This is a genomic window from Methylobacterium sp. FW102-HT35C08 (assembly GCF_058790235.1).
This window is the reverse complement of record NZ_JBYTCL010000002.1, coordinates 6,193,798-6,249,937: the sequence shown is the minus strand read 5'-3', so window position 1 is coordinate 6,249,937 and position 56,140 is coordinate 6,193,798. Positions and strand designations below refer to the sequence as shown.

Annotated in this window: 53 protein-coding genes and 1 riboswitch (2 of these 54 running past the window's edge); of the genes, 32 read left to right on the top strand and 21 right to left on the bottom strand. The window is 70.3% G+C overall.

What is annotated here, in order from left to right:
- The 3 genes from AC3WSN_RS29920 to AC3WSN_RS29910 form a co-directional block, all read left to right on the top strand.
- A protein-coding gene (locus tag AC3WSN_RS29920; protein WP_492542905.1) for a SulP family inorganic anion transporter crosses the window boundary here: on the top strand, positions 1–1,457 show its 3' portion. It extends 40 nt beyond the left edge of the window; the window shows 1,457 of its 1,497 coding nt (coding positions 41–1,497); its start codon lies beyond the left edge, outside the window; it ends in the stop codon at positions 1,455–1,457.
- A 103-nt stretch (positions 1,458–1,560) separates the two neighbouring features.
- On the top strand, positions 1,561–2,874 hold the full coding sequence (gene hslU / locus AC3WSN_RS29915) for an ATP-dependent protease ATPase subunit HslU (protein WP_192706791.1): 1,314 nt from the start codon (positions 1,561–1,563) through the stop codon (positions 2,872–2,874).
- A gap of 62 nt (positions 2,875–2,936) precedes the next feature.
- A complete protein-coding gene (locus AC3WSN_RS29910) occupies positions 2,937–3,761 on the top strand; it encodes an EamA family transporter (RefSeq protein ID WP_492543332.1) in 825 nt (274 codons plus the stop codon).
- A 6-nt stretch (positions 3,762–3,767) separates the two neighbouring features.
- Here the strand turns inward: AC3WSN_RS29910 and AC3WSN_RS29905 are convergent, their stop codons facing one another.
- From AC3WSN_RS29905 to AC3WSN_RS29890, 4 genes are all read right to left on the bottom strand, one after another.
- A complete protein-coding gene (locus AC3WSN_RS29905) occupies positions 3,768–4,169 on the bottom strand; it encodes a PTS sugar transporter subunit IIA (protein WP_043351658.1) in 402 nt (133 codons plus the stop codon).
- A 175-nt stretch (positions 4,170–4,344) separates the two neighbouring features.
- Positions 4,345–4,785 carry an HPr kinase/phosphorylase gene (locus AC3WSN_RS29900; RefSeq protein WP_492542903.1) on the bottom strand — a complete coding sequence of 147 codons (441 nt, stop codon included), beginning with the start codon at positions 4,783–4,785 and terminating at the stop codon, positions 4,345–4,347.
- Positions 4,785–6,539 (bottom strand): stimulus-sensing domain-containing protein, encoded by a 1,755-nt coding sequence (locus AC3WSN_RS29895; RefSeq protein WP_492543329.1) that lies wholly within the window; start codon positions 6,537–6,539, stop codon positions 4,785–4,787. Before AC3WSN_RS29895 ends, AC3WSN_RS29900 begins: the two co-directional genes overlap by 1 nt.
- Before the next feature lie 68 nt (positions 6,540–6,607).
- A complete protein-coding gene (locus AC3WSN_RS29890) occupies positions 6,608–7,318 on the bottom strand; it encodes a response regulator transcription factor (RefSeq protein ID WP_010682252.1) in 711 nt (236 codons plus the stop codon).
- Between the two features lie 305 nt (positions 7,319–7,623).
- Between AC3WSN_RS29890 and AC3WSN_RS29885 the strand changes: the two genes are divergently transcribed.
- The 3 genes from AC3WSN_RS29885 to lepA all read left to right on the top strand — a co-directional run bounded on the left by AC3WSN_RS29885 (position 7,624) and on the right by lepA (position 10,780).
- A complete protein-coding gene (locus tag AC3WSN_RS29885) occupies positions 7,624–8,409 on the top strand; it encodes a HugZ family pyridoxamine 5'-phosphate oxidase (RefSeq protein ID WP_492542900.1) in 786 nt (261 codons plus the stop codon).
- 25 nt (positions 8,410–8,434) lie between these two features.
- Complete coding sequence (locus AC3WSN_RS29880; protein ID WP_373622302.1) at positions 8,435–8,671, top strand: hypothetical protein; 237 nt, start codon at positions 8,435–8,437, stop codon at positions 8,669–8,671.
- A 306-nt stretch (positions 8,672–8,977) separates the two neighbouring features.
- On the top strand, positions 8,978–10,780 hold the full coding sequence (lepA, locus tag AC3WSN_RS29875) for a translation elongation factor 4 (protein WP_492542898.1): 1,803 nt from the start codon (positions 8,978–8,980) through the stop codon (positions 10,778–10,780).
- A gap of 107 nt (positions 10,781–10,887) precedes the next feature.
- Here the strand turns inward: lepA and AC3WSN_RS29870 are convergent, their stop codons facing one another.
- The 3 genes from AC3WSN_RS29870 to AC3WSN_RS29860 form a co-directional block, all read right to left on the bottom strand.
- On the bottom strand, positions 10,888–11,205 hold the full coding sequence (locus AC3WSN_RS29870) for a c-type cytochrome (protein ID WP_492542896.1): 318 nt from the start codon (positions 11,203–11,205) through the stop codon (positions 10,888–10,890).
- Positions 11,206–11,348: 143 nt separating this feature from the next.
- Entirely contained in the window at positions 11,349–12,632 is a 1,284-nt protein-coding gene (locus AC3WSN_RS29865) for a PQQ-dependent sugar dehydrogenase (RefSeq protein ID WP_492542894.1), read from the bottom strand.
- Positions 12,633–12,802: 170 nt separating this feature from the next.
- Positions 12,803–14,305 carry an NAD(P)/FAD-dependent oxidoreductase gene (locus AC3WSN_RS29860; RefSeq protein ID WP_492542892.1) on the bottom strand — a complete coding sequence of 501 codons (1,503 nt, stop codon included), beginning with the start codon at positions 14,303–14,305 and terminating at the stop codon, positions 12,803–12,805.
- Positions 14,306–14,549: 244 nt separating this feature from the next.
- Here AC3WSN_RS29860 and AC3WSN_RS29855 point away from each other — a divergent pair, with 244 nt between their 5' ends.
- Entirely contained in the window at positions 14,550–16,337 is a 1,788-nt protein-coding gene (locus tag AC3WSN_RS29855) for a hypothetical protein (RefSeq protein ID WP_492542890.1), read from the top strand.
- A 3-nt stretch (positions 16,338–16,340) separates the two neighbouring features.
- On the opposite strand, the gene AC3WSN_RS29850 is transcribed toward AC3WSN_RS29855, so the two are convergent.
- The 7 genes from AC3WSN_RS29850 to AC3WSN_RS29820 form a co-directional block, all read right to left on the bottom strand.
- Complete coding sequence (locus AC3WSN_RS29850; RefSeq protein ID WP_492542888.1) at positions 16,341–17,570, bottom strand: molybdopterin molybdotransferase MoeA; 1,230 nt, start codon at positions 17,568–17,570, stop codon at positions 16,341–16,343.
- Positions 17,567–18,058 (bottom strand): cyclic pyranopterin monophosphate synthase MoaC, encoded by a 492-nt coding sequence (gene moaC / locus AC3WSN_RS29845; protein ID WP_492542886.1) that lies wholly within the window; start codon positions 18,056–18,058, stop codon positions 17,567–17,569. Before moaC ends, AC3WSN_RS29850 begins: the two co-directional genes overlap by 4 nt.
- Positions 18,059–18,061: 3 nt before the next feature.
- Positions 18,062–18,964, bottom strand: a complete 903-nt coding sequence (trpC, locus tag AC3WSN_RS29840; protein WP_492542884.1) for an indole-3-glycerol phosphate synthase TrpC — start codon at positions 18,962–18,964, stop codon at positions 18,062–18,064.
- The gene (gene trpD, locus AC3WSN_RS29835) at positions 18,961–19,998 is read right to left on the bottom strand and encodes an anthranilate phosphoribosyltransferase (RefSeq protein WP_492542882.1); all 1,038 of its coding nucleotides are present in this window, start codon (positions 19,996–19,998) and stop codon (positions 18,961–18,963) included. Before trpD ends, trpC begins: the two co-directional genes overlap by 4 nt.
- A 35-nt stretch (positions 19,999–20,033) precedes the next feature.
- The gene (locus tag AC3WSN_RS29830) at positions 20,034–20,648 is read right to left on the bottom strand and encodes an anthranilate synthase component II (protein WP_492542880.1); all 615 of its coding nucleotides are present in this window, start codon (positions 20,646–20,648) and stop codon (positions 20,034–20,036) included.
- A gap of 227 nt (positions 20,649–20,875) precedes the next feature.
- The gene (gene trpE / locus AC3WSN_RS29825) at positions 20,876–22,396 is read right to left on the bottom strand and encodes an anthranilate synthase component I (protein ID WP_192706778.1); all 1,521 of its coding nucleotides are present in this window, start codon (positions 22,394–22,396) and stop codon (positions 20,876–20,878) included.
- 3 nt (positions 22,397–22,399) lie between these two features.
- Entirely contained in the window at positions 22,400–24,301 is a 1,902-nt protein-coding gene (locus tag AC3WSN_RS29820; protein WP_192706777.1) for a peptidylprolyl isomerase, read from the bottom strand.
- A gap of 186 nt (positions 24,302–24,487) precedes the next feature.
- On the opposite strand from AC3WSN_RS29820, the gene tpiA reads away from it, so the two are divergent.
- Positions 24,488–25,249 (top strand): triose-phosphate isomerase, encoded by a 762-nt coding sequence (gene tpiA / locus AC3WSN_RS29815; RefSeq protein WP_192706776.1) that lies wholly within the window; start codon positions 24,488–24,490, stop codon positions 25,247–25,249.
- Between the two features lie 249 nt (positions 25,250–25,498).
- Here the strand turns inward: tpiA and AC3WSN_RS29810 are convergent, their stop codons facing one another.
- Complete coding sequence (locus AC3WSN_RS29810; protein WP_492542878.1) at positions 25,499–25,945, bottom strand: nuclear transport factor 2 family protein; 447 nt, start codon at positions 25,943–25,945, stop codon at positions 25,499–25,501.
- A 251-nt stretch (positions 25,946–26,196) separates the two neighbouring features.
- Between AC3WSN_RS29810 and secG the strand changes: the two genes are divergently transcribed.
- The 13 genes from secG to cobJ all read left to right on the top strand — a co-directional run bounded on the left by secG (position 26,197) and on the right by cobJ (position 40,179).
- Positions 26,197–26,616 carry a preprotein translocase subunit SecG gene (gene secG, locus AC3WSN_RS29805; protein WP_192706774.1) on the top strand — a complete coding sequence of 140 codons (420 nt, stop codon included), beginning with the start codon at positions 26,197–26,199 and terminating at the stop codon, positions 26,614–26,616.
- Between the two features lie 155 nt (positions 26,617–26,771).
- Positions 26,772–28,400, top strand: coding sequence for a CTP synthase (gene pyrG / locus AC3WSN_RS29800; protein WP_192706773.1), 1,629 nt, complete (start codon positions 26,772–26,774; stop codon positions 28,398–28,400).
- A gap of 58 nt (positions 28,401–28,458) precedes the next feature.
- Entirely contained in the window at positions 28,459–28,911 is a 453-nt protein-coding gene (locus AC3WSN_RS29795) for a DNA polymerase III subunit chi (RefSeq protein WP_192706772.1), read from the top strand.
- A gap of 1 nt (position 28,912) precedes the next feature.
- Positions 28,913–30,502 (top strand): S10 family peptidase, encoded by a 1,590-nt coding sequence (locus AC3WSN_RS29790; RefSeq protein ID WP_492542875.1) that lies wholly within the window; start codon positions 28,913–28,915, stop codon positions 30,500–30,502.
- A 75-nt stretch (positions 30,503–30,577) separates the two neighbouring features.
- A riboswitch (cobalamin riboswitch) is annotated at positions 30,578–30,772 on the top strand.
- A gap of 34 nt (positions 30,773–30,806) precedes the next feature.
- Entirely contained in the window at positions 30,807–30,989 is a 183-nt protein-coding gene (locus AC3WSN_RS29785) for a CbtB domain-containing protein (RefSeq protein ID WP_492542873.1), read from the top strand.
- Positions 30,990–31,005: 16 nt separating this feature from the next.
- Positions 31,006–31,743 carry a CbtA family protein gene (locus AC3WSN_RS29780; protein WP_492542871.1) on the top strand — a complete coding sequence of 246 codons (738 nt, stop codon included), beginning with the start codon at positions 31,006–31,008 and terminating at the stop codon, positions 31,741–31,743.
- On the top strand, positions 31,736–32,137 hold the full coding sequence (locus AC3WSN_RS29775; RefSeq protein WP_192706768.1) for a DUF1636 family protein: 402 nt from the start codon (positions 31,736–31,738) through the stop codon (positions 32,135–32,137). The genes AC3WSN_RS29780 and AC3WSN_RS29775 overlap by 8 nt, the downstream gene beginning before the upstream one ends.
- The gene (gene cobW / locus AC3WSN_RS29770) at positions 32,134–33,168 is read left to right on the top strand and encodes a cobalamin biosynthesis protein CobW (RefSeq protein WP_492542869.1); all 1,035 of its coding nucleotides are present in this window, start codon (positions 32,134–32,136) and stop codon (positions 33,166–33,168) included. The genes AC3WSN_RS29775 and cobW overlap by 4 nt, the downstream gene beginning before the upstream one ends.
- A 73-nt stretch (positions 33,169–33,241) precedes the next feature.
- The gene (gene cobN, locus AC3WSN_RS29765; RefSeq protein ID WP_492542867.1) at positions 33,242–36,589 is read left to right on the top strand and encodes a cobaltochelatase subunit CobN; all 3,348 of its coding nucleotides are present in this window, start codon (positions 33,242–33,244) and stop codon (positions 36,587–36,589) included.
- Positions 36,586–37,953 carry a precorrin-3B synthase gene (gene cobG / locus AC3WSN_RS29760; RefSeq protein ID WP_492542865.1) on the top strand — a complete coding sequence of 456 codons (1,368 nt, stop codon included), beginning with the start codon at positions 36,586–36,588 and terminating at the stop codon, positions 37,951–37,953. Before cobN ends, cobG begins: the two co-directional genes overlap by 4 nt.
- A complete protein-coding gene (locus AC3WSN_RS29755; RefSeq protein WP_492542863.1) occupies positions 37,950–38,642 on the top strand; it encodes a precorrin-8X methylmutase in 693 nt (230 codons plus the stop codon). Before cobG ends, AC3WSN_RS29755 begins: the two co-directional genes overlap by 4 nt.
- On the top strand, positions 38,642–39,421 hold the full coding sequence (locus AC3WSN_RS29750; RefSeq protein ID WP_492542861.1) for a precorrin-2 C(20)-methyltransferase: 780 nt from the start codon (positions 38,642–38,644) through the stop codon (positions 39,419–39,421). The genes AC3WSN_RS29755 and AC3WSN_RS29750 overlap by 1 nt, the downstream gene beginning before the upstream one ends.
- Positions 39,418–40,179: a precorrin-3B C(17)-methyltransferase gene (gene cobJ, locus AC3WSN_RS29745; protein WP_492542859.1), complete on the top strand. Its 762-nt coding sequence runs from the start codon at positions 39,418–39,420 to the stop codon at positions 40,177–40,179. Before AC3WSN_RS29750 ends, cobJ begins: the two co-directional genes overlap by 4 nt.
- On the opposite strand, the gene AC3WSN_RS29740 is transcribed toward cobJ, so the two are convergent.
- The gene (locus tag AC3WSN_RS29740) at positions 40,146–40,913 is read right to left on the bottom strand and encodes a cobalt-precorrin-6A reductase (protein WP_492542857.1); all 768 of its coding nucleotides are present in this window, start codon (positions 40,911–40,913) and stop codon (positions 40,146–40,148) included. The two genes, cobJ and AC3WSN_RS29740, sit on opposite strands and share 34 nt — an antisense overlap.
- Before the next feature lie 28 nt (positions 40,914–40,941).
- Here AC3WSN_RS29740 and cbiE point away from each other — a divergent pair, with 28 nt between their 5' ends.
- The 4 genes from cbiE to AC3WSN_RS29720 are packed head-to-tail and all read left to right on the top strand — an operon-like array spanning position 40,942 to position 44,670.
- Positions 40,942–42,174: a precorrin-6y C5,15-methyltransferase (decarboxylating) subunit CbiE gene (cbiE, locus tag AC3WSN_RS29735; protein WP_192707354.1), complete on the top strand. Its 1,233-nt coding sequence runs from the start codon at positions 40,942–40,944 to the stop codon at positions 42,172–42,174.
- Positions 42,171–42,575 (top strand): cobalamin biosynthesis protein, encoded by a 405-nt coding sequence (locus AC3WSN_RS29730; RefSeq protein WP_492542855.1) that lies wholly within the window; start codon positions 42,171–42,173, stop codon positions 42,573–42,575. The genes cbiE and AC3WSN_RS29730 overlap by 4 nt, the downstream gene beginning before the upstream one ends.
- Entirely contained in the window at positions 42,572–43,348 is a 777-nt protein-coding gene (gene cobM / locus AC3WSN_RS29725) for a precorrin-4 C(11)-methyltransferase (protein ID WP_238194375.1), read from the top strand. Before AC3WSN_RS29730 ends, cobM begins: the two co-directional genes overlap by 4 nt.
- Positions 43,345–44,670, top strand: a complete 1,326-nt coding sequence (locus tag AC3WSN_RS29720; RefSeq protein ID WP_492542853.1) for a cobyrinic acid a,c-diamide synthase CobB — start codon at positions 43,345–43,347, stop codon at positions 44,668–44,670. Before cobM ends, AC3WSN_RS29720 begins: the two co-directional genes overlap by 4 nt.
- A gap of 38 nt (positions 44,671–44,708) precedes the next feature.
- On the opposite strand, the gene AC3WSN_RS29715 is transcribed toward AC3WSN_RS29720, so the two are convergent.
- Complete coding sequence (locus tag AC3WSN_RS29715) at positions 44,709–45,116, bottom strand: helix-turn-helix domain-containing protein (RefSeq protein WP_492543327.1); 408 nt, start codon at positions 45,114–45,116, stop codon at positions 44,709–44,711.
- A gap of 382 nt (positions 45,117–45,498) precedes the next feature.
- Between AC3WSN_RS29715 and hmuQ the strand changes: the two genes are divergently transcribed.
- A complete protein-coding gene (hmuQ, locus tag AC3WSN_RS29710) occupies positions 45,499–45,846 on the top strand; it encodes a heme-degrading protein HmuQ (RefSeq protein ID WP_492542851.1) in 348 nt (115 codons plus the stop codon).
- Positions 45,847–46,215: 369 nt separating this feature from the next.
- Complete coding sequence (locus AC3WSN_RS29705) at positions 46,216–47,721, top strand: undecaprenyl-phosphate glucose phosphotransferase (RefSeq protein WP_492542849.1); 1,506 nt, start codon at positions 46,216–46,218, stop codon at positions 47,719–47,721.
- Between the two features lie 84 nt (positions 47,722–47,805).
- Here AC3WSN_RS29705 and AC3WSN_RS29700 read toward each other — a convergent pair whose 3' ends face one another.
- Positions 47,806–48,291 (bottom strand): transcriptional repressor, encoded by a 486-nt coding sequence (locus AC3WSN_RS29700; protein ID WP_192706757.1) that lies wholly within the window; start codon positions 48,289–48,291, stop codon positions 47,806–47,808.
- Between the two features lie 257 nt (positions 48,292–48,548).
- Between AC3WSN_RS29700 and AC3WSN_RS29695 the strand changes: the two genes are divergently transcribed.
- Both AC3WSN_RS29695 and AC3WSN_RS29690 read left to right on the top strand, forming a co-directional pair.
- Positions 48,549–49,376 (top strand): metal ABC transporter ATP-binding protein, encoded by an 828-nt coding sequence (locus AC3WSN_RS29695; RefSeq protein WP_492542847.1) that lies wholly within the window; start codon positions 48,549–48,551, stop codon positions 49,374–49,376.
- 47 nt (positions 49,377–49,423) lie between these two features.
- Positions 49,424–50,248, top strand: a complete 825-nt coding sequence (locus tag AC3WSN_RS29690; RefSeq protein ID WP_492543325.1) for a metal ABC transporter permease — start codon at positions 49,424–49,426, stop codon at positions 50,246–50,248.
- Here AC3WSN_RS29690 and AC3WSN_RS29685 read toward each other — a convergent pair whose 3' ends face one another.
- From AC3WSN_RS29685 to AC3WSN_RS29675, 3 genes are read right to left on the bottom strand one after another with little or no spacing between them, the layout of a single operon-like run.
- Positions 50,249–51,112: an SDR family oxidoreductase gene (locus AC3WSN_RS29685; RefSeq protein WP_492542845.1), complete on the bottom strand. Its 864-nt coding sequence runs from the start codon at positions 51,110–51,112 to the stop codon at positions 50,249–50,251.
- Positions 51,109–52,251, bottom strand: coding sequence for a tRNA epoxyqueuosine(34) reductase QueG (gene queG, locus AC3WSN_RS29680; RefSeq protein ID WP_492543323.1), 1,143 nt, complete (start codon positions 52,249–52,251; stop codon positions 51,109–51,111). Before queG ends, AC3WSN_RS29685 begins: the two co-directional genes overlap by 4 nt.
- 29 nt (positions 52,252–52,280) lie before the next feature.
- Positions 52,281–52,973, bottom strand: coding sequence for a glutathione S-transferase family protein (locus tag AC3WSN_RS29675; protein ID WP_192706754.1), 693 nt, complete (start codon positions 52,971–52,973; stop codon positions 52,281–52,283).
- Positions 52,974–53,228: 255 nt separating this feature from the next.
- Here AC3WSN_RS29675 and AC3WSN_RS29670 point away from each other — a divergent pair, with 255 nt between their 5' ends.
- The 3 genes from AC3WSN_RS29670 to AC3WSN_RS29660 all read left to right on the top strand — a co-directional run.
- A complete protein-coding gene (locus AC3WSN_RS29670; protein ID WP_192706753.1) occupies positions 53,229–54,032 on the top strand; it encodes an undecaprenyl-diphosphate phosphatase in 804 nt (267 codons plus the stop codon).
- A gap of 150 nt (positions 54,033–54,182) precedes the next feature.
- The gene (locus AC3WSN_RS29665; protein WP_492542842.1) at positions 54,183–56,072 is read left to right on the top strand and encodes a methylmalonyl-CoA mutase family protein; all 1,890 of its coding nucleotides are present in this window, start codon (positions 54,183–54,185) and stop codon (positions 56,070–56,072) included.
- Positions 56,073–56,112: 40 nt separating this feature from the next.
- Positions 56,113–56,140, top strand: the beginning of a protein-coding gene (locus tag AC3WSN_RS29660) for a hypothetical protein (RefSeq protein WP_492542840.1). The gene runs 347 nt beyond the window's last position; only the first 28 of its 375 coding nucleotides appear in the window; its start codon is at positions 56,113–56,115; its stop codon lies beyond the right edge, outside the window.

Below are 56,140 nucleotides of genomic sequence, written 5' to 3'. Positions count from 1 at the left end.
GGTGGAGGTCGAACGTGCGTGCCGACGCCCTCTCGGGGATCGTGGTCGCCCTCGCGCTGATCCCCGAAGCCATCGGGTTCTCGGTCATCGCCGGAGTCGACCCGAAGGTCGGCCTCTACGCCTCGGTGGTGATCGCCTGCACGATCGCATTTGCGGGCGGCCGCCCGGCGATGATCTCGGCGGCCACAGCCGCCACCGCGGTGGTGATGGTCGATCTCGTGCGCGAGCACGGCGTCCAGTACCTATTCGCCGCCACCATCCTGATGGGGCTGATCCAGATTCTCGCCGGCCTGCTGAAGCTCGGCCGGTTGATGCGCTTCGTGTCGCAATCGGTCATGACCGGCTTCGTCAACGCGCTGGCGATCCTGATCTTCCTGGCGCAGCTTCCCGAGCTGACCGGCGTGACGCCGGCCACCTACGGGCTGATCGCCCTCGGCCTCGTGATCATCTACGGCTTCCCGCGGATCACGCGGGCGATCCCGTCGCCGCTCGTGGCGATCGCGGTGCTGACCGCGCTCACGGCGGCATTCCACCTCGACGTCCGGACAGTCTCGCATCTGGGCGCCCTGCCCTCGGCGCTGCCGAGCTTCGCCCTGCCCGACGTTCCGCTCACCCTCGAGACCCTGCGGATCCTGCTGCCCTACGCGGTGACCCTGGCGGCGGTGGGATTGCTGGAGAGCCTGCTCACCGCGCAGATCGTCGACGACATGACCGATACCGGCAGCAACAAGAATCGCGAATGCATGGGCCAGGGTCTGGCCAACATGACCTCGGCGGTGTTCGGCGGCATGGGCGGCTGCGCGATGATCGGCCAGTCGGTCATCAACGTCTCGTCGGGCGCGCGCGGCCGGCTGTCGACGCTGGTGGCCGGCGCCGTCCTGCTGGTGCTTCTCGTCGCGCTGCAGGGTCTGCTCACCGTCGTCCCGGTCGCGGCCCTCACGGCCGTGATGATCATGGTCTCGCTGAACACCTTCTCGTGGCGCTCGCTGGCGCAGCTGCGCACCAACCCGCTGCCGTCCTCGGCGGTGATGCTGGCCACCGTCCTGGTGGTCGTGGCGACCCGGGACCTCGCCATCGGCGTCCTCGTGGGCGTGCTCCTGTCCGGCGTGTTTTTCGCCGGGAAGGTGTCGCGGCTGAGCCGGGTGACCGCCGCGCTGTCCGCCGACGGCAGGACCAGGTCCTACTACGTCACCGGCCAGGTCTTCTTCGCGTCGGCCGGCACCTTCACGGACGCGATCGACGTGCTTGAGCCGGTCGAGCATCTCGTGATCGACGTGCACGCCGCGCACTTCTGGGACATCTCGGCAGTCGCCGCCCTCGACCGCGTGGTCCTCAAGGCTCGCGCCCGGGGACGCAGCGTCGAGGTGATCGGGCTCAACGCGGCGAGCGCGACCCTGGTCGAGCGTTTCGGCACGCACGACAAGGCCGGCGCAGCGCCGGCGCTGACGAGCCACTGAGGCGGCTATTCGCGCGCGCGCCGCCCCTTGCGCGCGGCGGCGCGCGACCCCATTCCCGGCGCAGGGCCTGCGTGTCGGGCCGGGGAACAGGGATGGCTAAGCGGTGACGACGTTCTCTCCGCGCGAGATCGTGTCCGAACTCGATCGCTTCATCGTCGGGCAGCACGACGCCAAGCGCGCCGTCGCGATCGCGCTGCGTAACCGCTGGCGCCGCCAGCAGCTCACCGGGCCGCTGCGCGAGGAGGTGGCGCCCAAGAACATCCTGATGATCGGCCCGACGGGCTGCGGCAAGACCGAGATCGCCCGGCGCCTCGCCCGTCTCGCCAACGCGCCGTTCCTGAAGATCGAGGCCACGAAGTTCACCGAGGTCGGCTATGTCGGCCGCGACGTCGAGCAGATCGTCCGCGACCTCGTGGAGGTGGCGATCGGCCTGACCCGCCAGGTGAAGCGCGAGGGCGTGAAGGCCAAGGCGGAGGCCGCGGCCGAGAACCGGATCCTCGACGCTCTGGTCGGGCCCACCGCGAGCGCCGCCACCCGTGACAGCTTCCGCCGCAAGCTCCGTAACAGCGAGCTCGACGACAAGGAAGTCGAGCTGGAACTGACCGCCGGCGCGCCCGCGGGCCTGCCGATGTTCGAGATTCCCGGCATGCCGGGCGCGTCCATGGGTGCGATCAACATCGGCGACATGCTGGGCAAGGCCCTCGGCGGCCAGCGCGGCAAGCCGCGCCGCGTCCTGGTCCGCGACGCTTACGCGCCACTGATGGCCGAGGAATCCGACAAGCTCGTCGACGACGAGGCGCTGGTGCGCGAGGCGATTCGCGAGGTCGAGAACAACGGCATCGTCTTCCTCGACGAGATCGACAAGATCTGCGCCCGCGAGGGCCGCGCGTCCGGCGATGTCTCCCGGGAAGGCGTGCAGCGCGACCTGCTGCCGCTGATCGAGGGCACGACGGTCGCTACCAAGCACGGCCCGGTGAAGACCGACCACATCCTGTTCATCGCCTCCGGCGCCTTCCACGTGTCGAAGCCTGCGGACCTGCTGCCGGAGCTTCAGGGGCGTCTGCCGATCCGGGTGGAACTGCAGCCGCTCACCGTCGACGACTTCAAGCAGATCCTCACCACCACCGAGGCGAGCCTGATCAAGCAGACCGTCGCCCTGATGGAGACCGAGGGTGTGACCCTCGCCTTCACGGACGACGCGGTGGACGCGCTCGCCCGCGTTGCCGTCGAGGTGAATTCCTCGGTGGAGAATATCGGTGCCCGGCGGCTGCAGACGGTCCTGGAACGGGTGATCGACGAGATCTCCTTCACGGCCACCGACCGGTCGGGCGAGACCGTCCCGATTGATGCCGCCTATGTGCGGGCCCGGGTGCAGGATCTCGCGGCCAACGCGGATCTGAGCCGGTTCATCTTGTGAGCACCCTCGGGCGGGGCGCCCCGTCCGCAGTCGCGCTGTCGGTCGCGGCCCTGGTCACCGGCATGGTCTCGCTCCAGTGCGGGGCGACCTTCGCCAAGAGCCTGTTCCCGGCCGTCGGTGCGGCCGGGACCTCCGCGCTGCGGGTCGGCTTCTCGGCACTGATCCTGATTGCCGTATGGCGGCCGTGGCGACGGAGCCTGCCGGCGCGGGAGGCGGGCTGGATCGCGCTCTACGGCGCGGCCCTGGGGCTGATGAACCTGCTGTTCTACCTCGCCCTGGCGCGGCTGCCCCTCGGGCCGGCTGTGGCGATCGAGTTCGCCGGGCCGCTGGCGGTCGCGCTGATCGCGTCGCGGCGCCGGTCCGATTTCCTGTGGATCGGCCTCGCAATCCTCGGGCTGATGCTGCTCCTGCCGATCGCCGCCACCGACGGGCTCGACCCCGTCGGAGTCGCGCTGGATCTCGGGGCGGCGCTCGCCTGGGCGCTCTACATCCTGTTCGGCCAGCGCGCCGGCCGAGTCGATGGCGGCCAAGCGGTCTCGCTCGGCATGTTCACCGCCGCGCTCGTGGTGGCACCTTTCGGGGTGGCCGAGGCGGGGGCGAGCCTCCTCGCACCCGGAATCCTGCTCTCAGGTCTCGCGGTGGCGATCATGTCGAGCGCCCTGCCCTACTCGCTGGAGATGACGGCCCTTCGCCGCCTCGATCGGAAGAGCTTCGGCGTGCTTATGAGCCTGGAGCCGGCCGTCGCGGCCTGCGCCGGCCTCGTGCTGCTGGGTGAGCGAATCAGTGCCGTTCAATGGCTCGCGATCGGCCTCGTCATCGCGGCCTCCGTGGGAATCACCGTCGGTTCGCGGCGATCCGCACCCCAGGCGGCGATCCTGGAGACGTGAGCGGCGCTACTTGCCGGCGAGAACGCGCGAGGCGACGTTGATGTACTTGCGTCCGGCTTCCTGGGCGTGAAGCACGGCGTCGCCGAGCTTTTCCTCATCGCGGACGCTGGCGAGCTTGATCAGCATCGGCAGGTTGATCCCCGCGACGACCTCGACCGAACCGCCGTTCATGCAGGAGAGCGCGAGATTGGAAGGCGTGCCGCCGAACATGTCGGTCAGCACCACCACACCCTCTCCGGTATTGACGCGACAGACCGCGGACATGATGTCCCGTCGTCGCAGCTCCATATCGTCCTCCGGCCCGATCGTGATCGTTTCGATCTGATCCTGCGGGCCGACCACGTGCTCCAGAGCGGCCTTGAACTCGGTCGCCAGCAGCCCGTGAGTGACGAGCACCATGCCAATCATCGACACGTGTTCCAACGTCCTGTGTGTGCTGCCATGTTGTGCATCGCACAGCCCCCCACAAGGCGAACGCGACTTTTTTGCCCGGACATTGCTGTGATCATGCCATGGCTGCCGCGTGCGCGCCATGGGGGCATACCACCGTTGCGCGACTCGGCGCACCTGTGCGGCTGCGAAGTCACGGCTGTGCTTTTCGCAGCGCCGAACGGATGATCAGCGGCGCGAGGCCCGCGCAACGCACGCCGGCGTCCAGGACGACCCGCGGGAGACTGACCCCAAGGACGATCGCGGCGTCGGCCGGTTCAGGAAGGCGCGGCACCTCCGCGACGAGATCGACCGCGAGTTGCAGGACCGTCTCGGCCCTTGTCTCAACGCCGAGATCGGCGAGCGCCAGGATACCCTGCCCCCGCACCTCGACCCGGCCGGCCAGCGCGAGATGAGGCCGAGCCACGAGCCGCCCCTCCTCGACCGCGCATACGACCCGGTCGTCCGCCACGAAGGTTCCATCCTCGCCGGACGCGAGCAGCAGCGCCAAGCTCGACTTCCCGGACCCGGACTCGCCGCGGACGAGGATCCCAGCGCCTCCGAGCGTGCAGCAGGCGGCGTGGAGAACGATCATCAGGCGTGAAGCTGGCGGGGCGCCGCCGGCAGGCGCACGATGAAGCGCGCGCCGCGGATCGTCGGCTCGCCCTCCTCGTCGGGTGCGCCGGGACGGTTCTCGGCGCGGATTGTCCCGCGATGCGCCTGGACGATCTGGCGCGAAATCGACAGGCCCAGACCCGAATTCTGGCCGAAACCCTGCTCGGGACGGTCGGTGTAGAAGCGCTCGAAGATCCGCTCCAGCGCATGCTCCGGAATCCCCGGCCCCTCGTCCTCGCAGACCAGCTCGACCTCGCCCCGGACCCGCCGCAGCACGACGCGGACCTTGGCGTCCGAGGGCGAGAACGAGCGCGCATTGTCGAGGAGGTTGTTGACGACCTGTCCCAGCCGGCTGTCATGGCCGATGATTGTGAACGGCGCATCGAGGTCCGATGCCGTCGCCTCGACGTCGAGCTGGATGAGGCAGTCCTTGGGCCGGCGTCGCTCGTTGGCCACAGACACGACCGTGGTGAGCAGCCGCCGCAGGTCGACCCGGCGCGCCTCCGCCCGGGCCAGCTCGGCATCGAGGCGCGAGGCGTCGGCAATGTCGCTGATCAGCCGGTCGAGGCGCTTCACGTCGTGCTGGATGATCGCCATCAGCCGCCCGCGCGAATCGTCGGTCTTGGCGAGCGGCAGGGTCTCCACCGCGCTGCGCAGTGAGGTGAGCGGGTTCTTCAGCTCGTGGCTGACATCGGCCGCGAAGCTCTCGATCGCGTCGATCCGTCGGTACAGCGCCTGGGTCATGTCGCGGAGCGCCCCGGACAGGTGCCCGATCTCGTCGGTGCGCTCGGTGAAGTCCGGGATCTCCTCGCGGGTCTTGATCCCCATGCGCACCTTCTCGGCGGCCTCCGCGAGGCGCCGCACCGGGCCCGCGATGGCGCCCGCGAGCAGGAACGACAGCACCACCATCACGGCCGAGGCGACCAGGAAGACCTGCAGGAGGCCGAAGCGCTCCGAGGCGATGACGCGGTCGATGGCGTCGCCCTGCGTCGAGATGAGTAGCGCGCCGCGGACCGAGCCGGCCCGGTGGATCGGCACGGCCACCGAAACGGTGGTCTCACCGAGCTTGTTGCGCCGGACGAGGCTGCCGCGGTTGCCGCCGAGCGCGGCCTGGACCTCGCGGAGCGAATGGCCGTTGACCGGACCGGTCTCCTCGGCCTGCTCGGTGCGGCTGCGGAACAGGCCACCGAGCTTGGTCTGGATCGTCTCGAAGGCGGATTCGAGCATACCCGGCTTGTGCGGCTTGGGCTCGAGCGGATCCGGCCGCCCGGCATCGCCGCGCTTGAACAGGGTGCGGGTGTCGAACAGGAGGCCGCCCTCCTGGTCGTAGACCCGGGCGCGGTTGCCGGTGGGGGTGACGAGGCGCGAGAGGAGCGGCGCCACCTTCTCGGGGTTGAGCGAGAAGGCGAGCGGCTGCGATTCCTCTTCCACCGCCTCCCCGGCCTGCTGCTGGAGCAGCTTGTCGGGATCGATGCGGATCGTGTCGGTATCGACGGACGCGGAAGCCGCGATCGCCCCCGCGATGATCTCACCCTGGATGGCGAGACTCTGGATCCGGGCCTGGATGAGGCCCTGGCGGAACTGGTTGAGGTAGAGGAACCCGACGAGCAGCGCGATCAACCCGACGAGGTTGAGGACCACGATGCGGCGCGTCAGGCTCGACGAGGCGCGCTGGCCGACCGCGTCCCAAAGGGCGCGGGGCCAACCGAGCGGACGGGACAGGGCTTGGGCCAGCGAGGGACGGGCCGGGGCATCCTCGGCCTGGGCGGGTATGCGGGCGGACACGCGGCGGATCCTGAAGATCACGCCTCCTTGAACCGGTAGCCGACGCCGTAGAGCGTCTCGATCATGTCGAAGCTCTGATCGGTCACCTTAAACTTCTTGCGCAGCCGCTTGATGTGGCTGTCGATGGTGCGGTCGTCGACGTAGACCTGATCGTCGTAGGCCGCGTCCATCAGGGCGTTCCGGCTCTTCACCACGCCGGGACGCTGCGCGAGGGCCTGGAGGATCAGGAACTCCGTCACCGTCAGGGTGACGGGCTCACCCTTCCACGTGCAGGTGTGGCGCTCCGGATCCATCATCAGCGCCCCGCGCTCCAGCGAGCGGGCGGCGACCTCCTCGGCCCCGCGCGGCGTGGCGCCGGGGGCCTCCTTGGCGAAGCGGCGCAGGACCGCCTTCACCCGCTCCACGAGCAGCCGCTGCGAGAACGGCTTATGGATGAAGTCGTCGGCGCCCATCTTGAGGCCGAACAGCTCGTCGATCTCCTCATCCTTCGAGGTCAAAAAGATCACGGGAAGGTCTGATTTCTGCCGCAGGCGTCGGAGAAGCTCCATTCCGTCCATGCGCGGCATCTTGATGTCGAAGATCGCGAGATCGGGCGGCGAATGCCGCAGACCGTCCAGGGCGGAGGCGCCGTCCGTATAGGTCTGGATGCGGTAGCCTTCGGTCTCAAGCGCGATCGACACCGACGTGAGGATGTTCCGGTCGTCGTCGACGAGGGCGATGGTCGGCATGCGCGGTCCCTGACTGAACGGGCTCAGGCGCGGTCCCGGCTCAACGCACAGGCCGCGCCACGTCCCGGCCCCCGAGGGGCAGGCGGACACGCGAGACAGACCGGTTTTGGCACAGCCCGGCTCGCGCAAAGGGACAGGTGCTTTAGTACGGCCGATCGGAAAAAGCGAGCGGCGGTCATAGCTTGGCCGTAACGTCGGTGGTCGCGGCCGATCTGACGCGGTCCCGCCGCCTCGCGCGCCGTCAAGGGCGCCGCTAATGTGGCGGCGGACACGGGCTGCGCTCGCAACGGGGGGAGAGTGCGCGAATGAGCGAGACGATCGAGACCGGATCTGGACCGGGCAGTCCGGCGCGGCCGCTCCCGGCCGAGGCCGCACCGTTCGACGCGATCGGCCTGTCGCGCACCCTCCTGCGCAGCATCCGCTCCGGTGCACTCGCGACGCTCGATCCGGACGGCACGCCCTTCGCCTCGCTGGTCACCATCGCCACCGACACGGACGGCACGCCGCTGATGCTGCTGTCGCGGCTCTCGGCACATACCCGCAACCTGCTCGCGGATCCCCGCTGCTCGCTGCTGTTCTCCCAGGGCGGAAAGGGCGACGCCCTCGCCCATCCCCGGCTGACCGTGGTCGGGCGCGCGGCCCAGACCACCGACGCCCGTGTCCGGGACCGGTTCCTGGCCCGGCACCCGAAGGCCAAGCTCTACGCCGACTTCCCAGATTTCGGCTTCTTCGCCCTCGATCCGTCGGCCGGCCACCTCAACGGCGGCTTCGCCAAGGCGGCGACGCTGACGCGGGACCAGCTGCTCCTCGATCTCGCCGGCGCGGACGCAGTCGTGGCGGGCGAGCGCGGCGCCGTGGAGCACATGAATGCCGATCACGCCGACGCGCTGGCGCTCTACGCCGCCGGATCGGGTGCGGACGCCGGCCTGCCCTGGCGACTCACCGGCCTGGACCCCGAAGGCATGGACCTGATGGCAGGCGATCGCACCGCGCGAGCCCTGTACCCGGAGCGCGTCACCGACATGGGTATGCTGCGCAAGAGCCTGGTTGCCATGGCCGCGCAGGCACGCGCGACCGGCACTGAGGCCTGAGAGCGCAAGGACTTCAAGAAGGGGCATGGCGAAAAGTCGCCGGATGCCCCATATCGGGCGCATGAGTGAGACGCAGACAGATACCTACCCCTTCAGCCTCGATGTGGAGCCGGTCGGCGAGAGCGGCTCGTTGTTCCAGTGGAGCATCCGCAAGCACGGCAAGCTGCACCAGCGCTCGGACCGGAAGCATCCGACCGAGGCCAAGGCGCGCTCCCACGGCGAGGCCGAGATCGAGCGCCTGATCCGCGACCGCGGCCGCTGAGCGGCCCTTCGCTCGTCAGCGCCTGACACGTCCTTGAACCGGGGGCCGGACTGTTCCGGCCCCCGTTGTTCGTCTGACCCGACCGTCAGTTCCGTCCCCGCAATCGAGCGCGGACGTGCCGCCGAGCCGGCCGAGCCGCCCCGGAACGTCGGTGCGGGACCTTCAACCGGGCTGCGCGTCCCGGTCGGCGGTCAGGCCGCGCTTGGCGCCTTCCCGCCGCGCTGCTATCTCGCGCTTGAGCCGCTCCATCTGAACACGTCCCGACGTCAGACGGTGCGCGCCGGCGCGCGCCCCAACGGAATGCCGATGACAGCCCCGATCGACACCATCCGCAACTTCTCGATCGTCGCGCATATCGACCACGGCAAATCGACCTTGGCCGACCGGCTGATCCAGGCCACCGGCACCGTCGCGCTGCGCGACATGAGCGAGCAGATGCTCGACTCGATGGACATCGAGAAGGAACGCGGCATCACCATCAAGGCGCAGACCGTGCGCCTGGAGTACAAGGCTGCAGACGGCAAGGACTACGTCCTGAACCTGATGGACACGCCCGGCCACGTGGACTTCGCCTACGAGGTCTCGCGCTCGCTCGCCGCCTGCGAGGGCTCGCTGCTGGTGGTGGACGCCTCCCAGGGCGTGGAGGCGCAGACGCTCGCCAACGTCTATCAGGCGCTCGACGCCAACCACGAGATCGTCCCGGTCCTCAACAAGGTCGATCTGCCGGCCGCCGAGCCGGATCGGGTCAAGGAGCAGATCGAGGAGGTGATCGGCCTCGACGCCTCCAACGCCGTGCCCATCTCGGCCAAGACCGGGCTCAACATCGAGGCCGTGCTGGAGGCGATCGTCACGCGACTCCCGCCGCCGAAGGGCAAAAGCGACGCGCCGCTCAAGGCGCTTCTCGTGGACAGCTGGTACGACGCCTATCTCGGCGTCGTGGTGCTGGTGCGGATCATCGACGGCACCCTCAAGAAGGGCATGACCATCCGCATGATGGGCGCGGACGCGGTCTACGGCGTCGACCGGATCGGCGTGTTCCGGCCGAAGATGGCCGATATCGATGCCCTGGGTCCCGGCGAGGTCGGCTTCTTCACCGGCTCGATCAAGGAGGTGGCCGACACCCGCGTCGGCGACACCATCACCGAGGACAAGCGCCAGACCACCGAGATGCTGCCGGGCTTCAAAGAGGTCCAGGCCGTGGTCTTCTGCGGCCTGTTCCCGGTGGACGCGGCCGAGTTCGAGAACCTGCGCTCGGCCATGGGCCGGCTCCGGCTCAACGACGCCTCGTTCTCCTACGAAATGGAGAGCTCGGCGGCGCTGGGCTTCGGCTTCCGCTGCGGCTTCCTCGGACTGCTGCATCTGGAGATCATCCAGGAGCGGCTGGAGCGCGAGTTCAACCTCGACCTGATCTCCACGGCGCCGTCGGTGGTCTACCGCCTCAAGATGCGCGACGGCGAGGTGAAGGAACTGCACAACCCGGCCGACATGCCGGACATCATGAAGATCGAATCGATCGAGGAGCCCTGGATCCGCGCCACGATCCTGACGCCCGACGAGTATCTCGGCGGCGTGCTCAAGCTCTGCCAGGACCGCCGCGGCGTCCAGATCGACCTCAACTACGTCGGCAAGCGCGCCATGGTGGTCTACGACCTGCCGCTGAACGAGGTCGTGTTCGATTTCTACGACCGGCTGAAGTCAATCTCGAAGGGCTACGCCTCCTTCGACTACCACGTCTCGGATTACCGCGAGGGCGACCTCGTGAAGATGTCGATCCTGGTGAATGCCGAGCCGGTGGACGCCCTCTCGATGCTGGTCCACCGCACCCGCGCCGAGTCGCGCGGCCGGGCGATGTGCGAGAAGCTGAAGGACCTGATCCCCCGCCACCTGTTCCAGATCCCCGTCCAGGCGGCGATCGGCGGCAAGATCATCGCCCGCGAGACGATCAAGGCTCTGTCCAAGGATGTCACCGCCAAGTGCTACGGCGGCGACATCTCGCGCAAGCGCAAGCTCTTGGACAAGCAGAAGGAAGGCAAGAAGAAGATGCGCCAGTTCGGGCGCGTCGAGATCCCGCAGGAGGCGTTCATCGCCGCCCTGAAGATGGACGATTGAAGCACGCTGTCGTTGCGAGCGGAGCGAAACAATCCAGCTGCGCGACGCTCGTCGACGGCCCGCTGCCCTGGGTTGCCTTGCTCCGCTCGCAATGACGATGGTGCCGCTTACCCCGGCGGTAGCACATCGATCTGGATGCCCGAGTAATACGCTGCGAGATTCGCGATATCGGCGTCCGACAGATCCTTCGCCACCACGTTCATGATCTCGTTCTGCCGCTTGCCGTCGCGGTAGTCGGTGAGTTGCTTGACGAGGTACGGCTCGACCTGTCCGGCGAGGTTCGGCGCCTCAGGCAGCTTCGAGAGCCCATCCATCCCGTGGCAGGTCTGGCAGGCGGTCGCGCGCTTCCTGCCCGCGGCGGAATCGCCGGCCTGGGCCGCGAGCGGGACGAGGGTGGCAATCAGGACGAGAAGCGGACGGATCATTTCGGGCTCGGATTGCGCAACGGTACTCTCCTCCCCCTTGTGGGGAGGAGTTGGAGGTGGGGGTGGTGCGGGAGGCACCGCAGCGCCTTACCGGAACCACCCCCACCCTCGATCCCTCCCCGCAAGGGAGAGGGAAGACCCCCTTACTTCTCGTACGAGATCCGGTAGATCGCCCCGGCGGAATCGTCCGAGACCAGCAGCGACCCGTCGAGCATCACCGCGACGTCTACCGGGCGCCCGAGATACTCGCCGTCGCCGGTAAGCCAGCCCTCCGCGAACGGCTTGACCGACTCGACCTTGCCGTCGGCGCCGAGCTTGGCGAACATGACCCGGGCGCCCACCGGCTCGGTGCGGTTCCACGAGCCGTGCTCGGCGATGAAGATCCCGCCCTTGTACGCGGCCGGGAACTGCTTGCCGTTGTAGAAGGTCATGCCGAGATCGGCCGCGTGGGGCGGCAGTTCGGCCATCGGCGCGACCGCGTCGGCCGGCGGGGCCTGGTCCTTGTACTCGACCGTGCGAACGGCGCCGCCGCCGAACCACGGGAAGCCGAAGGTCTCGCCCGCCTTGATGGCGTGGTTCAGCTCACCCGGCGGCTTGTCGTCACCCATGCCGTCGACCTGGTTGTCGGTGAACCAGAGCGTCTTGTCGGTATTGAAGTCCATCCCGACCGAGTTGCGGATGCCCGTGGCGTAGACCTCGCGGTTCTTGCCATCGGCGTCGATGCGGATGATGCCGCCGATGCCGGTCTTCTTGTAGAGGTCCATCTTCTCGGCGGGCGGCACGTTGTAGGGCTGGCCGAGCGCGATGTAGGTCTTGCCGTCCGCCCCGACCCGGCAGACCCGGGCGGTGTGGTTGAAGCTCTCCTCGGCGGCCGGGATCAGCTCGCCCTGCTTGACCAGCACGCCGGCGGCGACGTCCGGGTTCTCGTAGAAGAACTCGGCGGCCGGGAAGGCCAGCACCCGATTCTGCTCCACGACGGTGAGGACGCCGTCCTTCGAGAAGCAGACGCCGTTCGGGATCTTGAACTCGATGCCCGGCGCGAAGGGACGGACCTCGTCGGCGACGCGATCCTTGTCGCGGTCGGTCACCGTGTAGATCTTGCTCTTGCGCGTGCCGACGAACAGCACACCGGCGTTGGGGCCGACCGCGATGGAGCGGGCATCCGGAACGACGGCGTAGAGATCGATCTTGAAGCCGTCGGGCAGCTTGATCTTCGACAGGTTCTTGCGGATCGCGTCGGCCCGCCGCCCGGTCTGCGGGACCTCGGCGGCGGCCTGGGTGTTGGTGCTATGGAAGCCCTGGAGCTTCTCCAGATCGTCGGTCTTGGCCTTGGTCTCGGCAGGGGCGGCGCCCTGCGCCAGGGCGGGCAGCACCGCCGCCGGCATGGCCACGCCCGCGAAGAGCGCAGCGAGAAGCAGAGATCGCATCGATGAATTCCTCCCGGCGGCCCTTGAACCAGGGCGTCGCCGAGAGGCAACGATAGAGGCGCGGCAGGGGCCGGCAAGCCGCAGCGGTGACGCGGCCCAAGCCCTGTCGCCTGCCACAGGGTTTCCGGATGGCGCCTCGGTGGAGCCGAGCCGGTCGAGCAGAACCGGCTTCAGGCAACCTTGCGCGGAACGAGGCGCTCGCTGCCCAGCGCGGCATCGGCTCCGGAGACGCCCGCCTCGGTGTACTCGGCGTCCTCGTTGACCCGCCAGACATCGTGCCGGCGCCGACCGCAGAGGATGTTCTCCACGGTCAGCATCGCGGTCATCATCGCGTGGTCCTGGTTGTTGTACTTGTGCATGCCGTTGCGGCCGACGAGGTGCAGGCTCGGGAAATCCCGCTCCAGCTCCCGCCGCACGGTGGCGACGTGGGCCGCATAATCCTCGTCGTAGACCGGGTAGGCCTTGGGCTGGCGGACAACGCAGGCATCGACGACGTCGGCCGGGTCGATCAGGCCGATCTGACCGATCTCGCGCTTGGCGAGCGCGACCAGCTCGGAATCGTCCGCGCTCCAGAGGCCGTCGCCCTCGAAGCAGAAATACTCCAGGCCGAGGCAGGTATGGTCCGCGTCCGGCACCATCTCGGGCGACCACGAGCGGAAGTTCTGGACGCGGCCGACCTTCACCGACGGATCGTGGATGTAGATCCAGTTGTCGGGGAAGTTCTTCTGCGACTTGGCGATCAGCGCCACGGTGAGGAAGTCGCGGTACTTCAGCGCCCGGGCGTTGAAGGTGCTCAGCGGCCGAGGCCGGATCGCGTCGACCAGCTCCCGCACCGGCGCGGAGGAGATCACGTGCCGGGCCGTGAAGGTCTCGCGGCTGCCGTCGGCGCGACGGGCCGCCACTGTCCAGATGCCGGTGCCGGCATCGTAGCTGAGGGAATCGACGCTGCGATCGAGGTGGAGCTTCCCGCCCTGAGCCTCGATCTTGGCGGCGGCCGCCTCCCACATCATGCCGGGTCCGCGGCGGGGATAGCGGAACGACTCGATCAGCGTCTTGATGACGGGACCGCCGGTCTTGACCGGCTTGCGCAGGCCGAGCGAGCGCTTGAGCCCGTCGCGGATCGCCGCGCCGAGATCGAGGCCCTTGATGCGCTGCGCGGCCCAATCGGCCGAGATCGCGTCGCACGACATGCCCCAGACCTTCTCGGTGTAGGTCTTGAAGAAGATCGAGAACAGGCGCTCGCCGAACTGGTTGCGGACCCAGGCATGAAATGTCTTCGGGTCCTGCGTCGGCCGCAGCCGGGCATAGAGGTACGAGGCGACGCAGGCCGCGCTGGTAAGCAGGCCGAGGTTCCGGAGCGCCTCGAAGGCCTTCAACGGGTAGGCGTAGTACCGGCCGCGATAGTAGATCCGCGACAGGCGCGGCCGCTCGATGAAGTCATTGGGGAGGATCTCGTCCCAGAGATCGACCACGGCCTGCGACTTCGAGAAGAACCGATGGCCACCGATATCGAACAGGTAGCCGTTGTACGAGACCGTGCGCGAGATCCCGCCCACCTGAGCGGGATCCCGCTCCAGGACAGTGACGGACCGACCCTGCTTCGACAGCAGGTAGGCGGCGGTGAGGCCCGCGGGCCCAGCGCCGATCACCAGCGTCTCGGTGTGGTGGCTCATCCCCTGCTCCGGCGGTTCGTGGGTCGCACGACGCGCGAAGCGCCGACCTGCCGAGAGCATGGGTCTTCGTGGTTAAGGAATCGCTGGCAGGACCATCGGTGTTGCGGCGACCGATAGGGTCTGCGGCCGCGCCGTCTAGCGCCCGTGAGCGCGGCAGACAGTCGGTCATCCTTGACGCCGTGTTAAGTCCGCCTGACCGACGATGCGCGCCAAGGCACCCGCCGCCCGCTCAGGGTGACCCATCGTGACCGCCTCAGCGCAGACCAGCACCCGGGTGCTCCCCCGCCTCGACAGCCGGACCGCCCTCTGGATCGTCGTCGGACTGTGCGTCGCGATGATGAGCACGCCAGAGGCCATCTGGGCTACGATCCGGCACCTGCGCGTGCCCGACCCTGACGATGCCATGCGCCTCGTCGGGGTCCGTGATCTCGTGTCCGGCCAGGGCTGGTACGACACCGTGCAGCACCGCTTCCTGCCGCCGGACGGCGTGCCGAGCCACTGGTCGCGCCTCGTGGATGCGCCGATCGCCGGAATGATCCTGGCACTGACGCCGCTGGCGGGTCCGGCACTGGCCGAAGGCCTGACGGCCGCGCTGTGGCCGTTGCTGCTGTTCGGGCTGTATGGCTGGGTGCTCTACCGCTGCGTCCGGCACAGCTTCGGCGAAAGGGCGGCCCTTCTGGCGGTCATTGTCGCGACCCAGACATTCGGAGTCACGATCCAGTTTCAACCGGGACGTGTCGATCACCACAACGTCCAGATGATCGCGCTGCTCGGCTTGGCCGCTTGCATGATCCGCGGCGGCTTCCGGTGCGGGCTGATCGGCGGCGTTTTGGCTGCTCTGTCGCTGGCGATCGGGCTGGAGGGCCTGCCCACCGTCGCGATGGCGGCCCTGTATCTGGTCGGCGACTGGTGCCTGCGCGGCCGGCCCGCGCGGCCGACGTTGTCCGGGTTCGGCTTCGGGCTCGGGGCGGCGGCACCGCTCCTGTTCACCGCCCAGACCTCACCCGACCTGTGGGCCGTCCTGCGATGCGACGCGCTCTCGCCACCCTGGCTCTTCCTCGCGTCGGCCGGCCTGATCTTCGTCCTTGCAGCCAATTGGGTCGGCGACCGCCTCGCCACGATGGCCAAGCGCGTGACCCTGGCGACGCTGTGCGGCGCGATCCTGCTCGTCTGCTTCGCCTTGGTGTTTCCGGCCTGCCTGGGTGGGCCGTTCCCGGGCATGCCGCCCTTAGTGCGCGACCATTGGCTGCTGACGGTCAACGAGATGGCCTCGATGCGGAAGCTCGTCGCGCAAGGCCAGTGGGAAGCACTGGTCTTCCACCCGGTCGTGGCGCTCGCGAGCCTCACCGCCGCCTGGATGGCGTGGCGCGGCCGCGCGCGGCGCGCCTGGTCGGTGGCGGCCGTGTTCCTGTGGCCCGGCCTGATCCTCGGATTTTTCCAGTTCCGCGGCCTCTACATCGCCTCCGGATTCGTGCCGCTGGTTGCGGGAGCCGTGCTCGACCGCGCCCTGACGCAGGTGGCAGAATCCGGAACCGGCATGCGCCGCTGGAGCTTCGCGCTCCTCGGCGGCGGGATGGTGAGCACGCTCTGGATGGCGCCCGCGCTCCTGGGTGAGGTTCTGCTCCCGGCCTCGCGCACGGCGCCCGATCCCGGCGGCGCCGCGGCGTGTCAGAGCGATGCGGCGCTGAGGCCGCTGGCCGCCCTGCCGCCGGGCACGGTCCTGGCGCCGATCTTCCTGGGACCGTCGATCCTGCTGCGCACCCCGCACAGCGTTGTGGCCGCTCCGTACCACCGCGCCATCCCGGGTCTCACGGCGGCGATCGAGGGCCTGGGCGGCACCGAGGCGGACCTCGATCGCGTGCTGACGGCGTTCCGGATCCGCTATCTCGTCGCCTGCCCGACGCGGCCGGCCGACGACCTCCAGGCTGAGCCCGCCTTCGCGACGCGGCTCGCCCGCGGTGCGGCGGAATCCGACCGGCTCGCACCTGTGGCTGTGCCCGGTCCGCTAAAGGTCTGGGAAGTCGCGCGCTGAGCGTCAGAGCAGGCGGCGGTCGAGCCGGATGATCCGGCACGGATCGCCGGCCTTGGCGGACGGCTCGTGAGGCGCACGGATCAGCAGCGCCTCGGAGCGGCCGAGCACCGCCAGCATCGAGGAATCCTGACGCTGCTCGGGCGTCGCCACGGGCAGCCGGCCCGGCTCGAGAGCGAGGCTCGCCCGCATGTAATCGGCGCGGCCGTCATTGGCTGGGAGATCGCGGCCGAGCGTCGCCGGCTCGCTGCGATCGGCCCCGGCTTGCGGATCGCCCTGGAGCGCGCGGATCGCCGGGACCACGAACAGCAGGCCGCAGACGATGGACGAGACCGGATTGCCGGGTAGCCCGATCACCAGCATCTCGCCGAGGCGGCCGTGCATCAGCGGCTTGCCGGGCCGGAGCGCGACGCGCCAGAAGCCGAGTTCCAGCCCTTCCCGGGTGAGCGCCGCCTGGACGAGATCGTGATCGCCGACCGAGGCGCCGCCGAGCGTGATCAGCAGGTCGGCCCGCGCCGCGCGCGCGCGCCGCAAGGCATCCTCCAGGGCGCCGTGATCGTCCGCCGCGATGCCCAGATCGATGATCTCGGCACCGGCCTCCGCCGCCAGGGCGGCAAGCGCGAGGCTGTTCGACGCGACGATCTGGTCCCAGGCCGGCGTCGCGCCGGCTTCCACCAACTCGTCTCCCGTCGCCAGGATCGCGACCCGGGGCCTGCGCCGGACAGGCAGGCGCGGGTGGCCGGCCGCGGCCGCCAGGGCCAGGCGGCGGGCATCGAGGCTGTGACCCGCGATCAGCAGGGTATCGCCCGCGGTGAAATCCAGGCCGGCACGGCGGATGAAGCGGCCGGGCTCGACCGCTTCGAGGACACGGACAATTCCGTCCTCGGCGCGCGCGTCTTCCTGGATCAGGATCGCGTCGGCGCCGTCCGGCACCGGCGCACCGGTGAAGATCCGCACCGCTTCGCCCGGCCCGATGCGCCCGGTGAAGCCGTGACCGGCCGCGCTGGCGCCGATCACTCGCAGCCTGGCCTCGGCACGATCGGCATCGGCGCTGCGCACCGCGTAGCCATCCATGGCGGAGGCGGGGAACGGCGGTTGGGTCCGCGACGCGACGATGTCGGCAGCGAGCGTGCGGCCGGCGGCTTGAGCCAGGGGTACCGTCTCGGCCTCTACCGGGCCGGTGACACTCGCCAGGACCCGCGAAAGTGCCTCGGCGACCGGGATCAGGCCGCTCATACGGCAGGGGCCCGGTAGGCGCCCGACCGGCCGCCATCCTTGGCAATGAGCCGGATGCCCTCGATCCGCATGCCGCGGTCCACGGCCTTCACCATGTCGTAAACGGTGAGACACGCCACCGACACGGCGGTGAGGGCCTCCATCTCGACGCCGGTCGGGCCCTGGACCCGGACCTCGGCGGCGATGCGCAGGCCGGGCAGCGCGTCGTCGGGCTCGATCTCCACCCGGACCTTCGACAACAGCAGCGGGTGGCAGAGCGGGATCAGCTCGTGGGTGCGCTTGGCCGCCATGATCCCGGCCAGCCGCGCGGTGCCGATCACGTCGCCCTTCTTGGCGTCGCCCTCGCGGATCAGCGCCAGGGTCGTGGGCTCCATCACGATGAGGCCCTCGGCACGGGCGGTACGATCGGTGGCGGGCTTGTCGGTGACGTCGACCATGTTGGCCGCGCCACTGGTATCGAGATGGGTGAGCGTCGTGCCCGGCTGCATCGCTCAGCCCTTCTTCCGAGCCTTGCCGCCCTTGGTGTCGGCGCCTTTGGCCGCGCCGTCACCGAACAGCAGCGCCCGGGTCGCCTGCGTGACGTCGGCCTGACGCATCAGGCTCTCGCCCACCAGGACGACGCCGAGGCCGTTCTCCTGAAGGCGCGCGACGTCGGCATGGCCGCCGATGCCGCTCTCCGCCACCGCGATCCGGTCCTCCGGGATGCCGGGTGCGAGGCGGATCGCCGTCTCGAACGAAACCTCGAAGGTCTTGAGGTTGCGGTTGTTGATGCCGATCAGCGCCGTGCCGAGCGGGACCGCCCGCGTGAGCTCGGCCTCGTCGTGCACCTCGACCAGAACATCCATCCCGAGGAGATGCGCCGTCTCCACGAGCGCGACAGCCTCGTCGTCGTCGAGACAGGCCATGATGACGAGGATGCAGTCGGCGCCCCAGGCCCGGGCTTCGTAGACTTGGTAGGGCTCGAACAGGAAATCCTTGCGCAGGACTGGCAGCCCGCAGGCCGCGCGCGCCTGCGTCAGGTATTCCGGCCGCCCCTGGAACGACGGCTCGTCGGTCAGGACCGACAGGCAGGTGGCGCCACCCGCCGCGTAAGCGGCGGCCAGGGTCGCGGGATCGAAATCGGCCCGGATCAGACCTTTTGACGGCGAGGCCTTCTTCACCTCCGCGATGAGTGCCGGGCGCCCCTCGGCGCGGTGGGCGCGGATCGCCGCCGCGAAGCCGCGGACCGGATCGGCCTGCGCGACCTTGCGCTCGAGCTTGGCGAGCGGCACGCGCAGCTTGGCTTCGGCGATCTCGCGGCGCTTGTAGGCCTCGATGCGGGCCAGCACGTTCGGCCGCTCGGGCGGCGCCTCCGCGCCGGTCTCGTGGGTCGCCTCTTGCGTGAGCGAGCTCATCGGCCCTCCTGCCCATTGGAGCGGTCGTTCGAGGCTTGGACGAGGCGGGCGAGAGTCGCCCGGGCCGCCCCGGAATCGACCGCATCCTGCGCCCGCGCGAGTCCATCCGCCAGGGTCGGCGCCCGACCCGCGACGACGAGTGCCGCCGCCGCATTGAGAACCGCGATATCCCGGTAGGCGTTGCGTGCCCCCGCCAGCACGGCTTCGAGCGCCCGGGCATTTTCGGCCGGATCGCCGCCACGCAGCTCCTCGGGCACGCGCAGGAGCAGCCCGAGGTCACGGGGATCGATGGTAAAGCGGGTCAACCGGCCGTCCTCCAGGGCGACGACCCGCGTCGGCCCGGTGACGGTGATCTCGTCGAGCCCGTCGGACCCGTGGACGGTCCAGACGCGGCGGCTGCCGAGTTCGGCCAGAACCCGTGTCAGCGGCTCGGCGAGCGCCTCCTGGGCGACGCCGAAGAGCTGGTAGGCGACGCCGGCCGGATTGCTCAGCGGTCCCAGAAGGTTGAAGATCGTGCGGACCGGCAGCTCCGAGCGAACGGCGGCCACGTGGCGCATGGCCGGGTGGTGGGCCTGCGCGAACAGGAAGCACAGCCCGGCCTCGTCGAGGCAACGCGCCTGACTCTCGGCATCGAGCCCCAGCCGGACGCCGAGGGCCGCCAGCACGTCGGCCGCGCCGGAGCGCGACGTCGCCGCGCGGTTGCCGTGCTTGGCGACCGGCACGCCGCAGGCCGCGACCAGGATCGCCGCCAGGGTCGAGACGTTCACGCTCCCGGAATGGTCGCCGCCGGTCCCGACCACGTCGATGGCGTCCGCCGGCGCCGCGACGCGGGTCATGCGGGCGCGCATCGCCTCGGCCGCACCAACGATCTCCTCGACGGTCTCGCCGCGCACCTTGAGGGCGGCGAGGAACGCGCCGGCCTGAACGGGCGTCACCTCGCCCGACAGCAGGTCGTCGAAGGCCGCGCGCGCCTCGGCGCGGTCGAGGGCGAGGCCCCCGGCGACCTTCGCGAGATGGGGTCTGAAGCTGTCCATGGGTTCTATCGGAGGGCCGCCCCGGCCTCCGGGCGTCAATGCACGTCGGCGCGGGTCCTGTCACGCGCCGCGTTCCAGGCCGCGGCGAGATCCAGGAAGTTCTTCACGATCTCCGTGCCGTGCTGCGAGCGGATGCTCTCCGGATGGAACTGGACGCCGTGGAGCGGGCGCTCGGCATGCTCCAGGCCCATGATCAGGCCGTCCGCCTCGGCGGTGACCCGGAGCGTGTTCGGGCAGCTCGCGCGATCGACCACGAGGGAGTGATAGCGCGTCGCCTCGAAGCTGTCGTTGAGGCCGCGGAACAGGCCGCGCGCGCCGTGGCGGATGGTCGAGACCTTGCCGTGCAGCGGCAGGGGCGCCCGCACCACGTCGCCCCCGAAGGCCTGGCCGATCGCCTGGAGCCCGAGGCAGACGCCGAAGATCGGGATCTCCTCGGAGAGGTCCCGCACCACGTCGAGGCAGATCCCCGCCTCGTTCGGCGTGCACGGGCCGGGCGAGAGCACGATCGCATCCGGCGCCTTGGCGCGGATCTCGGAGACGGTGAGCGCGTCGTTGCGCACGACATCGATCGCGCCGCACAGCGGCCCGATCAGATGGACCAGATTCCATGTGAAGGAATCGTAGTTGTCGATGACGAGGACGTTGGACATCGCGGCGGCACGCTCGGGCATGCAGGCGATGTGACCGCTCGGGACGATGGGGTCAACCGTGCACGGCGCACGGCGCGCCCCTCCGATCCGAAGACCTCATCTTGAGGTGCTCGCGCCGGCGGGCGTTGAAGGCGGGATCCAGGGATCGCGGCGCTGTCCGGAGACCTCCGCAGCGCTTTGGCAGCTCAGGATGAGGGCGCGTTCTGGACAGTCCGGAGCGGAGCCCGCTACTGACCCCGCTTCGCCTGTGCGGCGAACCGCACCGCCTCCTCGGCGGCCCGGAACAGGGCCTTGGCCTTGTTGACGCATTCCTGCTGCTCGGAGGCGGGATCGGAATCGTAGACGATCCCGGCGCCGGCCTGGACGTGCATCCGCCCGTCCTTCACCACGGCGGTGCGCAGGACGATGCAGGTGTCCATCTCGCCGCGCGCGCCGAAATAGCCGATGCACCCGGCATAGGGTCCGCGCTTCTCGCGCTCGAGCTCGTCGATGATCTCCATGGCGCGCACTTTCGGCGCACCCGAGACCGTGCCGGCCGGGAAGCCCGCCGCCAGGGCGTCGAGCGGGTCGTGACGCGGGTCGAGATCGCCCTCGACGTTCGACACGATGTGCATGACCTGGCTGTAGCGCTCGATGAAGAACGAGTCGGTCACGCGCACGCTGCCGATCCGCGAGACGCGCCCGGCATCGTTGCGCCCGAGGTCGAGCAGCATCAGGTGCTCGGCCCGCTCCTTCGGGTCGGCGAGGAGTTCCTCGGCCAGAGCCGCGTCCTCGGCCGGCGTGGCGCCGCGGCGGCGCGTCCCGGCGATCGGCCGGACCGTGACGGTGCCCTCGCGCACCCGCACGAGGATTTCCGGCGAGGAGCAGACGATCTGGAAAGCCTCGAAGTCGAGGTAGCAGAGGAACGGCGCCGGGTTGGTGCGGCGGAGCGATCGGTACAGGCTGAAGGCCGGGAGCGTGAACGGCGCCGAGAAGCGCTGGGACAGCACCACCTGGAACACGTCCCCGGCGACGATGTACTCCTTGGCCCGCGCCACCATGGCGAAGAACTCGTCGGGCGACGTGTTCGAGACCGGCTCCGGATGGGCCACCGCGGAGAGGTCGATCCGCGCCTCGATCGGGAGCGGCCCCTCAAGCGCGGCCGCCACCCGGTCGAGGCGCTGGAGCGCGTCCTCGTAGGCCGCCCGGGCCGCAACGCCCCCTGAGGGCCGCACCGGCGAGACCACGGTGATGAGGTCGCGGATCGAATCGAAGACCACCATCACCCGGGGCCGGATCAGGATCGCGTCCGGCACCCCGAGGGGATCGGGGTTGGGCTCCGGCAGCCGCTCCATGGCGCGGACCATGTCGTAGCCGAGATAGCCGAACAGGCCGGCGGCCATCGGCGGCAGATCCTCGCCCTCCGACGCGCCGATCGCGCTCTCGGCGATCAGGGCCCGCAGGCTCGCGAGCGGCGCCCGGTCGTCGGGCTCGAAGCGCGTCAGATCGGCACCGCGCGCGATGGCGGCGGCGCCGTCCCGGCAACGCCAGACGAGGTCCGGATCGAGGCCGATCATCGAGTAGCGCCCGCGGACGGCGCCGCCCTCGACCGATTCGAGCAGGAAGGCCGATCCCGCGTGCCGGGCACGCAGCTTCAGGAACGCCGCCACCGGCGTCTCCAGATCGGCCACGAGGCTCAGCGCGACGAAGCTCGGCTGGCCGGCCTCGTAGCGTTCAGCGAAGGCAGCGTAATCGGGAGCCTCGGCCATGCCTCAATACTCGCCGCCGATCGCGCGGCGCAGGGCCGGCGCATCGATCTTCACGCCCGCGTTCTTCTGGACCTCGGCGATGTACTGGGACAGCACATCGTCGGCGAGCGCGGCCTGGAAGTTCTGCGTGATCGTCCGGTCGCTCGGGCTGTCGGCGACGAAGGCCGGCATCGTCGCGGCCGTGACCTTGAAGACCGCCCGGGAATCGTTCGCCGCCGCGGTCCCGGCCTTGCCGACGGGCGTGGCGAAGATCAGGTTGACGTCATCGGTCGTCAGCATGTCCTTGGCCTGGTTGCGGGCCAGATCCTGCACCTCCTGCGGGTTGACGCCGACGTCCTTGGCGACGTCCTCCAAGGACTCGCCCTTGTTGAGCTTCTCCGTCAGCTCGCGCCCCTTGGCCTGCAGGCGCTTGGCGATCTCGGCGGTGGTCCAGCCGGCCTTCACGCCGTCCTTGACCTGATCGAGCGGCTTGTCGTGGGCGGGGTCGATGTTGGTGACGTCGTACCAGACATAGCCGCCGGCCTTGGTGCGCAGGGGCTCGTTGTCGCCGCCGATTTCGGCGCGGAACAAGGCCGGGAGGGTCGTGTCGGGATCGGGGATGTCGCCGACCTTCCGGCCCTCCGGATCCTTGCCGTTGGGATCGACAGCCTTCACGGACACGAGCTTGAGCCCGCGCTCGGCCGCGATGTCGGTGAGCGGCTTGGCGCCGGCGCGCTGATCCTCAATGGCGTCGCGGGTCGTCTCCATCGCGTCGCGGGCGCGGGCCAGGGCGAGGCCCTTGCGGATCTCGCCTTCGACCTGCTCGAACGGCTTCACGGTCCCCGGCTCGATCTTGGTCACACGCAGGAGCACCGTCCCGAAGCGGCCCTGGACCGGCTGGCTCACGCCGCCCTCCGGCAGCGCAAAGGCGGCATCGCCCACCGCCTTGTCGAACAGCTCGCTCTTGGTGAGCGTGCCGAGGGTCAGATCCTTCTCGTCGGTGCCCCGCTCCGTCGCGACCGCCTCGAAGGTCTTGGAGCCGTCCTCAATCGCCTTGCGGGCGGCCTCGGCGGCGGCGCTGTCGGGGAACACGATCTGCTGGATCGTGCGCTTCTCCGGGCTGCCGTAGCGATCCTTGTTCAGCCCGTAGGCGGCGCGGGCATCGGCGTCGGTGATCGCCTCGGGCTTGGCCATCGCTTCCGGATCGACCACCAGGAGATTGGCGGACCGGAATTCGGGGGCGCGGAAGCCGGACTTGTTGGCCTCGTACCAGGTCTTCAGCTCCTCGTCGGTCGGATCTGGGATCTGGCCCGCCGTCGAGGGCGTCAGCATCAGGTAGGACGCCGCGCGGCGCTCGGTCGTGTAGCGGTGGACCGCTTCACGCAGGGCCACCGGCACGTGCAGGTCGGACGACACCGCCTCGGCGAGCTGGAGCCGCGCGATCACCGAGCGCTGTTCGCGCACGAACATGCCCTCGTTCAGGCCGGCGCGCTGCAGGGTCTGGTAGAACAGCTGCGGCTCGAACTGGCCCTGCTGGTTCTGAAAGCTCTTCTCGTCGTGGATCGCCTTGATCACCGAGGAATCCGGCACGGCGAGGCCCAGATCATGGGTCTTCTGATCGAGGGCAGCCTCGGTGATCAGCTGCGACATCACCTGCCGGTCGAGGCCGAGCATCCGCGCCTGGTCGGGGGTGAGCGCGCGCTTCAGCTGCGCCTGATAGCGCTGCATCTGATTCTGATAGGCCGACCGCACCTGCTCGGCGGTGATCGGCGTGCTGCCGACGGTCGCCACGTTGTTGCTGGCGCCGCCCCGGAAGAACTCCTCGACGCCGTAGATGCCGACGCCGGCGATCAGCAGCGTGAAGACGACCGTCAAGACGATCTTGCCGAGCCAGTGCTGGCTCGCGTTGCGGATGCCCTGAAGCATGGTCTGTGATCGAATACCTTCAGCGGCCGATCCGTCGCCGGACCGGCACTCTCCCTGAGAGCCGACCGCGATAGACCATTCGCGTGCACAGGCAAAGGCTCGGGCGCCGCACTCCGTTTGCGCGCTCAAGCTCGCTCTGGTAGGCCGCGACAACTTCGGAACAGCCGCGGCGGAAAGAGGGCGGGAATGACGCAGTCGGGGCGCAGGCCGCTGGTCGCCGGCAATTGGAAGATGAACGGCACGCGGGCGTCGATCCAAGTGGTCGAGGCGATTCGCGAGCGCCTCTCGCCGGACCTCGCCGCCCGCATCGACGTGCTGATCTGCCCGCCCGCGACCCTGATCGGCTCCTGCGTGGCGGCCGCCGCCGGCTCCCCGATCGCCATCGGCGGCCAGAACCTGCACGCCCGCCCGAGCGGCGCCTTCACGGGCTCGATTTCGGCCGAGATGCTCGCCGATCTCGGCGCCAAGTACGTGATCGTCGGCCATTCCGAGCGGCGGGCCTACCACCACGAGACCGATGACGGCGTCCACGCGAAGGCGCTGGGCGCGCGCCGCGCCGGCCTGTGCGGCATCATCTGCGTCGGCGAGACCATCGAGGAGCGCGAGCAGGGCCGCGCCCTCGACATCGTCCGCGCCCAGCTCGCCATCGGCCTGCCGAAGGGTGCGACCGCGGCCGACACGGTGATCGCCTACGAGCCGGTCTGGGCGATCGGCTCCGGCCGCACCCCGACGCCGCGCGACATCGCCGAGGTCCACGCGTCGCTCCGGGAGATGCTCGACAAGCTCGTCGGCGACGAAGCGCAGAAGATCCGCATCCTCTACGGCGGCTCGGTGAAGCCCGGGAACGCGAAGGAACTCCTGTCCGTCGACAACGTCGACGGCGCCCTGGTCGGCGGTGCGAGCCTCGTGGCCGAGGATTTCCTGGGGATTTGCGCCGCCTATTCGTGAGCGCGCCTGCGCGCCGCGATCATGAAGCAAGATGCGGCGTGCGTTACAGATTCATCTTCCGATCGATTGTTAATCCGCGCCGTCATTCCGGGTCGCCGAAGGCGAGCCCGAAATCCAGTCTCGCTGTCGGTGCACGTTCTCGGCGCGCCGGCGGTTCTGGATCCCGGGCTCCGCTGCGCGGCCCCGGGATGACGGGGCGCCGCTGAAACGCCCGGCTCCGTTCGGGATGACGGTCGAACCGAGGCGCCGTCAGATCTTGAATGCCTGACGGGCCATCAGCCGCCAGCGCCCGCCATCCCGGCGCCAGACCTGCATCACACCGATATGCACCGGGGAGGTCTTGCCGTTCGCGGTGGACTCGCCGCTGAAGACGTGGCGCGCGATGGCATCGTCACCGACGATCGAGACCGACCGGTCGGACAGGGTGATGCTCGGAAAGGAGGCGCGCTTGGTCGCGAGCGGCTCGATGAAGGCCGCCTTGTCCTGGACCAGCCCGCTCGAATGGCCGTAGCTCAGCCCGTCGAGGGTCAGGGCTTCCAGGGCCGGCCCGTCGCCGGCGAGCAGGGCCTTGGTCAGGGCGTCCACCGCCTCCTCCACGGCGGCGGCGTCCGAACCGGCGGCCGTGCCGGGACGCGTCCGCAGCAGGACAGGCGTGGCGAGGGCAGCGGCCAGCGCTGCGCGGCGTGAGATCGGCATGGCTTCCTTCCCGGATGGGGCGGCGGATTGGGTGCGCCGTCCTACGATCCGAGACAGAGCACAGCTCGCCGCCGCGCGCGAGGCCCGCGGGCGACACGTGCGACTGGATCATAAAGTTGGCGCCGGACCGCGAGTGGTGTATGGCCGGCGCAGATTTGCGGCCGTTGCCCGGAGCACCGGCCGTCGCGCGCTTTCGCCGGTCCCCGCGACCGGCCGCCCCGCGCGAGCCTGAAGACGTTTTCGGAATCCCGATGCAGACCGTCCTGATCGTCGTCCACCTCATCATCGTGCTCGCACTGATCGGCGTCGTGCTGCTCCAGCGCTCCGAGGGCGGCCTCGGGCTCGGCGGTGGCGGCAGCGGCGGTGTCGCGGGCTTCATGACCGGCCGGGGCCAGGCCAACGCCCTGACCCGCGCCACCGCGATCCTGGCGGCCCTGTTCTTCGCCACCAGCCTGATGCTCGCGATCCTGTCGCATCGCTCTGCGGCGCCGAAGTCGATCCTCGACACCGGTGCGCCGCAGACCTCCGGCCAGCCCGCCAAGCAGCCGACCGGCGCCGACAACCTGCTCGACACGCTCCGCCAGCAGCAGGACCGGGTCCCCGCGACGGCCCCGGCCCAGCCGGCCACCCCGGCGCAGCCGGCGGTTCCGGACGCGCCGCAGTCGCGCTGACGGCGTGCGCCGGGAGCGGCGCAGCGTCTCACTCCTTCCCGCTGGATCGGCGCCATGCCGATCCGTCCCATGCGTGGCGCGATCCCCAGTCCATACACGGGCCGGGGCATTCGCCGTTTGGCAAACGCCAGCACCTTCTTTATGGACCGAGGCCCATGACGCGGTACGTTTTTATCACCGGCGGCGTGGTTTCCTCCCTCGGTAAGGGTCTCGCTTCGGCGGCCCTGGCGGCGGTGCTTCAGGCCCGCGGCTACCGGGTCCGGATGCGCAAGCTCGACCCCTATCTGAACGTCGATCCGGGCACGATGAGCCCGACCCAGCACGGCGAGGTGTTCGTCACCGACGATGGCGCCGAGACCGACCTCGACCTCGGCCATTACGAGCGCTTCACCGGCGTTCCGGCGAGCCGGGCCGACAACATCACCACGGGCCGGATCTACCAGGACATCATCGCCAAGGAGCGGCGGGGCGACTATCTCGGCGCCACCATCCAGGTGATCCCGCACGTCACCAACGCAATCAAGGACTTCGTCCTCGACGGCAACGACAGCTTCGACTTCGTCCTGGTCGAGATCGGCGGGACGGTCGGCGACATCGAGGGGTTGCCGTTCTTCGAGGCGATCCGCCAGCTCGGCCAGGAATTGCCCCGCGGCACCTGCTGCTACGTGCACCTGACGCTGCTGCCCTACATCCCGTCCGCGGGCGAGCTGAAGACCAAGCCGACGCAGCACTCCGTGAAGGAGCTGCGCTCCATCGGCATCCAGCCCGACATCCTGCTCTGTCGCTGCGACCGGGACATCCCGGTCGACGAGCGGCGCAAGCTGGCGCTGTTCTGCAATGTCCGCGAGACCGCTGTGATCGAGGCGCGGGACGTGGCGTCGATCTACGAGGTGCCGCTCTCCTACCGGACCGCCGGCCTCGACCGGGAAGTGCTCGGCCATTTCGGCCTGGAGCACGGCGAGGAGCCGGATCTCGGCCGCTGGCGCACCATCGCCGAGCGGGTGCGCAACCCCGAGGGCGAGGTCTCGATCGCCATCGTCGGCAAGTACACGGGGCTGAAGGACGCCTACAAGTCGCTCACCGAGGCGCTGACCCATGGCGGCATCAGCCACCGGGTGAAGGTCAACCTCGAGTGGATCGAGGCGGAGGTGTTCGAGCGCGAGGACCCGGCGCCGTTCCTGGAAGGTCTCAACGGGATCCTCGTGCCGGGCGGGTTCGGCCAGCGCGGCGCCGAGGGCAAGATCCGGGCGGCCCGCTACGCCCGCGAGAAGCGCATCCCCTATCTCGGCATCTGCTTCGGCATGCAGATGGCGGTGATCGAGGCCGCCCGCTCTCTGGCCGGGATGCCCGAGGCGAACTCGACCGAGTTCGGCGAGACCTCGGAGCCGGTGGTCGGCCTGCTGACCGAGTGGCTGCGCGGCAACGAGTTGGAGCGGCGGGCCGCGGCCGGCGACCTCGGCGGCACCATGCGGCTCGGCGCCTACGAGGCGAAGCTCGATCCGACCTCCAAGATCGCCCAGATCTACGGGTCCGAGCAGATCTCCGAGCGGCACCGCCACCGCTACGAGGTCAACATGGCCTATCGCGAGCGGCTGGAGGCCAAGGGCCTGCGCTTCTCGGGCGTCTCGCCGGACGGGCTCCTGCCCGAGACGGTCGAGCATGTCGGGCACCCGTGGTTCATCGGCGTCCAGTTCCATCCGGAGCTGAAGTCGCGTCCGTTCGAGCCGCACCCGCTGTTCAAGGGCTTCGTCGGCGCGGCGATCGAGCAGAGCCGGCTGGTCTGAGGGCGCGGCGGCGCGCCGCTCCTCGCGCCGCGGTCCCGGACCCTATATTGACCGGACCGTGACCGAGATCCTCTTCTACCACATGCAGCGTCAGCCCCTGGAGAAAGTGCTGCCGAACCTCGTCGAGCGCTCGCTCGACCGGGGCTGGCAGGCCGCGATCCAGGCCGCCACCGAGGAGCGCCTGCAGGCGCTCGACGACCACCTCTGGACCTACTCGGACGAGAGCTTCCTGCCGCACGGCACCGATCGCGAGCCGGATGCGGGGAGCCAGCCGGTCGTGCTGACCCTGCGCGACATCAACCCCAACACCGCCTCGATCCGCTTCCTGGTCGAAGGTGCCGACCTGCCGCCGGATGCCGAAGCCTACGAGCGGATCTGCATCCTGTTCGACGGGACCGACCAGGATGCTCTGCTGCGCGCCCGCGAGCAGTGGAAGCAGGCCAAGGAGGCGGGCCACGCGGTCGCCTACTGGCAGCAGGACGATTCGGGCCGCTGGAACAAGAAGGCGTAACGTGCACCTCAGCCAATGCCTCGCGCGTGCCGCTCTCGTTGCCGTCCTGATCCTCGAGGCGCCGCTGGCGGGGGTCGCCCAGGATGCGCCGCACGATTTTCGGCCGTCGGAATCCAGGCAGGCGCCGAGAGGGCCGGAAGGCCGCCGTCTGCCGCCGGACTCGACCACGCGGCACAGCCTCACCCTGGCGAACGGCAAGAGCCTCGACTTCACCGCCACGGCCGGCAGCCTGCCCCTCGTCGACGAGGCCGGGAAGCTGCAGGCCGAGATCGCCTACGTGGCCTATACGGTCGCGCCGGAAGTCGGTCGCGAGCGCCCCGTCACCTTCGCGGTGAATGGCGGGCCCGGCGCGGCTTCCGCCTATCTCAACATCGGGGCGATCGGACCCTGGCGACTGCCCACGGGCGGCGACAGCATCAGCCCCTCGCAACCGGTCGCGCTCACGCCCAATGACGGGACGTGGCTCGGCTTCACCGATCTGGTCTTCATCGACCCGGTCGGGACCGGCTACAGCCGCGCTGCGGACGGCAACGGCAAGGCCTATTGGAACATCGATTCCGACGCCTCGACCCTAGCCGCGGTCATCGCGCGCTACCTGCGCGTCAACGACCGGATGGCCAGCCCGAAATTCTACGTCGGCGAGAGCTACGGCGGTTTCCGCGGGCCGCTCATCACCGAGAAGCTTCAAGACGATATCGGGGTCGGCCTGTCCGGGATGGTGCTGCTCTCGCCGGTTCTGGACTTTGCGTGGCTGGAAACGCCGCGTGCCAACCCCTGGGGCTACGTCCTGAAGCTGCCCTCCCTGGCGGCCGGCGCCCTGGAGCGGTCCGGCACAATCCCGACCCCGGCGCTCCTGAAGGACGCCGAATCGTACGCCTCGGGCGCCTATCTGGCGGACCTGCTCAAGGGGCCGAGCGACGCGACCGCCGTGGCACGCATGACCGAGCGGGTCGCACCCCTGGTCGGGCTCGATGCCGCCCTGGTGCGGGCGCAGGCCGCGCGCCTGTCGACCCGCAGCGTCCAGCGCGAGATCGACCGCGCCGAGGGTCGCGTGACCAGCGCTTACGATACCGGCATCACCGGCTGGGATCCCAATCCGGACGCGGCCCAATCGAGCTTCGACGACCCGCAGCTGACCGCGCTGCAGGCGCCGCTGACCAGCGCAATGCTCGACCTTTACGCGCGCACTCTGAAATGGCCCGTGCCCAATATGCGCTACGAACTCCTGAACAATGCGGTGAACCGCGGCTGGAGCTGGGGGTCGGGCCGGCAGGCGCCCGAGGTGCTGTCGAACCTCAAGAGCACCCTGGCGCTCGACGGCCGTCTGCGGGTGCTGGTGGCGCACGGCTTCACGGATCTCGTGACGCCCTACTACGCCTCGAAGCTCCTGCTCGCGCAGGTCCCGGCCTACGGTGCCGGCCGCGTCAGCCTCGCGGTCTATCCCGGCGGCCACATGTTCTACACGCGGCCGGATTCCCGCGCCGCGTTCAAGGCGGATGTGGAGCGGCTCTACGCGGATGCCATGAAGGCGCGCGACTCCGGACCGGCACCGGCGGGAGCGCCCGCGGAGCGCCTCAAGGATACGCCCTGAGCGACGAGAGGCGCGCGCTCTGGATAATCCGGATCTTACCGCTCGCCACTCCGTTGTGCGCAAGCCGCCATGCGTCTACAACGGCTCCGTGACGGTGCCCCGGCAACGGGGTGAAAAGGGAATGCGGTGAGGGGCGCGAGCCTCGACTCCGCGGCTGCCCCCGCAACTGTGAGCGGCGAGCGCCTGCCAGAGCGCCACCGGAGCGATCCGGGAAGGCGGCAGGCGCGCAGAGCTGCGAGCCAGGAGACCTGCCGTCACGCCAGGATCCCGGAATGCCGCCGGTGGGGCGGCTGGAGACATGTTGATGACCACCTCGACCCTCGCCCCCGTCGCCACCGGCACCCGCTCGTCCGAGCGTTCGGTCGCCGTCGCGCTCGCGGCCTTCCTGGGCCTTGGCCTCCTGTTCATGGCGGGCTTCTCGCCGGCGATCGCGCTCCACAACGCGGCGCACGACTTCCGGCACACCCAGAACTTCCCCTGCCACTGACGCCTGCGTCGCAGGGATGATCATCCGGCTTCTGTCGGCGGCGCTCGCCGCCGGCTTCCTCGCGGCTGCCGTCGTGACGGGGCTCGAGCTCACGCTGACCTCGCCGCTGATCGTGGCGGCCGAGCGCTACGAGCGCAAGGAACCGACGCATCAGGCGGCGATCGGCCTGCCGATCGTGCTGGCGCATGGCGGGCACGACCATGCCGCGCCCGACGCCGCGCCGGAATGGCAGCCCGGCGAAGGCCTCGCGCGCATGGCGTTCACCGCGCTCGCGACCCTGGTCGGCGGCGTGGGCTACGCCCTGCTGCTCGGCGCCGTGGTGCTCGCCTGCGGGCGCGATCCGACGCCGCAGGTCGGCCTCGCCTTCGCGGTAGCGGGTTTCGCCAGCGTCGCCCTCGCCCCGGGTCTCGGCCTGCCGCCGGAACTGCCCGGCAGCGAGGCCGCGCCGCTCGCCGCACGGCAGCTCTGGTGGGTGATGACCGCCGCCGCCACAGGAATGGGCCTGTACCTGATCGGGATCCGGCGCTCGCTGATCGCGATCCTGGGCGGCCTCGTCCTGATCGTCGCGCCACACGCCGTCGGCGCGCCGCCGGCACCGGAGGGCGCGTCCGAGCTGCCCGCCGCGCTGGCCGCACAGTTCGCGGCCCGCTCGCTGGCGATCAGCTTCGTGTTCTGGATGCTGATCGGACTCGGCCTCGGCTGGGCGTGGCAGGCCTTCTCGCGCGAGACGGCAGCGGGGACCGCCCGTGTCTGAGACCGTCCTGTACGTCTGCACCACCTGCCGCCGCGAGGGTGACGACGCGGCCGGTCCCCGGGCCGGCGCGCGCCTGCTCGAGGCCCTGCGGGACCGCGCCGGCGATGCCCCGGATCTGCGGGTCGAGCCGGTCGAGTGCCTGTCGGTGTGCAAGCGCCCCTGCACGGTGGCGGTCGCCTCGGCCGACCGCTGGACCTACGTGTACGGCGACATGGATCCGGCGGCCTCCGCCGAGACCATCCTCGCCGGGCTCGCGGCCTACGCGGCGACGCCGGACGGCATCGTGCCCTGGCGCGAGCGCCCGGCCGAGTTCCGCAAGGGCGTGATCGCCCGCATCCCCCCTTTTCCGGAACCCCGCCCGCGCACCGCCGGCACCCTGGAGGCCGCGGAATGACCCTCGTGAACAAAATCCCCTGCACCATCGTCACGGGCTTCCTCGGCGCCGGGAAGACCACGCTGGTCCGCCACGTGGTGGAGAACGCCAAGGGTCGTCGCCTCGCCATCCTGGTGAACGAGTTCGGCGATGTCGGCTTCGACAAGTCGTTCCTGGCCGCCTGCGGCGTCGAGGGCTGCACTGAGGACTCCATCGTTGAGCTGCCGAACGGCTGCATCTGCTGCACCGTCGCGGACGATTTCGTGCCGGCGCTGGAGACGCTGCTGTCCCGCGCCGAGCCGCCGGAGCACATCCTGATCGAGACCTCGGGCCTCGCCCTGCCGAAGCCCCTGGTCCAGGCCTTCCAATGGCCGGCGATCCGCTCGCGGGTCACGGTCGATGGGGTCGTCGCGGTGGTCGATGGGCCGGCGGTCGCGGCCGGCGCCTTCGCGGAGGATCCGGAAGCCCTGGCCGCCCAGCGCGCGGCGGACCAGTCTGTCGATCACGACAATCCGCTTGAGGAGGTGTTCGAGGATCAGCTCCTCTGCGCCGATCTCGTGGTGCTCAACAAGGCCGACCTGATCGATGCCGCGACCCGCGCCCGCGTCCGCAGCGAGGTCGAGGGTCACTTGCCCCGCGCCGTGAAGGTGGTGGAGACCGAGAACGGCGTTATCGATCCCCTGGTGCTGCTGGGCCTCGGCGCGGCGGCCGAAGACGATCTGGCCTCGCGGCCCTCGCACCACGGCGAGGGCGAAGATCACGACCACGACGATTTCGAGACCGTGGCGCTGCCGGTCCGCCCGGCGGTGACGGCGGCCGATCTCGCCGCCCGCGTCGAGAAGGCGGCCGAGGCCGAAGGCGTCCTGCGGATCAAGGGCTTCGCCGAGGTCGAGGGCAAGCCGATGCGCCTCGTGGTTCAGGGCGTCGGCCGGCGGGTCGCCCACCATTTCGACCGGCCCTGGCGGTCGGGCGAGTCCCGAGACGGCAAGCTCGTGGTGATCGGGCTCAAGGGCTTCGACCAGGACGCGGTCGCCGCGGCGTTGGCGGGATGACGACGCCCGCGCGCGCCCTCACGACACGCGTCGGCGCGCGGTCGCGCGCGGTCACGGTCTAGGGGCCGCCGCAATGCATCTCGTGCGCATCGATACCGTCTCCCTCGACGAGGGCGAGGCGGCGGTGGACCTCGGGCAGGAGGCCGGCGATCTCGTCGTCCTGTCCTTCACCGACAGCGACCTTTCGGGGATCGGGCAGGCGCACGCCGCCGAGCCCGGTCTGCCGAGCCTGCGCCTCGCCAAGCTCGCCAAGCTGCGGCATCCACTGTCGGTCGACCTCTACGTCGAGCGCGTGGTGACGCACGCCAAGGTGGTGGTGATCCGCTGCCTCGGCGGGCTAGACTACTGGCGCTACGGCGTCGAGCGCTGCGCCGAGGCGGCGAGGGCGCACGGCGTCGTACTCGCGGTGCTGCCGGGCGACGACCGGCCCGATCCGCGGCTTGCGGCCTTCTCCACGGATCCGGACCTAGCCGAGCGCCTCGATCGATATTTCCGCGCTGGCGGTCCTGACAACCTGCGCCGGATGCTGCGGCTGCTGGCCACCAGGACGGGCGCCGATCTGGCGGTGGAGCCGCCCGAGCCGCTGCCGCGTGGTTTTCCCTGGTGCGCAGGCTGCGGCGTTCTTCCCCTCGATCGAGCTGTCGCGGCCGCTGCGAGCGCCGTGCCGCTCGCGGATTGCAGGACGCCGAGCACACCTCTGGCCCTGCTCCTGATCTATCGATCTGCCGTGCTCGGCGGCGACACCGCGCCGTTTGTTGCGCTCGCCGAAGCCCTGCGCGCCCGCGGGATCGGCGTGCTGCCGATGGCGGTATCGAGCCTCAAGGAGCCGGTCGCCGCCGCCGCGGTCGCGGAGGCGGTGCGGGCGCGCAGGCCCGATCTCGTGATCGCCGCCACGGCCTTTTCGGCCCGCGAGGACCGCCTCGATTTCGTGCTCGACGGCGCCGATTGTCCGGTGCTTCAGGCCTTTACGGTCGGCGCGTCGCGGGCGGCCTGGGAGGTCTCGGCCCGGGGCATGGGCGCGGCCGATCTTGCCATGCAGGTGGCCCTGCCGGAATTCGACGGACGACTCTCGGGCTTCCCGATCTCGTTCAAGGAGGAGGCCCCGGAGGTCGCCGGCTTCGCCGAGCGCCGGGCCGTTCCCTACGCGACCGGGATTGCGGCGCTCGCCGAGCGGGCCGCCGGATGGCTGCGCCTCGCCGCCCTGCCCCGCACGCAGCGACGCGTGGCCCTGGTTCTGTCCGACTATCCGGCCCGCGGTGGCCGGGCCGGCTTCGCGGTCGGACTTGATACGCCCGAGAGCGCGCGGATGATCGCCGCCGACCTCGCCGAAGCCGGCTACGCGGCGACCGGGCTGCCGGATTCCGGCGCCCTGATGACCGCGCTCACGCAGGGCCCGGCATCGTTCCGCGTGCCGCTCGCCGACTACGCCGCTTGGCTCGCCGGGCTTCCCGCGGAAACGTGCGCCGCGCTCACCGACGCGTGGGGTCCGCCCGACGCCGACCCCGGCTGCGTGGATGGCGCGTTCCGGTTCCGCGTGGCCGAGGGCGCGCCGGCTGCGGCAGAGGGTCGCCTCGCCGTCTTCCTCCAGCCGGACCGCGGGCGCGATCCCGACCGGAAGGCCGGCTATCATGATCCGGAGCGCGTCCCGGCCCACGCCTATCTGGCTTTCCATCTCGGATTGCGGCAGCGCTTCGACGTGCTGGTCCAGCTCGGCACGCACGGAACGACCGAGTGGCTGCCCGGCAAGGCCGTGGCGCTCGCGCCCACCTGCTTCCCTGCCCTCTGCGTGGGCAGCCTTCCAGTGGTCTACCCGTTCATCGTCGATGATCCGGGCGAGGCGGCCCCGCTGAAGCGGCGCCTTGGCGGGATCGCGCTCGGTCACCTGACCCCGACGACCGCGGCGCACGACCTGCCGCCCGAGGCTGCGCGCCTGCGCGAGTTGGTGGAGGAGTATTCCGCCGCGAGCGTCCTCGATCCGCGCCGGGCCGCGATCATCGCCCGTGCCATCCTGGAGGATGCCGAAGCGGCCGGGCTGCTCGACGGCGCCGGCATCGGCCCGGAAACCCCGATGGACGAGGCGCTGACACGGCTCGACGCTCATCTTTGTGACCTCGGCGAGACCGTCTTTCGTGACGGCCTGCATGTCTTCGGACGCGCGGCCGACGGGGCCGCGGACGCGGCTTCGTCCTGCGCGACCGGCGAGCGCACCGGCCTGCTGGCGGCCCTCGACGGCCGGTTCGTCGCGCCCGGTCCCGCCGGCTCGCCGTCGCGCGGGCGTGCGGACGTGCTGCCCACCGGCCGGAACCTCGCCACCCTCGATCCCCGCGCCATCCCGAGCCGTGCCGCGGCGCGTCTCGGCGAGCAAGCTGCCGCAGCGGTCGTGACCCGTTACCTCCAGGACGAGGGCACCTATCCCGAGCGGATGGTCATGGATCTCTGGGCCTCCCCGACCCTGCGCACCGGCGGGGAGGACGTGGCGCACGCCCTGGCGCTGATGGGCGTGCGGCCGGTCTGGGACCATGCCAGCACCCGGGTTACCGGTTTCGAGGTGCTGCCGCTCGCCCTGCTCGACCGGCCGCGGATCGACGTGACGGTGCGAGTCTCCGGCGCATTCCGCGATACGTTCCCCGACACACTCGCGCTGCTCGACCGGGCCGCGCGGGCGGTCGCCGACCGTGACGAGCCGGATGACGAGAACCCGCTGGCGGCAGCCCGGCGACGTGGCGAGACCGCGGTCCGGGTCTACGGCGCGGCTCCGGGCCGGTACGGCGCCGGAGCGGCGGCCGCCGCGCTCGATGGCGCCTGGGATGCGCGCAGCGATCTCGGGCGTGCCTACCTGGCGGCCAGCAGCCACGCCTACGGCGACCGCGAAGGCCCCGACGCGGATTTCGCCGCCCGGGTGGCGGCGGCGGACGCCTACCTGCACGCCTTCGACGTGGCCGAACGCGATCTCTTCGACGGCGATGCCGCAGTCGACGCGATGGGCGGCTTCGCGGCGGCCGCCTCCATCGGGGGCGCCAGCCCGAAACTCTACAGCCTCGACGTCTCCGTGCCGGAGCGGCCGAAGGCGCGCACGGCCCGGGAGGATGCGGCACGCCTGATCGGCGGCCGGCTCGCCGATCCGCGCTGGATCGCCGCGCAGCTGCGCCACGGCTATCGGGGCGCGCAGGAACTGGCGCAGGGTCTCGACGCGGTCTTCGTCCTCGCCGCGACGAGCGACGCGGTGACCGATGCCGGCTTCGACCGGCTTTACGCCGCCTGGATCGCCGATGCGGAGGTGTTCGAGCGGCTGCGCGCCGCCAATCCGGCGGCGACCCGGGCGATCCTGGAGCGCTTCGACGAAGCGCGAGACCGCGGCCTCTGGCACAGCCGCCGCAACGCCCTGCCTGCCGACGCGCTGATGCCGGAGGCGGCCGAATGAGCGCCCCGGCGCCCCAGCACCGCCGCGCGCTGCCGGAGGCCCCTACCCGCCGGGGTTGGTGCCCAGGTCTCGCCCGCCCGATGCCCACCGGCGACGGTCTCCTTGCGCGCGTGCACCCGCCGCTCGGGATGCTCTCCCGCGATCAGGCGCGGGCCGTGGCGGAGGGCGCGCGCCGGTTCGGCAACGGCCATCTGGACCTCACGGCCCGCGCCAATCTGCAGATCCGCGGCGTGTCCGACGCGACCCGGGCGCCCCTCGCCCGCCTGCTGGAAACGGCTGGGCTCGGCGACGTGCGCGCCGATGGCGGTCCGCAGCGACTGACGCTCACGAACCCGCTCGCCGGCCGCGACGCGTCTGAAGCGATCGATCTGCCGGCGCTGGCCCGCGCCATCGAGGCTGCGGGCCTTGCCGTCCCAGGTCTGCCGGCCAAGACCCTCGTCGTCGTCGAGGGGCGCCCGGATGTGGCGCTGCCGGACGCCGACTGCTTCGTGGTCGCCAGCGGCGCCGGTACGGTCGCGATCGCGGCCGGGACCGCCGAGGGCCGGCGCGACCTCGTCACCTGCTCCGAACAGAAGGCCCCTGCCCTGGTGGCGGCACTCCTGGCCGCCTTCGCGCGCACGGGCCATCGCCGGATGCGCGACCTGTCGGACGAGAGACTCGAGGACCTCACGGACACTCTGCGCGCGCTCTGTCGCGTGCGGGATCTACCTTACGCGGTGGACCGTCGGAGCGGAAACGTCGCCCAGGGCTACAGACCCTTCGCCCCAGCCGCCGGCCTTCGCACCGTGTCGGGTCATCACATCCTCGCCATCGACGCGCCGTTCGGCCGGTGCACCGCAGACTCCCTCGATCGTGTCGTACAGGTGGCGGATGCGGTCGGCGCGGACGCGATCCGCCTCTCGCCGACGCGCGGTTTCGTCCTTCTCGCGGCACCCGGCACGGATGCCGCACCGGCACTGGCCGCACTCGCGGACGCGTTCATCGTCGCACCCGACGATCCCCGGCGCGGGATCGATGCCTGCACGGGCGCGCCGGGCTGCGCTTCCGGATCGACGCCGACGCTGGCAGATGCCGCGCGTCTGGCTGAGGCATCGAGATCATTGGACATGTCGCCGCTCGCAGCGCACGTCTCCGGCTGCGCCAAGGGCTGCGCTCGGCCGGGTCCGGCCGACCTGACCCTCGTCGGCCAGGATGGCCTGTACGGCCCGATCGTCGGGGGTGCGCCCGGCGATGAGCCCGCGCTCTATCTCTCTATCGAGGCGGTGCTGGAGCGGTTAGGAAGGGCCAAGACTGTCGGGCTCGCCGCCGCGTTCGCGCCGGATACAGACCTGACGATGTCCGGGAGGACCAGGAGACCGGCATGAGCGCGAGCCAGAACGCCCTGCGCCAGACAGGATCGGAGCCGGCCGCGGCCCACGAACCTCCGTCCCGCTACGATTACATCCGTGACGGCGGCGCGATCTACGCCCGCTCCTTCGCGATGATCCGGGCCGAGGCCGACCTCGCGCGCTGGTCCGGCGCGGCCGAGCGCGTCGTCGTGCGCATGATCCACGCCTGCGGCATGACCGACCTTCCTTCAGACGTGGAGATGTCGCCTGATTTCGCCAAGGCCGGCGTGGCGGCGCTCCAGGGCGGCGCACCGATCCTGTGCGATGTGCGCATGGTCGCCGACGGCGTCACCCGGGCGCGGCTTCCGGCCGCGAACCCGGTGATCTGCACGCTCGGCGACCCGCGCGTGCCGGATCTGGCGAAGCAGCTCAACACCACCCGATCCGCCGCCGCCATGGAGCTGTGGCGCGAGCACCTTCCGGGCAGCGTCGTCGCGGTGGGCAACGCGCCGACCGCCCTGTTCCGCCTGCTCGAATTGCTCGACGCCGGGGTGAAGCCCCCGGCTGCCGTGATCGGGATCCCCGTGGGCTTCGTGGGGGCTGCCGAGTCGAAGGACGCGCTCGCCCGGGACGGCCGCGTCCCCTTCGTGGTGGTCCACGGGCGGCGGGGCGGCAGCGCCATGACGGCCGCCGCGGTCAACGCCCTCGCCAGCGAGGTCGAGTGATGGACGGGTTCGAACGCCTGGACGCGCCCGGCGAGGAGATCCCGGCCGTGGCGGTGACCGGTACGCTCTACGGGGTCGGCATGGGTCCTGGCGATCCAGAGCTGCTGACCGTGAAGGCGCAGCGGATCCTGATGCGCGCGCCGGTGCTGGTGCATTTCTGCAAGCGCGGGAAGCGCGGCAACGCCCGCACCATCGCGGACGCGATCCTGCGCGATCCCGCCCGCGAGATGCCGCTGGCCTATCCCTACACCACCGAGATCCACCCGGAGCATCCCGACTACGTCGCGGCGCTCGCGGCGTTCTACGACGATGCGGCCGGGCAGCTCGCCGACCATCTCGGCGCCGGACGCGACGTGGCGATCCTGTCGGAGGGCGACCCCTTCTTCTACGGCTCGTTCATGCATCTCTGGCGGCGCCTGAAGGACCGCTTCACCGTGGAGGTGGTGCCGGGCGTGACCGGCATGTCCGGCTGCTGGACCCGGGCGGGGACCCCGATCACCTGGGGCGACGACGTTCTCACGGTTCTGCCGGCGACCCTGTCGCTCGATGCGCTCACCGAACGCCTGCGCGGGACCGACGCCGCGGTCGTCATGAAGCTCGGACGGCACCTGCCCAAGGTGCGTGCCGCGCTGGCGGCGGCCGGGCTGCTCGAGCGCGCGGTCTATGTCGAGCGCGGCACGATGGCGGGCGAGCGCGTCGTGCGGCTCGCCGACAAGGCAGACGACGACGCCCCGTACTTCTCGATGGTGCTGCTGCCCGGCGAGGGGCGGCGGCCTTGAGCGGAAGCGTCACGGTCGTTGGCCTCGGCCCGGGCGACCCGAGCCTGCTCACCGAATCCGCCCGCCGTGCCCTGGACGCGGCCGAGGATCTGATCGGCTACTTTCCCTACGTCGCCCGCGTGCCCGAGCGTCCGGACCTCGTCCGGCATGCCAGCGACAACCGGGTCGAGGTCGACCGCGCTCGCCACGCCCTGCAGCTCGCGGCCGGGGGCCGTCGGGTGGCGGTCGTCTCCGGCGGCGACCCCGGCGTCTTCGCCATGGCGGCGGCCGTGTTCGAGGCGGTGGAGCACGGCGAACCCGGCTGGCGCGACCTTGCGATTACGGTCGAGCCAGGGATCACCGCCATGCTGGCGGCCGCGGCGCGGCTGGGGGCACCGCTCGGGAGCGACTTCTGCGCCCTGTCGCTCTCGGACAACCTGAAACCCTGGCCGGTGGTGATCGCCCGTCTCGAGGCTGTGCTGCGGGCGGATCTCGTCGTCGCGCTCTACAACCCGATCTCGTCGGCCCGGCCCTGGCAGCTCGGGGCCGCGCTCGAGATCGCGGCCGGGATCCGCGCTCCGGAAACGCCCGTGATGTTCGCCCGCGCGATCAGCCGGCCCGACGAGGCGATCCGGGTCGCGACGCTCGCCGAGGCCCGCGACGTGCCGGCCGACATGGCGACGATGGTCATCCTGGGCGCCTCGACCACGCGCCTGATCCCCCGGGACGGCCGTCCGCCTTTCGTCTACACCGCGCGCAAGGTCGAGGGGACGGCGTGATCCCCGAAATCCAGCCAGCGGCGCGCGCCCTCGGCATCCGGGACGCTCGGCACGTCGGGCTTCTCGGGCCGGCGAACCATGATGACGGGAATCGCCAGTCCGCGCGCCGCCGCGATCTTGCCGTAGGTCGCCGCGCCACCGGAATTCTTGCTGACCACGATCTCGATGCCGTGCGCGCGCATCAGCGCGACCTCGGAGCCCGCGTCGAAGGGCCCGCGCGCCTCGAGCGCGGTCAGATGCGGCACCGGCAGCAGGTCGCCCAGCGGCTCGACGGTACGCGCCAGATATCTGTGCTGCGGAGCCGCCGCGAAGGCTCCGGCTTCCTGGCGACCGATCGTCAGGAACACGCGCCGGGGTTCCGGCCCCAGGGCGGCAACGGCCTGCTCCATTGTGTCGACCTCGTTCCAGAGGTCGCCGGCGCCGCGGTACCAGGGTGGACGGCGGATCGCGAGGAGCCGCACACCCGTCAGCGCGGCCGCGCGTGCGGCGTTGGCGGAGATGGTTGCGGCGAAAGGATGAGTCGCGTCGATCAGGCGATCGACGCCCTCGGCGGCGAGGTACCGGGCCAGCCCCTCGGCCCCGCCGAAACCGCCGAGGCGGGTCGGCACGGGCTCGGCCTTCGGCGCGGTGGTCCGGCCGGCCAGCGACAGCACCAGGGACAGGTCGGACCGACCGGCGAGAGATCGCGCAAGGGCGCTCGCCTCGCCGGTCCCGCCGAGGATCAGGATCCGCATGCCGCCGTTCGTCATGGGCACCTTGTCCATGAGCGCTGAGCAACTGTCGAGCCGGACCAGCCCGACCCCCTGGTTGTCGATCGTGGGCATCGGCGAGGACGGGCGGGCGGGGCTCGCGCCCGCCGCCGCTGCCGCGCTCGACGCCGCCCGCGTCGTCTATGGCGGCCGGCGCCATCTTGCTCTCGCGGGCCCGCTCTACGCCGAGATGCGACCTTGGCCGAGCCCGATCCACGCGGCCTATCCGGGCATCCTCGATCGTCGAGGCGAGCCCACCTGCATCCTCGCCACCGGCGACCCGTTTCACTACGGCATCGGCGCCGAGATCGCCCGGCTGGTACCGGCGGCCGAGATCCGCGCGTTTCCGCAGCCCTCGGCGTTCAGCCTGGCCTGCGCACGGCTGGGCTGGCCACTGGCCGAGTGCGGCCTGGTCACCCTCCATGGTCGGGCGCTCGCCCGGATCATCCCACATATCCAGCCGGGCGCCCGGCTGCTCGCGCTGTCATGGGACGGATCGACCCCGGCGGCGCTCGCCGGCCTGCTCCGCGAGCGCGGCTTCGGCGCGTCGCTGCTGACCATCCTCGAGGCCATGGGCGGCCCCCGGGAGCGCGTCCGTGCAGCTCGCGCCGACGCCTTCGATCTCGGCATCATCGACCCGCTCAACACCGTGGCGATCGCCGTCGCCGGCGAGGGCCGCAGCCTCCCGCTCGCGCCGGGGCTCGACGACAGCCTGTTCGAGAATGACGGGCAGCTCACCAAGGCGGAGATCCGCGCCATGACGCTCGCGGCCCTGCGCCCCCATCCGGGCCTGCACCTGTGGGACATCGGAGCCGGCGCGGGCTCGATCGCGATCGAGTGGATGCTCCGCCATCCAAGCCTGAGCGCCACCGCGATCGAGGCGCGGCCCGATCGGGCCGAGCGCATCCGGCGGAACGCCGAGGCTCTGGGCACCCCCGATCTCGCGGTGGTCACCGGTGCAGCCCCCGAGGGGCTCGCCGGCCTGCAGGCGCCGGATGCGGTCTTCATCGGCGGCGGCGTTTCGGAGCCGGGCCTCCTGCCGGCGGTGCTGGCGGCGCTCAGGCCGGGCGGGCGCTGCGTCGCCAACGCGGTGACGCTCCAGGGCGAAGCCGCCCTGCTGGCGGCTTTCGCGCAACAGGGCGGCAGCCTGCGACGCTATTCGGTCGACCGGGCGAGCCCGGTGGGCGGCCTGCACGGCTGGCGCCCGGCGATGCCGGTGACCCAATGGGCCTGGACCAAGACATGACCGGTCGTCTCGTCGCCGGCATCGGATTCCGCCGGAATACCGGCCCCGACGAGATCGCGGCGCTGATCACCCGCGCGCTCGGGCAGGCCGGCGTCGACGGCACGGCGCTCGCCGCCGTCGCCACCGCGGCAGACCGCGCCGGCGAACCCGCCATCGCCGCGGCCGCGGCCGGGTTCGGTTTGGCGCCCTGCCCGGTCGGACCCGACGCCCTGGCGGCCTCCGACGCACGGGTCGTCACACGCTCCGCGCGCATCGAGAATCTGCGCGGGATCGGCTCGCTGGCGGAAGCGGCCGCCCTGGCCGTGGCGGGACCAGAGAGCCGCCTCGTTCTTCCCCGGATCGCGAGCGGCGGCGCCACCTGCGCGCTGGCCCTCTGGCCCAACACGAATCCTGCCCCATGACGGTTCACTTCATCGGCGCCGGCCCCGGCGCGGCGGATCTCATCACCGTGCGTGGCCGCGACCGGATCGCGGCTTGCCCGGTCTGCCTCTACGCCGGATCCCTGGTGGCGCCCGAGATCCTCGGCTGGTGCCCGCCCGGCGCGCGGATCATCGATACCGCCCCCCTCGACCTCGACGCCATCATGGCGGAAATCGAAGCTGCGCATGCCAGCGGACAGGATGTGGCGCGCCTTCATTCGGGGGATCTGTCGATCTGGAGCGCGCTGGCCGAGCAGATGCGGCGGCTCGACGGGCTTGGGATTCCCTACACGGTGACGCCGGGCGTCCCAGCCTTTGCAGCCGCGGCCGCCCTGCTGCGGCGCGAACTCACCGTGCCGGGCGTGGCCCAATCCGTGGTGCTCACCCGCACCTCCGGCCGGGCGAGCGCCATGCCGGAGCGCGAGACGCTGGCGGCCTTCGCGGCCACCGGCGCGACGCTCGCGATCCATCTGTCGATCCACGTGGCCGAGCGGGTGGCGGGCGAGCTGATCCCGTTCTACGGGCCGTCCTGCCCGGCGGCTGCGGTGTTCCGCGCGTCCTGGCCGGATGAGCGGGTGCTGTTGGGCGACCTCGCTACGTTGCCCGGCCTGGTCGCGGCGGCGGGCCTGGAGCGGACCGCGCTGATCCTCGTCGGGCCGGCGCTGGGCGCCGAGACCTTCCGCGAGAGCGCCCTCTACGCCCCCGACTATGATCGGCGCTACCGCCCGGGCGGCACCGTCGGGACCGCGTCGTGAGCGCGCCCGGACTCCTCGTCGCGGCGCCCCGCTCCAGCTCCGGCAAGACCACCGTGGCGCTCGCCCTGATGCGGGCGCTGACCCGGCGCGGCCTGCGGATCCGGGCCGCGAAATGCGGACCGGACTACATCGACCCGGCCTTTCACAGGGCCGCGACCGGCCGGCCGAGCTTCAACCTCGACAGCTTCGCCATGGCGCCGCCGCTGCTCGACGCCCTCGCCTCGGCCACGGCGACCGATGCCGACCTGGTGATCGCCGAGGGCTCCATGGGCCTCTTCGACGGTGTGCGGGCTGCGGAGAGCCGGACCGGGGCCAATGCCGACATCGCCGCCCGCTTCGGGTGGCCGGTGGTGCTGGTGGTCGATGTGTCCGGCGCGGCCCAGTCGGCTGCCGCGGTCGCGCTCGGCTGCAAGCTCTACGACCCGCGGCTGACGATTGCCGGGGTGATCCTGAACAAGGTCGCGAGCGCGCGCCATCGCCGCTTGGTCGAGGCCGGGATGGAGCGGGTTGGCTTGCCGGTCCTCGGTGTGTTGATGCGCGACGCACAACTCGTCTTGCCCGAGCGTCATCTCGGCCTGGTTCAGGCCGGCGAGACCACCGATCTCGAGACGCGCCTCGACCGGCTGGCCGATCTGGCCGAGGCGGGAATCGATCTCGACGCCGTGACAGCCTGCGCCGGTGGCGCCGTACCGGTCGCGACGGGCTCGTTGATCGCTCCGCCCGGACAGCGCATCGCCGTCGCACGGGATGCGGCTTTCAGCTTCCTCTATCCGCACATCGAAGCCGGGTGGCGCAAGGCCGGGGCTGAGCTCGTCCCGTTCTCGCCGCTGGCCGACGAGCCACCCCGCGCGGATTGCGACGTGTGCTGGCTGCCCGGCGGATACCCGGAACTGCACGCGGGCCGGCTGGCGCGCGCCAGCCGGTTCATGGAAGGGTTGCGCAGCTTCGCGCAGGCGCGCCCCGTCCACGGTGAGTGCGGCGGTTACATGGTCCTGGGGCAGAGTCTCGAAGATGCGGACGGCGCGACTCACGCGATGGCGGGCCTGCTGCCAGTCCGGACCTCATACCACCGTCGCAAGCTCCACCTCGGATACCGTGTCGCGCGGCTCTGCGGCGACGGCGTTCTTGGCAGGCGCGGCGCGCGCTTGGTCGGACACGAGTTCCACTACGCCAGCGAAGTGTCGCCGGTGCCGGATGTATCGGCGGCGCTTGCCCAGGTCACGGATGCGGAGGACGTCGCGCTGGGCCTCGCCGGGCACCGGCTCGGCACGGTCACCGGAAGCTTCTTCCATGTCATCGCCGCAGACCAGGCGCAGGCTTGAGACCCACGCGGTGACGGGTTTGCGGAGGACAACTTCGGTCAGGTCGGGTTGGCCGGAGGCGGGACGTTGCGCGCCTGGGCGAGGCGCGCAACGCTGCGGACCAGCGCCAGCACGTCGCGGCGCATCTGCTCGTCCTCGATCTGCGCGTAGGCCCGCAGCAATTCGATCGCTCCATGTGAGCTGAGGAAGCCGAACACATTCTCCCGGGAATTTTCGCGTGGCTCATTCTCCTCGAAGAACGCCGAGACAGGCACCTCAAGTAGTCGTGCGATCTCGCGCAGCCGCCCGGCGCCGACCCGGTTCTGGCCCTTCTCGTATTTCTGCACCTGCTGAAAGGTCACGCCGACCGCGTTGCCCAGCGCGGTCTGGCTCATGCCCCGCGCCTTGCGCAACGCCGTGATGCGGATACCAACGAGGCGGTCGACGTCGGTGGTCTGCTTCGGCATCGCCTGACCGGACAGATCCTTCTCCGCGGAAGAGATTGCGTCCTGTTGCGGACGCGGTGTCTTCGCCTCGCTGTCGCGCCGCTTCACCGTCCGCCCCTGCGTCCTATGTCGTACGAGTCGATCTACCCGCTCAAGTGCTCGCAACCGGCAAACGCCAGCCCCGCGACACAATCGAGCGACGCCGCAGTAGGACACCAAGTTGTCAGGCTTCGCAAGTCTAAGGTTACAGCTTCTAGTTTAACCTTACACATCTTTGCAACATTGTTGCTGAAATGTCGATAGCGAATCTCTGCGCAGTTTCTGTGGTGCGCCTTGTCGCCGCGCCGCGGGTCACCCTAGAGACAGCGACGCTTGTATGATTAACGCCGAAAAGGAGAAACGCATGTTCATCGCGATGAATCGCTTCAAGGTGGTCAAGGACGCGACCGACGATTTCGAGGCGGTCTGGCTAGGTCGCGACAGCCATCTGGGCGAGATGCCGGGCTTCGTCGAGTTTCACCTGCTTCGCGGTCCGGAGTATGAGGACCACGTTCTGTATGCGTCGCATACCATCTGGCGCTCGCGCGCGGATTTTGAGGCGTGGACGCGTTCCGAACAGTTCCGGAAGGCTCATGGACGCGTTCCCTCGACCAAGCCTCTCTATCTCGGCCATCCGCAATTCGAAGGCTTCGAGGCGATTCAGACCGTCGGTTCCTCAAGTGCAGACCCGGAGAGCGTCGAGGCCATCTGATCAAGCTTGGCTTGCACAAAAGGTCGCGGCCACCGTCTCAACGGCGTGAGGCTCTGCCATCAGCGGAATCGATCACCGTCCGCCGCAACCCCAGCCAACGCGATTGGATGAAACCGGCGCAGGCCCAAACGGTCCTGCGCCGGACCGTTTGGGTGCTGAGCGTGCGATACAGCCGCTCAGCATTAGTTCAGCATTAATCATGTATTGTCGCGGCTCAGGTTGCGCACTAAGTCGCGCCGAGCTCGAAATCCCGGAATCGTGAGTCGTTCGGGCCCACGGCTTGCTCCGTCGCGGATACAGGCCGGCGCTGAAACCTTGCGCGTTTCAGACTGGTACAGAGTCCGATCAAGACGGGACGTGGCGCGGCAAATGTTTCACGATCGGCTTCCGGAAACGTTCCAGGCTCTGCCCGAGACGGCGGAGCGCCGCCGCAACGCGTGGTCGGCGGTGCTTCCCCGTCGCGGTCGCGCCGTGGCGCGGATCGGCTTGTCATCGGCGCTGGCCTTCACCGACGTCCTGGCGATCCTGGCGGTCACACTCTGCATCGAATTCGGCTACCATGTCGCTTACGAGGACGGCCCGCTCTGGCTGGGCAGCCTACGCGGGCTCAGGCTTTCGGCGCTGCTGAGCCTAGTCATCGTCGCCACGACTGCACTGCGCTCCGAATACAATCTCGACAACGTGATCGCGCGAAAGGCGAATCTTCAGCGCGTGGCGTCGCTGTGGCTGGTGGCCTGGGCGGCTCTGCTCGTGGTCAGCTTCATGACCAAGACGACCAACGACTACTCGCGGATCGTGTCGATCGGGATCTTCCTGCTCGGGCTCCCCACGTTGATGGCGACGCGGGACCTGATGACACGCGTGGTGCGCAGGCGTCTGACGGCCGGATCGACTTCCGTCAGCCGCGTCCATCTGGTCGGGTACGAGGACGACATCACCCGCTTCTACGCCGCCAACGAGTCCGAGAATCTCGGCCTGCGGATCGTCGGCACGAGCTACCTCCGCCGGGTCGATCCGGGCGCCGACACGGCGACCCGCCATGATCAGTTGCAGGAAGACCTCGACCTCGCCGTCTCGGTCGTCCGCTTCCTGCGGCCGGACGATGTGTTCGTGCTCGTGCCCTGGGCCGACACCGCGGAGGTCGAGCGCTGCATCGACGCATTCCTGCGGGTTCCCTCCGCCCTGCATCTGCGCCCCGGCACGGTGCTCGACCGGTTCCCGGATCTGCAGGTCGCGCGGGTCGGCGGCGTCGCGGGGATCAACATCGGCCGTCGCCCGCTCAATCTGGGCGAGGTGTTGCTGAAGCGCGCGTTTGATCTCACGGTATCGGCGATCGCGCTGGTCTCGCTGTCTCCGTTGCTGGTCGCGATCGCCGTGGCGATCAAGCTCGACAGCCGGGGGCCGGTCTTCTTCCGTCAGAAGCGGTACGGGTTCAATCAGCAGCCGTTCGGTGTGTTCAAGTTCCGATCGATGCGCGCTGAGCCGGACGCGGCGTTCCGTCAGGCGACCCGCAACGACAGCCGCATCACCCGCGTCGGCGCGTTCCTGCGGCGGACCAACCTCGACGAGCTACCCCAGCTGATCAACGTCCTGCGGGGCGAGATGTCGTTGGTCGGCCCCCGGCCCCACGCGCTCGCCCACGATCGCAGCTTCGAGCGGCGGATCGCGCTCTACGCCCGTCGCCACAACGTTCGGCCCGGGATCACTGGCTGGGCGCAGGTCAACGGCTTCCGCGGCGAGACGCTCACCGACCTCGACATGGAGCGGCGTGTCGCCTGCGACCTCCACTATATCGACAATTGGTCGATCTGGTTCGACATCCAGATCATGGTCCAGACCATCGTGTCCCGCCGCGCCTATCGGAACGCGTTCTGACGGGCTGCTGAGACCGCGCCGCGCGCTTGGCATCGCACGACCCGCGCGGCGTTGTCGCGGCGATGGCGCCGGGATCCGTTGGCGTCAGGACGCATGCTTCCCCTGGCTGCAGGCGTCGCAATCGCCTTCGACCTCAAGGATGCTGTGCGTGGGCGTGAATCCGGCCCGCTTCAGCGTGCGCCCGAGGCCACCCTCGACTTCCTCCGACGAGGTCTCGTCGACGCCGCCGCAGGTGCGGCAAATCAGGAAGATAACCCCCTCCCCCGGCGCATGGCCATGCGCGCAGGGGATGAAGGCGTTGCGGCTGGCGATCCGATGGACCAGCCCCTGCTCCATGAGAAAATCGAGCGCGCGATAGACCGAGACGGGTGCCACGCGCCTGCCCGGTGCGCTGAGGCGCTCGGCGATGTCGTACGCGCCCTGCGCCTTGCCGGATTCGGCCACGGCCTCCAGCACGTCGCGGCGCAACGGCGTGAATTGCAGCCCGCGCTCGCGACAGAGGGCTTCCGCCCGCGCGAGCATGTCACCCGCGCCGGCATGGCACGCGTCGTGACCCTCGTGACGGTGCATGATGGCTCCAGTGGACTGATCCGCAGGTTGTCCCGCGGGTTTGTTACAGTGTATCACCGCCACCCTGGACCGCACCAGTAGCCCTGCACGGTCCCCGCGCCGGCCCGAGCGCGCGACGAGGACGCCTTGCCGATCACTCCCAGCCCGAGACACGCGGCCCGGCGATCCCTGTTTCAGAGCGGGATCGGGCTGCGCCTGGCGCTTGCCGGAGCTCTCTCGGCCTTCGTGTGGCTGACGATCGCCTGGGCGCTCACGGCATGAGTGTTTCGCGGCAGCAGCCGGCCCCGATCCGGCTTGTCGGCCTGACCCTTGGCTACGACCGGCATCCGGCGGTCCACCATCTCGATGGGACGGTCCGGGCCGGGGATCTGCTCGCGCTGGTCGGGCCGAACGGGGCCGGCAAATCGACCCTGTTGAAGGGCATGGCCGGGGAAATCCGCTGTCTGGAAGGGCGTATCGAGCGCGCGGGCGCCCTCGCCTACATGCCGCAGGCGGACGAGATCGACCGGAGCTTTCCGCTCAGCGTCATGGACCTTGCCGGCATGGGGCTCTGGCGACGGTCCGGCGCCTGGCGGAGCCTCCGCCGGAATAGCCGGGCGATCGAGGCGGCCCTCTCGGCGGTCGGTCTCGAAGGGTTCGAGGCGCGGCCGATCGGCACGCTGTCCGGTGGCCAGTTCCGACGCGCCCTGTTCGCCCGGCTCATCCTGCAGGATTGTCCCGTGGTGCTCCTCGACGAGCCGTTCACCGGCATCGACGCCCGGACGGTCGACGATCTCCTCGCGCTGGTCGCGGCTTGGCACGCCGAGGGCCGTACGGTGATCGCTGCCCTGCACGACCTCACACAGGTGCGGGCGCATTTCCCGTCCACGTTGCTCCTCGCGCGGGAGCCGGTGGCCTGGGGGCCGACCGCACGGGTGCTGACGCAGGAGAACCTGGCACGCGCGCGCAATCTCTCCGAGGCCTGGGACGAGGGCGCGCCGGTCTGCGCCGGCCCGCAAGCCGCAGGCGCGCACGACCATGCGCACGCGCATGACCACGCTGCGCATGGCCCAGGCGCACACGGTCATCACGAGGACGCCGCGTGATCGATCCGTTCGGGACATTCCTGGCGCCGTTCGTCGAGTTCGGCTTCATGCGCCGGGCGCTGGCCGGCTGCCTGGCGCTGTCGGTATCGGCGCCGCCGGTCGGGGTGTTCCTGACCCTGCGCCGGATGAGCCTGATGAGCGACGCGATGAGCCACGCCATCCTGCCGGGCGCGGCAGCCGGCTTCCTGGTCGCCGGCCTGTCGCTGCCGGCCATGACCCTCGGCGGCCTTGTCGCCGGCCTTGCGGTGGCGCTGCTCGCCGGCGCCGTGACCCGCGCCACGGTGGTGCGCGAGGATGCCAATCTGGCGGCCTTCTACCTCATCTCGCTGGCGGCCGGCGTGCTGCTGGTCTCCCTGCGCGGTTCGCAGATCGACCTGATGCACTTCCTCTTCGGCTCGGTCCTGGCGCTGGATGATGCCGCGTTATGGCTCCTCGGCGGCATCAGCACGCTCACCCTCCTGGCGCTCGCGCTGAACTACCGGCCGCTGGTCATGGAATGCGTCGACCCGCTGTTCCTGCGCACGGTGAGCCGCAGCGGCGGCCCGGTGCATCTCGCCTTCCTGGCTCTGGTGGTCGTGAACCTCGTCGGCGGCTTCCAGGCGCTGGGCACCCTACTGGCGGTCGGGCTGATGCTGCTTCCTGCGGTCGCCGCGCGGTTCTGGGCCCGCGACCTCGGCGGTCTCATTCCGGTCTCGATGCTGATCGCCGCGACGGCGAGCATCTCGGGGCTCAGCATGTCCTATCACTTCGATTTGCCGAGCGGTCCGGCCATCGTGCTGGCGGCCGGGGCGCTGTATGTCGCCTCGATGATGGTCGGGCCCCGCGGCGGCCTGCTTCGCCGCCTCGTCCGGACGCGCCACCTCGAAGCCTGATCAGGGCCGGTCCTTCAGGGACGCCAGCCCCTCACGGTAGGTCGGGTGGGCGAGCGTCACACCGAGCTCATCGCGGATCAGCGCGTTCCGGACACGCTTGTTCTCGCCGTAGAAGCTGCGCGCCATCGGCGACAGGTCGGCGGTCTCGAAATCGATCTCGGGCGGCAGCGGCAATCCGGTAAGGGCGGCGGCGTGCTCGGTGACCGTCTGCGGCGCGGCCGGCTCGTCGTCGGTGACGTTGTAGATCGCTCCGGCGCGCGGCCGGTCGATGGAGGCGAGCAGCGTCGTGGCGATGTCGTCCACGTGGATCCGGTTGAAGACCTGACCGGCCTTGACGATGCGCTGGGAGCGGCCCTCCCGCAGCTTGACGATCGGGTTGCGGCCCGGCCCGTAGATGCCCGACAGCCGGAAGACCTGCACGGCCTTGCCGGTCTCGGCGCCGAGCTTGAGCCACGCCGCCTCCGCATCCAGGCGGATCCGCGACCGGGCACTGCGCGGCGCGGCCGGCGTGGTCTCGTCGATCCAGGCCCCGCCCTGGTCGCCGTAGACCCCGATGGTCGAGAGATAGCCGATCCAGCCGATCCGGCTGGCCCGGACCGTCGCCTCGTAGCGGGCGAGGACCGGGTCGCCCTCCTCGCCCGGCGGTGCCGATACCAGGAGCGCGTCGGTGTCGGCGAGGTCGTCGGCGATCCGGGGGTCGTCAGCTTCCGGGCCGAAGGCGCGCATGGTGAAGCCGGTCTCCGCCGCGATGCGGTCGGCGGACGCCATCTCGGTGACCGTGGCGCGCACGATCGCGAACCGGTCGCGCGCGCGCTCGGCGAAACGGCGGCCGGTGAAGCCGAGCCCGAAGACGAAGAGATTCATGCGGCGGATGTCTCGCCCACCCCCGCTCCCGTCAAGCCGGAAGCCCGCCACTCGTCGCGGACATGCACGTCGGTCTCTCCGACGCCGAACCTACGATAGAGGGATTCGACCGCCTCTTGCCCGAGAAGCCGGCCGCATGCCCAGACCGCCATGCCGCGCACCAGCGGCGACGCATCCGCGAGCCGGGCCATGGCCGTCTCGGCCAGATCCGGATCGCCGGAATTGCCGATCGCGATCATCACGTTGCGCAGGAAGCGGTCGCGGCCCGTGCGTTTCACGGGCGTGCCGGCGAAGAACCTGCGGAACGCCGCATCGTCCAGAGCCGCGAGATCTTTCAGGGCGGGCGCCGCCAGATCCGCCCGGGCGGCCAGCCGGTTCTCCGCGGCCGTGCGAGCGAACTTGTTCCAGGGGCAGACCGCGAGGCAGTCGTCGCAGCCGAACACGCGATTGCCGATCGCGGGCCGGAACGCCTCGGGGATCGGGCCGCGATGCTCGATGGTCAGGTAGGAGATGCAGCGCCGGGCATCGAGGCGGTAGGGCGCCGGGAACGCATCGGTCGGGCAGATGTCGAGGCAGGCCCGGCAGGAGCCGCAATGATCGCGCCCGGGTGGGTCGGGCTCGAATTCCGCGCTGGTATAGATCGCTCCGAGGAGCAGCCAGTTGCCGTGCTCGCGGGAGATCAGCACCGTGTGCTTGCCCTGCCAGCCGAGCCCGGCGGCCTCGGCCAGCGTCTTCTCCATCACCGGAGCGGTGTCGCAGAACACCTTCACCCGCACGTCGCCCTTCGCCGACAGGTAGCCGCCGAGTTCCTTGAGCCGGCCCTTCAAAACCTCGTGATAATCCCGGCGTTGCGCATAAGCCGCGACCGCGCCGCGGTCCGTCCTCGCCGTCAGCGCCAGCGGATCGTCGTCCGGCCGATAGCTCATCGCCAGAACCAGGATGCTGCGCAGGCCGGGCCACAGGCCGGTCGGCCGGGCGCGCTGATCCGCCCGCTCCGCCATCCAGTCCATGGTGCCGTGCGCGCCTTCGGCGAGCCACGTCGAGAGACGGCTCGGCAGATCCGGTAGACGGTCCGGACGGGTGACACGCAGGCCGCAGAAGCCGAGCGCCCGGGCCCGGGTCTCGACGAGGCGGCGCAGATCGGCGCCGAAATAGGTCCGTCGGTGGCTCAGAAATCCAGATCCGCGTAATGGGCGGCCGGCGCCATGCCGGGCACACGGTCGGCGAGCAGGCCGCGGAACGAGGGCCGCGACTTGATCCGCGCATACCAGTTTCGCGCCATCTCGTCCTCGTCCCAGGGCACGTCGCCCAGATAGTCGACGCACGAGAGATGGGCAGCCGCAGCGAGATCGGCATAGGTCAGGTTGTCGCCGGCTATCCAGCGGCGGCGCGCAATCAGGTAGCCGATGTACTTGAGGTGGTAGCGCACGTTGCTGCGCGCTGCGCGAATCGCGTTCATGTCCGGCGGGCCGCCGCCCTCGTGGGCCGACATGAAGCGCTTCGAGATCTTCTCGTTCACGAGATAGGCCGTCACCTCGGAATCGAACTTGACCAGGAACCAGTCGAGCAGGCGCCGCACCTCGACGCGCTCGACGGTATCCTCCGGCAGCATCCGCCGCCCCGACAGACCGAGACCGCGGGTCTCGTCGAGATACTCCGCGATGACGCCGGCACCGGGGATGACCAGACCGGTCTGCTCCAGCAGCACGGGCGTCACGCCCGCCGGATTGATCAGCAGGAAATCGTCGCGCCGCTCCCAGGGCCGTTCCTCGAACAGCGTCGGCTCCATGCCCATCTCGGCGAGCACGAGACGGATGAACCGGGAATTCGCGCAGAAGGGGAAGTGGTAGAGGGTCGCCATCGAGGCCGTGCGGGACGTTCGGTCTGCCAGCGCGGCCGGTCCCGCGCTCGTCGAGGGTCCTGAAACGCAGATCTTCGGCGCGCAGGACTTCGGACCGAGCGTTATTGCCCGACCGTTGCCGAGCCCTTAACACGCGCAGCCGGCTCCGGTAACCGCCCGTCAACCCTGATCGGCGAAGCCACCGGCACAACTATTCAGGTGGTTCGCGGCGAGCCCGGCACGGGTCGACGCGTGCCCGCGGCACAAGGCTTCGCGATGGATCCGGCAAGCATCGGCAAGGCAGTCCTGCTCGCCCTGGTTGAGGGCGCGACCGAGTTCATCCCGGTCTCCTCCACCGGCCACCAGCTGCTCGTCGGCCACTTCATCGGCTTCCACTCGCCCAACAACACCTTCGAGGTGCTGATCCAGCTCGGCGCGATCCTGGCCATCCTGGCGGTCTATTTCCGCCGCCTGCTGGGCATCGCCACCGCCCTTCCCAACGATCCGAAGGCGCGCCGCTTCGTTCTCGGCATCCTGGTGGCCTTCCTGCCGGCGGCGATCATCGGCGGCATCTTCTCGAAGATGATCAAGGCGTACCTGTTCAACCCGTGGATCGTCTGCGCGACCCTGGTGGCGGGCGGCTTGGTGCTGCTCGTCATCGACGACACCGATCTGCGGGTGAAGAAGACCGACGTCTACGATTTCTCGCTACCGATGGACCTGAAGATCGGCATCTTCCAGTGCCTTGCGATGATCCCCGGCGTGTCGCGTTCGGGCGCCACGATCGTGGGAGCGATGCTGATGGGCGCCGACAAGCGCTCGGCCACCGAGTTCTCCTTCTACCTGGCGATGCCGACCATGGCGGGTGCCTTCGCCAAGGATCTGCTCGACAACTACAAATACCTGTCGAGCAACGATGTCGGCCTGATCGTGATCGGCTTCATCGTGTCGTTCATCTCGGCGCTGTTCGTGGTGCGCGTGCTGCTCGACTACGTGTCCCGGCACGGCTTCTGGCTGTTCGCGTGGTGGCGGATCATCGTCGGCGCGCTCGGCTTCGCGGGGCTGATCATCTTCGGCTGACCCGCAGGCCTTCTCGGCGGCGCTCGATCAAAATTCGGTCATCCGCGGCTTGAGGTTTCCTAAACCTTCGGGCGATTGCCTCCGGCGGAACGGCATGCGAGGCAATCCCATGAAAGCGGCGCAGCAGACGCCGCGCCCTGGGACGCTCCGATGGAAGACACACCGCTCGCCGACCTCTTCGAGCCCGCCGACCGGGCGCGCTGGCTCGGCCTCGTCGAGGGTGTCCTGAAGGGCGCCGATTTCGAGAAGCGGCTCGTGTCACGGACGGCAGACGGCCTGCGGATCGAGCCGCTCTACGGACCGGCCGAGCCGGCAGCGCAGCCGGTCCGCGAGCCGGGCCCGTGGCGGATCGCGCAGCGCGTCGATCATCCGGACATCGCCGCCGCCAACGCGCTGGCGATGACCGACCTCGAGGGCGGGGCCGACGCCCTCGTCCTGGCCTTCGCGGGTGCGCCCGCCGCCCGGGGCTACGGCCTGACCGCCGCGACCGTCGAGGACCTCGACGCGGTCCTCAAGGGCGTGATGCTGCCGCTGATCGCCTTGCGCGTCGATGCCGGCGGCCAGGGGCTCGAAGTTGCTCGCCTCGTGAAGGCCCTGGCGGAGCGTCGGGGCGAGGATCTCGCCACCTACGATCTCGATCTCGGCATCGACCCGGTCGGCGTCCTGGCCGCCACCGGCAGTCTCGGCGCCGTCTGGAGCGAGATCGCGCCGCGCCTCGCCGAGACCGTCGCGGAGCTGGGCGCCGCGGGTTTCCGCGGGCGGGCCTTCCTGGCCGACGGACGGCCCTACCACGAGGCCGGAGCCGGAGAAGCGGCCGAGCTCGGCGCCGTGCTGGCGACCGCCGTCGCCTACTTGCGCGCGCAGGAAGCCGCCGGCCACGACCTCGACAGCGCCCGCGACCGCATCGCGGTGCTGCTGGCGGCCGATGCCGACGAGTTCGTCACGGTCGCGAAGTTCCGCGCCGTGCGGCGCCTCTGGGCACGGGTCGAGCAGGCCTGCGGCCTCGATCCGAAGCCGCTCCGGGTCCACGCCGAGACCGCATGGCGGATGATGACGAAGCGCGATCCGTTCGTGAACATCCTGCGCACCGGCATGGCTGCGGCGGCGGCCGGGATGGGCGGGGCCGACAGCGTGGCGGTCTTGCCCTACACGCAGGCTCTGGGCTTGCCCGATGCCTTCGCCCGGCGTGTGGGCCGCAACAGTCAGATCGTCCTGATCGAGGAATCACACCTCGCGCGGGTCAGCGATCCGGCGGCGGGCGCCGGCGGCTTCGAGGCGCTCACCGCCCAGATCGCCGAGGCCGGCTGGGCGGCGTTCCAGACGATCGAGGCCGAGGGCGGGATCGTCGCCTCGCTGAGCGTCGGCAAGCTGCAACGGCGGATCGAGCTCACCCGAGAGGCACGGTCAAAGGCGGTCGCGACCCGGCGTGAGGCGCTGACGGGGGCCAGCGAGTTTCCGAACCTCGCCGAGAAGCCCGTCACCGTGCTCGACGTGGCGCCAATCAGCGCGCCGCGGGGATCGAATTTCGGATCGGGCGCGGCGGTCGCCTGCGACGCCCTGCCCTTCCAGCGCCTCGCCGAACCTTACGAGGCATTGCGCGACGCCTCCGACGCCTTTCTCGCCAAGACCGGGCGCCGGCCGGCGGTCTTCCTCGCCAACCTCGGCGCGGTGGCCGCCTTCAATGCCCGGGCGACCTTCGCGGCCAACGCCTTCGCGGCGGGCGGCATCGAAGCCCTGTCGAACGACGGATTCACGGACGCGGACGCGCTCGCGGCCGCCTTCCGGGAGTCCGGGGCCGTGCTCGCCTGCATCTGCTCCACCGACGCGATCTACGCGGAGCGCGCCGTCGCGGCCGCTGAGGCGCTGGCCCGGGCCGGTGCCGGCACGGTGTACCTCGCCGGCAAGCCCGCGGATCTCACCGAGCCGCTGAAGCAGGCGGGCGTTGACGCCTTCCTGCATGCCGGCTGCGACCTCCTCGCCCTGCTGAATGCGGCGCTGCGCACAGCGATGCGCGCGCCGACCCCGCAGCCGGCGACCTGATCCGTCACCGGATCGCGTGATCCCCCCGGACCGGAGCCGCATGACGCACCTGATTGCCGCCGCCCTGC

Coding starts and splice junctions, on each gene's coding strand:
- cbiE (WP_192707354.1), top strand. CDS start 40,942: ATGAGCGCTGAGCAACTGTCGAGCCGGACCAGCCCGACCCCCTGGTTG.
- AC3WSN_RS29750 (WP_492542861.1), top strand. CDS start 38,642: ATGGACGGGTTCGAACGCCTGGACGCGCCCGGCGAGGAGATCCCGGCC.
- cobM (WP_238194375.1), top strand. CDS start 42,572: ATGACGGTTCACTTCATCGGCGCCGGCCCCGGCGCGGCGGATCTCATC.
- AC3WSN_RS29730 (WP_492542855.1), top strand. CDS start 42,171: ATGACCGGTCGTCTCGTCGCCGGCATCGGATTCCGCCGGAATACCGGC.
- AC3WSN_RS29885 (WP_492542900.1), top strand. CDS start 7,624: ATGAGCGAGACGATCGAGACCGGATCTGGACCGGGCAGTCCGGCGCGG.
- cobG (WP_492542865.1), top strand. CDS start 36,586: ATGAGCGCCCCGGCGCCCCAGCACCGCCGCGCGCTGCCGGAGGCCCCT.
- AC3WSN_RS29870 (WP_492542896.1), bottom strand. CDS start 11,205: ATGATCCGTCCGCTTCTCGTCCTGATTGCCACCCTCGTCCCGCTCGCG.
- AC3WSN_RS29910 (WP_492543332.1), top strand. CDS start 2,937: ATGGTCTCGCTCCAGTGCGGGGCGACCTTCGCCAAGAGCCTGTTCCCG.
- pyrG (WP_192706773.1), top strand. CDS start 26,772: ATGACGCGGTACGTTTTTATCACCGGCGGCGTGGTTTCCTCCCTCGGT.
- AC3WSN_RS29695 (WP_492542847.1), top strand. CDS start 48,549: ATGAGTGTTTCGCGGCAGCAGCCGGCCCCGATCCGGCTTGTCGGCCTG.
- secG (WP_192706774.1), top strand. CDS start 26,197: ATGCAGACCGTCCTGATCGTCGTCCACCTCATCATCGTGCTCGCACTG.
- AC3WSN_RS29900 (WP_492542903.1), bottom strand. CDS start 4,785: ATGATCGTTCTCCACGCCGCCTGCTGCACGCTCGGAGGCGCTGGGATC.
- AC3WSN_RS29865 (WP_492542894.1), bottom strand. CDS start 12,632: ATGCGATCTCTGCTTCTCGCTGCGCTCTTCGCGGGCGTGGCCATGCCG.
- tpiA (WP_192706776.1), top strand. CDS start 24,488: ATGACGCAGTCGGGGCGCAGGCCGCTGGTCGCCGGCAATTGGAAGATG.
- AC3WSN_RS29830 (WP_492542880.1), bottom strand. CDS start 20,648: ATGTCCAACGTCCTCGTCATCGACAACTACGATTCCTTCACATGGAAT.
- AC3WSN_RS29700 (WP_192706757.1), bottom strand. CDS start 48,291: ATGCACCGTCACGAGGGTCACGACGCGTGCCATGCCGGCGCGGGTGAC.
- cobW (WP_492542869.1), top strand. CDS start 32,134: ATGACCCTCGTGAACAAAATCCCCTGCACCATCGTCACGGGCTTCCTC.
- cobN (WP_492542867.1), top strand. CDS start 33,242: ATGCATCTCGTGCGCATCGATACCGTCTCCCTCGACGAGGGCGAGGCG.
- AC3WSN_RS29675 (WP_192706754.1), bottom strand. CDS start 52,973: ATGGCGACCCTCTACCACTTCCCCTTCTGCGCGAATTCCCGGTTCATC.
- moaC (WP_492542886.1), bottom strand. CDS start 18,058: ATGCAGCCGGGCACGACGCTCACCCATCTCGATACCAGTGGCGCGGCC.
- AC3WSN_RS29810 (WP_492542878.1), bottom strand. CDS start 25,945: ATGCCGATCTCACGCCGCGCAGCGCTGGCCGCTGCCCTCGCCACGCCT.
- AC3WSN_RS29890 (WP_010682252.1), bottom strand. CDS start 7,318: ATGCCGACCATCGCCCTCGTCGACGACGACCGGAACATCCTCACGTCG.
- AC3WSN_RS29860 (WP_492542892.1), bottom strand. CDS start 14,305: ATGAGCCACCACACCGAGACGCTGGTGATCGGCGCTGGGCCCGCGGGC.
- trpD (WP_492542882.1), bottom strand. CDS start 19,998: ATGGACAGCTTCAGACCCCATCTCGCGAAGGTCGCCGGGGGCCTCGCC.
- AC3WSN_RS29665 (WP_492542842.1), top strand. CDS start 54,183: ATGGAAGACACACCGCTCGCCGACCTCTTCGAGCCCGCCGACCGGGCG.
- AC3WSN_RS29905 (WP_043351658.1), bottom strand. CDS start 4,169: ATGATTGGCATGGTGCTCGTCACTCACGGGCTGCTGGCGACCGAGTTC.
- AC3WSN_RS29755 (WP_492542863.1), top strand. CDS start 37,950: ATGAGCGCGAGCCAGAACGCCCTGCGCCAGACAGGATCGGAGCCGGCC.
- trpE (WP_192706778.1), bottom strand. CDS start 22,396: ATGGCCGAGGCTCCCGATTACGCTGCCTTCGCTGAACGCTACGAGGCC.
- AC3WSN_RS29690 (WP_492543325.1), top strand. CDS start 49,424: ATGCGCCGGGCGCTGGCCGGCTGCCTGGCGCTGTCGGTATCGGCGCCG.
- hmuQ (WP_492542851.1), top strand. CDS start 45,499: ATGTTCATCGCGATGAATCGCTTCAAGGTGGTCAAGGACGCGACCGAC.
- AC3WSN_RS29685 (WP_492542845.1), bottom strand. CDS start 51,112: ATGAATCTCTTCGTCTTCGGGCTCGGCTTCACCGGCCGCCGTTTCGCC.
- AC3WSN_RS29670 (WP_192706753.1), top strand. CDS start 53,229: ATGGATCCGGCAAGCATCGGCAAGGCAGTCCTGCTCGCCCTGGTTGAG.
- AC3WSN_RS29715 (WP_492543327.1), bottom strand. CDS start 45,116: ATGCCGAAGCAGACCACCGACGTCGACCGCCTCGTTGGTATCCGCATC.
- trpC (WP_492542884.1), bottom strand. CDS start 18,964: ATGAGCTCGCTCACGCAAGAGGCGACCCACGAGACCGGCGCGGAGGCG.
- AC3WSN_RS29785 (WP_492542873.1), top strand. CDS start 30,807: ATGACCACCTCGACCCTCGCCCCCGTCGCCACCGGCACCCGCTCGTCC.
- AC3WSN_RS29880 (WP_373622302.1), top strand. CDS start 8,435: ATGGCGAAAAGTCGCCGGATGCCCCATATCGGGCGCATGAGTGAGACG.
- AC3WSN_RS29740 (WP_492542857.1), bottom strand. CDS start 40,913: ATGCGGATCCTGATCCTCGGCGGGACCGGCGAGGCGAGCGCCCTTGCG.
- lepA (WP_492542898.1), top strand. CDS start 8,978: ATGACAGCCCCGATCGACACCATCCGCAACTTCTCGATCGTCGCGCAT.
- AC3WSN_RS29850 (WP_492542888.1), bottom strand. CDS start 17,570: ATGAGCGGCCTGATCCCGGTCGCCGAGGCACTTTCGCGGGTCCTGGCG.
- AC3WSN_RS29820 (WP_192706777.1), bottom strand. CDS start 24,301: ATGCTTCAGGGCATCCGCAACGCGAGCCAGCACTGGCTCGGCAAGATC.
- AC3WSN_RS29705 (WP_492542849.1), top strand. CDS start 46,216: ATGTTTCACGATCGGCTTCCGGAAACGTTCCAGGCTCTGCCCGAGACG.
- AC3WSN_RS29780 (WP_492542871.1), top strand. CDS start 31,006: ATGATCATCCGGCTTCTGTCGGCGGCGCTCGCCGCCGGCTTCCTCGCG.